At 68.8% G+C, this 55,146-nt stretch carries 55 protein-coding genes and 3 pseudogenes (1 of these 58 only partly in view); 23 read left to right on the top strand and 35 right to left on the bottom strand.

The genetic code is table 11. From position 1 onward, the window contains the following. Positions 1-188, top strand: partial view of an SDR family NAD(P)-dependent oxidoreductase gene (locus tag ACTWQN_RS23880; RefSeq protein ID WP_443205779.1) — the 3' end only. The gene continues 745 nt to the left of window position 1, outside the view; the window shows 188 of its 933 coding nt (coding positions 746-933); the start codon falls outside the window, past its left edge; it ends in the stop codon at positions 186-188. A 300-nt stretch (positions 189-488) separates the two neighbouring features. Here the strand turns inward: ACTWQN_RS23880 and ACTWQN_RS23875 are convergent, their stop codons facing one another. Beyond that, positions 489-1,724, bottom strand: coding sequence for an MFS transporter (locus ACTWQN_RS23875; RefSeq protein WP_443205778.1), 1,236 nt, complete (start codon positions 1,722-1,724; stop codon positions 489-491). Positions 1,725-2,364: 640 nt separating this feature from the next. Between ACTWQN_RS23875 and ACTWQN_RS23870 the strand changes: the two genes are divergently transcribed. Continuing rightward, complete coding sequence (locus ACTWQN_RS23870; RefSeq protein WP_443205777.1) at positions 2,365-3,738, top strand: PucR family transcriptional regulator; 1,374 nt, start codon at positions 2,365-2,367, stop codon at positions 3,736-3,738. Further along, positions 3,735-5,591, top strand: coding sequence for a bifunctional homocysteine S-methyltransferase/methylenetetrahydrofolate reductase (locus ACTWQN_RS23865; protein WP_443205776.1), 1,857 nt, complete (start codon positions 3,735-3,737; stop codon positions 5,589-5,591). Before ACTWQN_RS23870 ends, ACTWQN_RS23865 begins: the two co-directional genes overlap by 4 nt. A gap of 125 nt (positions 5,592-5,716) precedes the next feature. Here the strand turns inward: ACTWQN_RS23865 and ACTWQN_RS23860 are convergent. Beyond that, positions 5,717-6,505 (bottom strand): annotated as a pseudogene (locus ACTWQN_RS23860) (glycine/sarcosine N-methyltransferase); the annotation flags it as partial. A 308-nt stretch (positions 6,506-6,813) separates the two neighbouring features. Next, on the bottom strand, positions 6,814-7,968 hold the full coding sequence (locus tag ACTWQN_RS23855) for an acyl-CoA dehydrogenase (RefSeq protein ID WP_443205775.1): 1,155 nt from the start codon (positions 7,966-7,968) through the stop codon (positions 6,814-6,816). A gap of 108 nt (positions 7,969-8,076) precedes the next feature. On the opposite strand from ACTWQN_RS23855, the gene ACTWQN_RS23850 reads away from it, so the two are divergent. Further along, complete coding sequence (locus ACTWQN_RS23850) at positions 8,077-8,823, top strand: TetR family transcriptional regulator (protein ID WP_443205774.1); 747 nt, start codon at positions 8,077-8,079, stop codon at positions 8,821-8,823. Between the two features lie 216 nt (positions 8,824-9,039). On the opposite strand, the gene ACTWQN_RS23845 is transcribed toward ACTWQN_RS23850, so the two are convergent. The 4 genes from ACTWQN_RS23845 to ACTWQN_RS23830 all read right to left on the bottom strand — a co-directional run bounded on the left by ACTWQN_RS23845 (position 9,040) and on the right by ACTWQN_RS23830 (position 12,693). Next, on the bottom strand, positions 9,040-9,990 hold the full coding sequence (locus ACTWQN_RS23845; protein ID WP_443205773.1) for an LLM class F420-dependent oxidoreductase: 951 nt from the start codon (positions 9,988-9,990) through the stop codon (positions 9,040-9,042). Positions 9,991-10,279: 289 nt separating this feature from the next. Further along, on the bottom strand, positions 10,280-10,690 hold the full coding sequence (locus ACTWQN_RS23840; RefSeq protein WP_443205772.1) for a VOC family protein: 411 nt from the start codon (positions 10,688-10,690) through the stop codon (positions 10,280-10,282). A gap of 89 nt (positions 10,691-10,779) precedes the next feature. Further along, positions 10,780-10,941: a hypothetical protein gene (locus tag ACTWQN_RS23835; RefSeq protein ID WP_443205771.1), complete on the bottom strand. Its 162-nt coding sequence runs from the start codon at positions 10,939-10,941 to the stop codon at positions 10,780-10,782. A 198-nt stretch (positions 10,942-11,139) separates the two neighbouring features. Next, complete coding sequence (locus tag ACTWQN_RS23830; RefSeq protein WP_443205770.1) at positions 11,140-12,693, bottom strand: N-acyl-D-amino-acid deacylase family protein; 1,554 nt, start codon at positions 12,691-12,693, stop codon at positions 11,140-11,142. Between the two features lie 99 nt (positions 12,694-12,792). Here ACTWQN_RS23830 and lplAB point away from each other — a divergent pair, with 99 nt between their 5' ends. Continuing rightward, positions 12,793-13,842 carry a lipoate-protein ligase LplAB gene (gene lplAB, locus ACTWQN_RS23825; RefSeq protein ID WP_443205769.1) on the top strand — a complete coding sequence of 350 codons (1,050 nt, stop codon included), beginning with the start codon at positions 12,793-12,795 and terminating at the stop codon, positions 13,840-13,842. 89 nt (positions 13,843-13,931) lie between these two features. Here the strand turns inward: lplAB and ACTWQN_RS23820 are convergent, their stop codons facing one another. The 3 genes from ACTWQN_RS23820 to ACTWQN_RS23810 form a co-directional block, all read right to left on the bottom strand. Then, entirely contained in the window at positions 13,932-14,144 is a 213-nt protein-coding gene (locus ACTWQN_RS23820; protein ID WP_443205921.1) for a DUF5703 family protein, read from the bottom strand. An 8-nt stretch (positions 14,145-14,152) separates the two neighbouring features. After that, positions 14,153-15,133: a YncE family protein gene (locus ACTWQN_RS23815; protein ID WP_443205768.1), complete on the bottom strand. Its 981-nt coding sequence runs from the start codon at positions 15,131-15,133 to the stop codon at positions 14,153-14,155. 186 nt (positions 15,134-15,319) lie between these two features. After that, positions 15,320-16,303, bottom strand: a complete 984-nt coding sequence (locus ACTWQN_RS23810) for an aldo/keto reductase (RefSeq protein ID WP_443205767.1) — start codon at positions 16,301-16,303, stop codon at positions 15,320-15,322. Between the two features lie 277 nt (positions 16,304-16,580). Here ACTWQN_RS23810 and ACTWQN_RS23805 point away from each other — a divergent pair, with 277 nt between their 5' ends. Further along, positions 16,581-17,402 (top strand): undecaprenyl-diphosphate phosphatase, encoded by an 822-nt coding sequence (locus tag ACTWQN_RS23805; RefSeq protein WP_443205920.1) that lies wholly within the window; start codon positions 16,581-16,583, stop codon positions 17,400-17,402. Positions 17,403-17,531: 129 nt separating this feature from the next. Continuing rightward, on the top strand, positions 17,532-18,221 hold the full coding sequence (locus ACTWQN_RS23800) for a histidine phosphatase family protein (RefSeq protein ID WP_443205766.1): 690 nt from the start codon (positions 17,532-17,534) through the stop codon (positions 18,219-18,221). 36 nt (positions 18,222-18,257) lie between these two features. Here ACTWQN_RS23800 and ACTWQN_RS23795 read toward each other — a convergent pair whose 3' ends face one another. The 3 genes from ACTWQN_RS23795 to ACTWQN_RS23785 all read right to left on the bottom strand — a co-directional run bounded on the left by ACTWQN_RS23795 (position 18,258) and on the right by ACTWQN_RS23785 (position 20,354). Next, positions 18,258-19,088 carry a hypothetical protein gene (locus ACTWQN_RS23795; RefSeq protein ID WP_443205765.1) on the bottom strand — a complete coding sequence of 277 codons (831 nt, stop codon included), beginning with the start codon at positions 19,086-19,088 and terminating at the stop codon, positions 18,258-18,260. Beyond that, positions 19,082-19,618, bottom strand: coding sequence for a hypothetical protein (locus ACTWQN_RS23790; protein ID WP_443205764.1), 537 nt, complete (start codon positions 19,616-19,618; stop codon positions 19,082-19,084). Before ACTWQN_RS23790 ends, ACTWQN_RS23795 begins: the two co-directional genes overlap by 7 nt. Before the next feature lie 367 nt (positions 19,619-19,985). Further along, positions 19,986-20,354, bottom strand: a complete 369-nt coding sequence (locus ACTWQN_RS23785) for a MerR family transcriptional regulator (protein ID WP_443205763.1) — start codon at positions 20,352-20,354, stop codon at positions 19,986-19,988. Positions 20,355-20,445: 91 nt separating this feature from the next. On the opposite strand from ACTWQN_RS23785, the gene ACTWQN_RS23780 reads away from it, so the two are divergent. From ACTWQN_RS23780 to ACTWQN_RS23770, 3 genes are all read left to right on the top strand, one after another. Beyond that, positions 20,446-21,099: an SDR family NAD(P)-dependent oxidoreductase gene (locus ACTWQN_RS23780; RefSeq protein ID WP_443205762.1), complete on the top strand. Its 654-nt coding sequence runs from the start codon at positions 20,446-20,448 to the stop codon at positions 21,097-21,099. 255 nt (positions 21,100-21,354) lie between these two features. Continuing rightward, complete coding sequence (locus ACTWQN_RS23775; RefSeq protein WP_443205761.1) at positions 21,355-21,759, top strand: YciI family protein; 405 nt, start codon at positions 21,355-21,357, stop codon at positions 21,757-21,759. Continuing rightward, complete coding sequence (locus ACTWQN_RS23770) at positions 21,756-22,901, top strand: RNA polymerase sigma factor (RefSeq protein WP_443205760.1); 1,146 nt, start codon at positions 21,756-21,758, stop codon at positions 22,899-22,901. The genes ACTWQN_RS23775 and ACTWQN_RS23770 overlap by 4 nt, the downstream gene beginning before the upstream one ends. Before the next feature lie 33 nt (positions 22,902-22,934). Here the strand turns inward: ACTWQN_RS23770 and ACTWQN_RS23765 are convergent, their stop codons facing one another. After that, a complete protein-coding gene (locus tag ACTWQN_RS23765) occupies positions 22,935-23,207 on the bottom strand; it encodes a helix-turn-helix domain-containing protein (RefSeq protein WP_443205759.1) in 273 nt (90 codons plus the stop codon). Positions 23,208-23,279: 72 nt separating this feature from the next. Here ACTWQN_RS23765 and map point away from each other — a divergent pair, with 72 nt between their 5' ends. Both map and ACTWQN_RS23755 read left to right on the top strand, forming a co-directional pair. Further along, entirely contained in the window at positions 23,280-24,047 is a 768-nt protein-coding gene (map, locus tag ACTWQN_RS23760) for a type I methionyl aminopeptidase (RefSeq protein WP_443205758.1), read from the top strand. A gap of 125 nt (positions 24,048-24,172) precedes the next feature. Next, on the top strand, positions 24,173-25,012 hold the full coding sequence (locus tag ACTWQN_RS23755) for a helix-turn-helix domain-containing GNAT family N-acetyltransferase (RefSeq protein WP_443205757.1): 840 nt from the start codon (positions 24,173-24,175) through the stop codon (positions 25,010-25,012). 288 nt (positions 25,013-25,300) lie between these two features. On the opposite strand, the gene ACTWQN_RS23750 is transcribed toward ACTWQN_RS23755, so the two are convergent. Both ACTWQN_RS23750 and ACTWQN_RS23745 read right to left on the bottom strand, forming a co-directional pair. Beyond that, entirely contained in the window at positions 25,301-26,653 is a 1,353-nt protein-coding gene (locus ACTWQN_RS23750) for an MFS transporter (RefSeq protein WP_443205756.1), read from the bottom strand. A 91-nt stretch (positions 26,654-26,744) separates the two neighbouring features. Next, entirely contained in the window at positions 26,745-27,482 is a 738-nt protein-coding gene (locus tag ACTWQN_RS23745) for a DUF2306 domain-containing protein (RefSeq protein ID WP_443205755.1), read from the bottom strand. A gap of 196 nt (positions 27,483-27,678) precedes the next feature. Here ACTWQN_RS23745 and ACTWQN_RS23740 point away from each other — a divergent pair, with 196 nt between their 5' ends. Both ACTWQN_RS23740 and ACTWQN_RS23735 read left to right on the top strand, forming a co-directional pair. After that, entirely contained in the window at positions 27,679-28,629 is a 951-nt protein-coding gene (locus ACTWQN_RS23740; protein WP_443205754.1) for a TetR/AcrR family transcriptional regulator C-terminal domain-containing protein, read from the top strand. A 137-nt stretch (positions 28,630-28,766) separates the two neighbouring features. Then, positions 28,767-29,486 carry an SDR family NAD(P)-dependent oxidoreductase gene (locus ACTWQN_RS23735; protein WP_443205753.1) on the top strand — a complete coding sequence of 240 codons (720 nt, stop codon included), beginning with the start codon at positions 28,767-28,769 and terminating at the stop codon, positions 29,484-29,486. Positions 29,487-29,551: 65 nt separating this feature from the next. On the opposite strand, the gene ACTWQN_RS23730 is transcribed toward ACTWQN_RS23735, so the two are convergent. The 3 genes from ACTWQN_RS23730 to ACTWQN_RS23720 form a co-directional block, all read right to left on the bottom strand. Next, entirely contained in the window at positions 29,552-30,232 is a 681-nt protein-coding gene (locus tag ACTWQN_RS23730; protein WP_443205752.1) for a DUF899 family protein, read from the bottom strand. 210 nt (positions 30,233-30,442) lie between these two features. Then, the gene (locus tag ACTWQN_RS23725; RefSeq protein WP_443205751.1) at positions 30,443-31,309 is read right to left on the bottom strand and encodes an alpha/beta fold hydrolase; all 867 of its coding nucleotides are present in this window, start codon (positions 31,307-31,309) and stop codon (positions 30,443-30,445) included. Continuing rightward, positions 31,306-31,746, bottom strand: a complete 441-nt coding sequence (locus ACTWQN_RS23720) for a helix-turn-helix domain-containing protein (protein WP_443205750.1) — start codon at positions 31,744-31,746, stop codon at positions 31,306-31,308. The genes ACTWQN_RS23725 and ACTWQN_RS23720 overlap by 4 nt, the downstream gene beginning before the upstream one ends. Positions 31,747-31,906: 160 nt before the next feature. Between ACTWQN_RS23720 and ACTWQN_RS23715 the strand changes: the two genes are divergently transcribed. Beyond that, complete coding sequence (locus ACTWQN_RS23715; RefSeq protein WP_443205749.1) at positions 31,907-32,275, top strand: DUF4180 domain-containing protein; 369 nt, start codon at positions 31,907-31,909, stop codon at positions 32,273-32,275. Positions 32,276-32,356: 81 nt separating this feature from the next. Here ACTWQN_RS23715 and ACTWQN_RS23710 read toward each other — a convergent pair. Both ACTWQN_RS23710 and ACTWQN_RS23705 read right to left on the bottom strand, forming a co-directional pair. Then, a pseudogene (locus ACTWQN_RS23710) lies at positions 32,357-32,515 on the bottom strand (acireductone synthase); the annotation flags it as partial. Beyond that, positions 32,512-33,546, bottom strand: coding sequence for a s-methyl-5-thioribose-1-phosphate isomerase (locus ACTWQN_RS23705; protein ID WP_443205748.1), 1,035 nt, complete (start codon positions 33,544-33,546; stop codon positions 32,512-32,514). The pseudogene ACTWQN_RS23710 and the gene ACTWQN_RS23705, both read right to left, overlap by 4 nt. A gap of 305 nt (positions 33,547-33,851) precedes the next feature. Here ACTWQN_RS23705 and ACTWQN_RS23700 point away from each other — a divergent pair, with 305 nt between their 5' ends. After that, positions 33,852-34,658 (top strand): ABC transporter ATP-binding protein, encoded by an 807-nt coding sequence (locus tag ACTWQN_RS23700; RefSeq protein ID WP_443205747.1) that lies wholly within the window; start codon positions 33,852-33,854, stop codon positions 34,656-34,658. 20 nt (positions 34,659-34,678) lie between these two features. Here ACTWQN_RS23700 and ACTWQN_RS23695 read toward each other — a convergent pair whose 3' ends face one another. Further along, positions 34,679-34,822 carry a hypothetical protein gene (locus ACTWQN_RS23695; RefSeq protein WP_443205746.1) on the bottom strand — a complete coding sequence of 48 codons (144 nt, stop codon included), beginning with the start codon at positions 34,820-34,822 and terminating at the stop codon, positions 34,679-34,681. Between the two features lie 38 nt (positions 34,823-34,860). Here ACTWQN_RS23695 and ACTWQN_RS23690 point away from each other — a divergent pair. After that, positions 34,861-35,847: pseudogene (locus ACTWQN_RS23690) on the top strand (MFS transporter); the annotation flags it as partial. 20 nt (positions 35,848-35,867) lie between these two features. Here the strand turns inward: ACTWQN_RS23690 and ACTWQN_RS23685 are convergent. The 6 genes from ACTWQN_RS23685 to ACTWQN_RS23660 all read right to left on the bottom strand — a co-directional run bounded on the left by ACTWQN_RS23685 (position 35,868) and on the right by ACTWQN_RS23660 (position 40,747). Beyond that, entirely contained in the window at positions 35,868-36,725 is an 858-nt protein-coding gene (locus tag ACTWQN_RS23685; protein ID WP_443205745.1) for an LLM class F420-dependent oxidoreductase, read from the bottom strand. Positions 36,726-36,952: 227 nt separating this feature from the next. Further along, positions 36,953-37,297 carry a hypothetical protein gene (locus ACTWQN_RS23680; protein ID WP_443205744.1) on the bottom strand — a complete coding sequence of 115 codons (345 nt, stop codon included), beginning with the start codon at positions 37,295-37,297 and terminating at the stop codon, positions 36,953-36,955. Positions 37,298-37,612: 315 nt separating this feature from the next. Further along, a complete protein-coding gene (locus ACTWQN_RS23675) occupies positions 37,613-37,963 on the bottom strand; it encodes a DoxX family protein (RefSeq protein ID WP_443205743.1) in 351 nt (116 codons plus the stop codon). Between the two features lie 44 nt (positions 37,964-38,007). Continuing rightward, positions 38,008-38,904, bottom strand: coding sequence for a sigma-70 family RNA polymerase sigma factor (locus ACTWQN_RS23670; RefSeq protein ID WP_443205742.1), 897 nt, complete (start codon positions 38,902-38,904; stop codon positions 38,008-38,010). A 182-nt stretch (positions 38,905-39,086) separates the two neighbouring features. Beyond that, the gene (gene mug / locus ACTWQN_RS23665; RefSeq protein ID WP_443205741.1) at positions 39,087-39,707 is read right to left on the bottom strand and encodes a G/U mismatch-specific DNA glycosylase; all 621 of its coding nucleotides are present in this window, start codon (positions 39,705-39,707) and stop codon (positions 39,087-39,089) included. A gap of 302 nt (positions 39,708-40,009) precedes the next feature. After that, a complete protein-coding gene (locus ACTWQN_RS23660; protein WP_443205740.1) occupies positions 40,010-40,747 on the bottom strand; it encodes a maleylpyruvate isomerase family mycothiol-dependent enzyme in 738 nt (245 codons plus the stop codon). A 41-nt stretch (positions 40,748-40,788) separates the two neighbouring features. Between ACTWQN_RS23660 and ACTWQN_RS23655 the strand changes: the two genes are divergently transcribed. Continuing rightward, positions 40,789-41,697: a MerR family transcriptional regulator gene (locus ACTWQN_RS23655; protein WP_443205739.1), complete on the top strand. Its 909-nt coding sequence runs from the start codon at positions 40,789-40,791 to the stop codon at positions 41,695-41,697. A 203-nt stretch (positions 41,698-41,900) separates the two neighbouring features. Here ACTWQN_RS23655 and ACTWQN_RS23650 read toward each other — a convergent pair whose 3' ends face one another. Continuing rightward, positions 41,901-42,596, bottom strand: coding sequence for a MerR family transcriptional regulator (locus ACTWQN_RS23650; RefSeq protein ID WP_443205919.1), 696 nt, complete (start codon positions 42,594-42,596; stop codon positions 41,901-41,903). 113 nt (positions 42,597-42,709) lie between these two features. Between ACTWQN_RS23650 and ACTWQN_RS23645 the strand changes: the two genes are divergently transcribed. Beyond that, on the top strand, positions 42,710-43,927 hold the full coding sequence (locus ACTWQN_RS23645) for an erythromycin esterase family protein (protein ID WP_443205738.1): 1,218 nt from the start codon (positions 42,710-42,712) through the stop codon (positions 43,925-43,927). A 125-nt stretch (positions 43,928-44,052) separates the two neighbouring features. Here the strand turns inward: ACTWQN_RS23645 and ACTWQN_RS23640 are convergent, their stop codons facing one another. From ACTWQN_RS23640 to ACTWQN_RS23630, 3 genes are all read right to left on the bottom strand, one after another. Next, on the bottom strand, positions 44,053-44,511 hold the full coding sequence (locus ACTWQN_RS23640) for a cupin domain-containing protein (protein WP_443205737.1): 459 nt from the start codon (positions 44,509-44,511) through the stop codon (positions 44,053-44,055). Next, positions 44,508-45,446, bottom strand: a complete 939-nt coding sequence (locus tag ACTWQN_RS23635; RefSeq protein WP_443205736.1) for an NADP-dependent oxidoreductase — start codon at positions 45,444-45,446, stop codon at positions 44,508-44,510. The genes ACTWQN_RS23640 and ACTWQN_RS23635 overlap by 4 nt, the downstream gene beginning before the upstream one ends. A 163-nt stretch (positions 45,447-45,609) precedes the next feature. Then, positions 45,610-46,248: an HD domain-containing protein gene (locus tag ACTWQN_RS23630; RefSeq protein ID WP_443205735.1), complete on the bottom strand. Its 639-nt coding sequence runs from the start codon at positions 46,246-46,248 to the stop codon at positions 45,610-45,612. Between the two features lie 433 nt (positions 46,249-46,681). Between ACTWQN_RS23630 and ACTWQN_RS23625 the strand changes: the two genes are divergently transcribed. Beyond that, positions 46,682-47,656, top strand: a complete 975-nt coding sequence (locus ACTWQN_RS23625; protein WP_443205734.1) for a GlxA family transcriptional regulator — start codon at positions 46,682-46,684, stop codon at positions 47,654-47,656. Between the two features lie 258 nt (positions 47,657-47,914). Here ACTWQN_RS23625 and ACTWQN_RS23620 read toward each other — a convergent pair whose 3' ends face one another. After that, positions 47,915-49,477, bottom strand: a complete 1,563-nt coding sequence (locus ACTWQN_RS23620) for an FAD-dependent monooxygenase (RefSeq protein WP_443205733.1) — start codon at positions 49,475-49,477, stop codon at positions 47,915-47,917. A gap of 96 nt (positions 49,478-49,573) precedes the next feature. Here ACTWQN_RS23620 and ACTWQN_RS23615 point away from each other — a divergent pair, with 96 nt between their 5' ends. Continuing rightward, the gene (locus ACTWQN_RS23615) at positions 49,574-50,233 is read left to right on the top strand and encodes a TetR/AcrR family transcriptional regulator (protein ID WP_443205732.1); all 660 of its coding nucleotides are present in this window, start codon (positions 49,574-49,576) and stop codon (positions 50,231-50,233) included. A 165-nt stretch (positions 50,234-50,398) separates the two neighbouring features. On the opposite strand, the gene ACTWQN_RS23610 is transcribed toward ACTWQN_RS23615, so the two are convergent. Then, positions 50,399-50,530 (bottom strand): hypothetical protein, encoded by a 132-nt coding sequence (locus ACTWQN_RS23610; RefSeq protein ID WP_443205731.1) that lies wholly within the window; start codon positions 50,528-50,530, stop codon positions 50,399-50,401. 379 nt (positions 50,531-50,909) lie between these two features. Between ACTWQN_RS23610 and ACTWQN_RS23605 the strand changes: the two genes are divergently transcribed. Together ACTWQN_RS23605 and ACTWQN_RS23600 are read left to right on the top strand one after the other, a co-directional pair. Further along, the gene (locus ACTWQN_RS23605; RefSeq protein WP_443205730.1) at positions 50,910-51,881 is read left to right on the top strand and encodes a tyrosine-type recombinase/integrase; all 972 of its coding nucleotides are present in this window, start codon (positions 50,910-50,912) and stop codon (positions 51,879-51,881) included. A 475-nt stretch (positions 51,882-52,356) separates the two neighbouring features. Further along, a complete protein-coding gene (locus ACTWQN_RS23600; RefSeq protein WP_443205729.1) occupies positions 52,357-53,592 on the top strand; it encodes an epoxide hydrolase family protein in 1,236 nt (411 codons plus the stop codon). Between the two features lie 739 nt (positions 53,593-54,331). Here the strand turns inward: ACTWQN_RS23600 and ACTWQN_RS23595 are convergent. Beyond that, positions 54,332-55,015 carry a recombinase family protein gene (locus tag ACTWQN_RS23595; RefSeq protein ID WP_443205728.1) on the bottom strand — a complete coding sequence of 228 codons (684 nt, stop codon included), beginning with the start codon at positions 55,013-55,015 and terminating at the stop codon, positions 54,332-54,334. Between the last annotated feature and the right edge of the window lie 131 nt (positions 55,016-55,146).

Below are 55,146 nucleotides of genomic sequence, written 5' to 3'. Positions count from 1 at the left end.
TCGGGCACTGCGTGGCGTGGCTGTGCTCGGACTACGCGCGGCTGATCACCGGCATCGACCTGGTCGTCGACGGCGGCGCACGAGCGAAGAACTTCGCCTACTTCCCAGCAGCGGCAGCCGACACCGCCGGACCGCTACCCCTGATCCCACTCGACATCACCGGAGAACTCGACCAAGAAGTCTCGTAGATCCCACCGCCGCTAAACACCCACCCCCGAATCCTCAGCAACCCGGCACGCGCTCCCGTTCTCCGTTCGGGTTAAGAGTGAAGGGCACCTTTGACCGACATAGCCGGTCGAAGGTGCCCTTCACTCATTCCACACCCGGGTGAACTCGCGGGATCCCAGCTCCGCTCCGGTGCACCTCGCCACCAATCGAGTGGTGGGTGAAGGGCACCTTTCGCCAAGTTACTTGGTGAAAGGTGCCCTTCACCTCGTGCCGATCGTGGTGGGGCACCACTTCGTGGGTTGAGGAGTTCGGGGGTTCGGTTAGGTCGTTTGCTTCGGGGCTCGGATGGCAAGTAGGCCGAGGAGGCTGAGCAGGCACATCGCGAACAGGTAGGCCGCGATCGCGGCCGACGAGTTGTACGCGGCGTACAGCGCCGTGGCGACGATCGGCGTCAGTGCGCCGCCGACCATTCCGCCGAGCTGGTAGGAGATGGAAATCGCGCTGTAGCGCGTGTCCACGTCGAAGATCTCGGTGAACAGCCCGCCCTGGGCACCCGACATCAGCGCCTGCACCACGGCCGCGACCAGGAACGCGAGCAGCGCTGCCCCCGGATTGCCGGTGTTGACCAGCCAGAACAGCGGGAACGCCCACAGCACGGCCAGGATCGAACCCGCGGTGTAGACCCGCTTCGACCCCCACCGGTCCGCCCACAGCGCCGCGACGTAGATCATCACGATCCACAGCACCGCCGACAGCAGGATCAGCGTCAGCAGCGTCGGTCGGCTGAAACCGACGACCTGGGTGCCGTAGTTGAGCATGTAGACGATCACCGCGTAACCGACCGCCGGAGCCGCGATTGACGCGATGCTGGCCAGCAGCAGGGTCAGCGGGGCGCGGCGGAACAGCGTGGCGACGGGCAGTTTGCTCACCGCCTGCTGCGTCTTCAGCCGCTGGAATTCGGGGCTGTCGTTGAGCTTGCGTCGCACGACCAGGCCGACGACCAGCATCACGATGCTGAGCAGGAACGGAATTCGCCAGCCCCAGGACCGGAAGTCCTCCTCCGGCAGCCCGGCCACGGCCAGGAACGCGAGATTGGAGGTGATGACCCCGATCGGCACGCCGAACTGCGCGAAACTGCCGAACAGCGCGCGTTGGCGCGGACCCGCGTGCTCGGTGGCGACCAGGACCGCACCGCCCCACTCGCCACCGACCGCGAAGCCCTGCACCAGCCGCAGCAGCACCAGCAGCGCCGGTGCGGCCATGCCGATCAAGGCGTAGCTGGGTAACAGGCCGATGAAGAACGTCGACAGCCCGGTGAGCAGCAGGGTGAGCACGAGCATCGACTTGCGGCCGATGCGGTCACCGAAGTGCCCGATCACGGCACCACCCAACGGCCGCGCGATGAACCCGACGGCGAAGGTGGCGAAGGCGGCGAGAGTGCCCGCGACGGGCGAGAACTGCGGGAAGAACAGCATCCCGAACACCAACGCGGAGGCGGTGTTGAAGATGTAGTAGTCGTACCACTCGATCGACGTGCCGATGGTACTGGCGAGCAAAAGGGTGCGTCGGCTCGGCTGGCCGGTCCCCGTTGCTCCAGTTGCTGCGGAAGCGTCTGCGGTCAGGGTCCTCGCCCTCCTGCTGTCTTTGCGGCGTGCGCTCAGTTCTTCATGAACGGCGGGCGAGAACCGCGCAGCTGTGCGATGGTCGCCTGCAGCAGTCGGATCTCGCGCGTTAGTTCCTCGATGCGTTGGCGTTCTTCGCCAAGGCCGCATTCCCGGCGGATTGTAGCGCCGTTGCTCGCCGACGGAGACAATGGAAAGCCGCAGTGGGGACACTCCGCTTCCGCGTGCATGTCAACGCCCCCTCGTTCGCCCCGCTGTTTGCGGCAGACGGTACGCGGCACGCTTCTGACCTGGCAATGAGCGCAAACCCAAAGCAGCGGCCCGAAATCTGTGGCGGAACACATGCGCAACCGCGCGCCTCGTTGGCCGCACTGATCGACTTCGGGTGACAATTGCATAACGCACGGCGAACAACAGGATTGCGTTCGCCTGGCGGAATACCACTTGACATTCGTATGCCCCGAGAACTCGGCAATGGCCATTTCGCCGCGCGCAATTACGGTTTCCGGTTGTTTCAGGTGCGATTGTGATGCGGCACAACGTTTTGCAGTGGCGCCGCTGTTAGCCTGAGCGGGTGGCAGAGCTGCGCCCGAACTTCCACCGCGGCAGCGGCCCGCCGCTGCTGAATGCCGCGGATGGCGGCGGGATCGACCGGGAGAACATCGCGCTGCGCGGACTCGTCGCCCTCTACCGCCACTTGTCCAGCTTGGCCGTGCAGGACGCCGGGATCGAGGCGGTGACCGAGTTGATCGCCGAGCGGATGAACGCCACGGTCGCGGTGGTCGACGAGACGATGGACGTGATCGCGGCGGCGTCTTCGACGCATCGCCTCACCGACGCGGCCGAGTACGTGCAGGGGAGGGTGGCCCATCCGCGGTTGGCGCAGGTGCTGGGCATCACCGGTCGCACTCGGCGCGCGGTGCACCTGCCGGAGGTCGGGGAGACCGCGCCGGTGATCGTCGCGCCGATCCTGGTCGGTAACGAGGTCCCCGCCTACCTCATCACGCTGGACGACGGCGCACCGGAGACGGGCGAGGATCTCCGCCTGCTGCTGACCGAACACGCGGCCACGATCTGCGGAGTCATCCTGGGCCGCGAGCGGGTGGTCGCGGCGGCCGCCACCCGAGTCCGCTACGACCTGGTCGAAGGCCTGCTGTCGGGCAAGGGCAGCGACCGCGAAGAGCTGCTGCGCTGGGCACGCCACCTCGGTTACGACGACAAGCGCGATCACCGGGTGATGTCGCTGGTGCTCGACGGCCACGGCGGTTCGGCCGATCGCGTCGAACTCGACCGGCGCGTTTCGACCGCCGCCGAGCGGTTCTTCACCACCCACGCACCCGATGCCATCACCGCGGTGCGCGGGCGCGAGGTCACGGTGGTGATGGCGGAATCGTGCGGTTCTGGACCACCGCAGGGCTCCCGAGCCGCGCGGTCGGCAGAAGCATGTTTGCGGCGGCTGCGCGAACTGTTCCCGGAGTCCACCGTGACCGCGGGCATCGGCGGTCCCTGCCGGGCTCCGCTGGAGATCAGCAGGTCCTACGACGAGGCGCGCCGGACCATCGACGCCACGCGGCGGATGGGGCGCGGTGGCACCGCGGTGGTCTTCGACGACCTCGGCATCCACCGGCTGCTGCTCCAGGTCGCCGATCCCGCGCAACTGCGCCGGTTCGCCACCGAGGTTTTCGGCAACCTCACCCAGCAGTCACGCGGCAACCTCGCCGCGTATCTGTCCACACTGGGCTGCTACTTCCGGGAGAACAACAGCCCGCAGCGCGCTTCCAAGCGCCTGCACGTCCACCCGAACACGGTCACCTACCGGGTGCGTCGTGTCGAAGAGCTGACCGGTCTGGACTTCGGCAACTACCGCGATCGACTCATGGCGCAGGTCGCGCTTGAGATCATGGACGCCGTCGGCGGTGTCCCCAACGACACCGGGGAGGGCGTGTGACCGGGCATATCGTGGCCGCTCTCGGCGAGCGGCTGCTGGTCTGCGATGGCGCGATGGGCACGGTGCTGCACGCCGCCGGGAATTCGCTCGACCGCGCGTTGCCGGAGCTCAACCTGTCGAACGCGGAGCTGGTCAGCACGGTGCATGACAGTTACCTCGATGCGGGCGTGGACCTGGTGCTGACCAACACCTTCGGCGCGAACCGGCTGCGGCTGGGGGAGCACGGGATTTCCGGCAGCGTGCAGGACATCAACCTGGCGGGCGTTCGGCTGGCTCGGCAGGCGGTGCGGGCCGCCGGTCGGCCGATCTTCGTCGGCGGATCCGTATCACCTGCGGTCAGCGCCAGCCAGCGGCAACGGGTGCGGGCCGCCGAACGCGTCGACGCGGTGCGCGAGCAGGTGAGCGCGCTCATCGAGGGCGGCGTGGACCTGCTGGTCCTCGAAACGTTCGGGCACCTGGCGGAACTGGTCGAAGCCGTGACCGTCGCGGCCGAGCTCAGCGATCTGCCGCTGCTGGCGCAGGCGACGTTCACCGCGGAAGGCCGCACGCCAGGCGGCGAGACACCCGCCGAAGTCGCACGGGCGCTGAACCAACTTCCCGTGACGGCACTGGGGGTCAACTGCACGGTGGGCCCGCAGCGGATGCTCGCGGTGGTGGCGGAGTTGCGCAGGCACACCGCGCTGCCGATCAGCGCTCAACCGAACGCGGGATTGCCGCGGCGGATCGGGCGGCGGTTCGAATACCGCCTGGTGGACGACTACTTCGCCCGCTACGCCCGGCGCTGCGCGGAAGCCGGTGCGTCGATCATCGGGGGCTGCTGCGGGACCACGCCGACGCACATCCGCGCGGCGGTCGACGCGGTGGCCGACCTCGACGCGCGACGAACGCCGCGCCCCGCACCGCAGCCGACGGACCGTCCGGTGCGCCAGCCAGCGCCGCCGCCGGAGCAGGGCGGTTTGGCCGGGAGGCTGGGCGAGAACCGCTTCGTGGTCGCCGCGCACATCGCACCGCCCGGCGGCGGGAGCGCCGATGAGGCGACCGAGCTGGTCGCCGCGTTGCGGCGCAACGGGATCGACCTGGTCCTCGTCGCGCCCGTGCAGAGCGCACAGGCGCAGGTGAGTTCGGCCAGCTTGGCCCTGCACCTGCAGCAGCAGTTGGGCGCCGAGACCATCGCGACGGTGACCACCTGGGACAAGACGATCATGACCTTGCAGGCGGATCTGCTGGGGGTGCACGCCTTCGGGATGCGCACGGTGGTCTGCGAGACCGGCAACCCACCGCTTCGCGGCGACTACCCCAACGCGGACGGCATCTGGGAGGTCGAGTCCGTCGGATTGATCGAGCTGCTCGCCGGGCTCAACGAGGGGCGGGACTGCAACGGATTGCCGCTGGCCATCAAGACTTCCTTCGCCATCGGCGCGCGGTTCAACCCCGGCGCGGAGGACGTCGAGGCCGAGATAGCCCGCACCCGGGCGAAAATCCGGGCCGGTGCGCAGTTCCTGATCACCAGAGCGGTGTACGAACTCAGCACGCTGCGCCGGATGCTCGCGGAACTGGCCGACGAAGGGGTGCCGGTGCTCGTCTCCGTGGCGCCGCTGACCAGCTTCGCCGAAGCCGAATACCTCGCCCACGAAGTCCCCGACGTCACCATTCCGCAGTCCACCCTGTCGGCCCTCGAACGGGCCGGGGCCGACGGCCCCGCAACGGGATTGCGGCTGGCGACCGAACTGCTCGCGCAGGCCCGCTCGCTGGTCCAGGGCGCGGTCATCGTGGTCCGCGACACCGACCACGAATCGGTCCAACAGCTGCTCGCGGCGTCCGGCCTGGCGTCCCGGACCGAAGACGGTCCATGAGCTCGTTTTGCGCGGTCGACCCGAGCAGCCACTTCAAAGACAGGCTGTCGTACGCCGTCTGGGAACCCGCGTTGCGGGGATGGGCCAAGCGGTTGGCGCCGCTTCGAAAATGCTGATCACACTGCTTTCTCGGCCACGTGGATGAAGAAGTCCGCAGCGGAATCGGTGTAGTTCTCCTGGAAGTCGCCGTAGGTGTCGATGCGCTGGAAACCGGCTTCCCGCAGCAACCGCCGCAGGTAGTTCTTCCGCAGCGGGTACATGTTCAGGAAGTACTCGGACCCGTCCGGGAAGCTGTATCTGAACCTGGCCAGTCCGTCGTCGACGTGATCCGGTTCCGCGCGGACGTCCGCACCGGCGTAGTAGTAGGTGTGCTTGGTGGTGAAACCGTTGTCCAGGATCCCGTCGTAGTTGCGCTGATCGATGATCAGCACACCGTGGGGTTTGAGCACGGCGTAGAACTCCGCGAGCGCCTTGCGCCGGTCGCGCTCGGAGAACAAGTGTGTGAAGGAGTTGCCGAGGACGATGACCGCGTCGTACTTGCCGTGCACGTCGCGACTGAGCCAGCGCCAGTCGGCCTGCACCGCGCGCAGGATGTGGCCGCCGTGGGTGAGTCCGTTGCGGAAAGCTCGCGCCAGCATCTGCTGGCTGCCGTCCGAGCTGACCGTCTCGAAGCCGTGCTCCAGCAAGCGGACGGAGTGGAAACCGGTACCGGTGGCCGCATCCAGCACCGACCGGACACCGCGCATCCGGAGCTGGTCGATGAAGAAGTCACCTTCGCTGGCCCACCGCTTGTCCCAGTCGATCAGCTCGTCCCATTTCGCGACGAAACCGGATACGTACTCCTGCGTGTAGTGATCGGTGTCGCGCACCTCGATCGGATTGTCGCCGAACACCTGCCGCACGCTGTTTTTCATGTTCGCTCCTAGCGCTCGCGCTGCGCCTTCGACCCGTGTCTGCTTCGTCGAGCAGGTGGTGGCTCGGGTGGATGCGCAGTCAGTGGCGAGTCCGAGCGATGCAGGACTGCCGAACGTACGATGACCCGTCAACTCTCGCGTCCGGGTGTTCGGCGTTGCTAGAGCGCGCGGAACAGAGTCGGCGGCCATCACCTGGGGCTCGGCACAAGAACCCGGTGTCGGCACAACGTGCGGTCGCACTTTTTGTGGACGCGGCACAATCCGATTAAGCCGCGGCCGGAGCGGATTGTGCCGCGTCCCGCGATCGATTATTTGAGCAGCTGGCGAGCCATCACCATTCGCTGGATCTGGTTGGTGCCCTCGTAGATCTGGGTGATCTTGGCGTCGCGCATCATCCGCTCCACCGGGAAGTCGCGGGTGTAACCGGCGCCGCCGAACAGCTGCACCGCGTCGGTGGTTACCTCCATCGCGACGTCGGAGGCGAAGCACTTCGCCGCGGCGGAGATGAACCCGAGGTTCGACTCGCCGCGTTCGGCCCGGGCCGCGGCGATGTAGACCATGTGCCGGGCGGCCTCGATCTTCATCGCCATGTCGGCGAGCATGAACTGCACGCCCTGGAAGTCGGCGATGGCCTTGCCGAACTGCTTGCGCTCCTTGACGTAGGCGAGGGCGGCTTCCAGCGCGCCCTGCGCGATGCCGACCGCCTGGGCGCCGATGGTGGGCCGGGTGTGATCCAGGGTGCGCAGCGCCGTCTTGAACCCGGTGCCCGGCTCGCCGATGATCCGGTCGGCCGGGATGGTGCAGTCCTCGAAGTACAGCTCCACCGTCGGCGAGCCCTTGATGCCGAGCTTCTTCTCCTTCGGGCCCACCACGAATCCGGGGTCGTCGGCGTGCACGACGAACGCGCTGATGCCGTTGGCGCCCTTGTCCGGGTCGGTCACCGCCATCACGGTGTACCAGCGGGACTCGCCGCCGTTGGTGATCCAGCACTTGCTGCCGTTGAGGACCCAGTGGTCACCGTCCGGTCGAGCGCGGGTCTTCATCGACCCCGCGTCCGAACCGGCCTCCCGCTCGGACAGCGCGTAGGAGGCGGTCGCCTCGCCAGCGGCTATGGACGGCAGCACGAGCTTCTTGAGGTCTTCGGAACCGGCGAGCAGGATCGGCATGGTGCCGAGCTTGTTCACCGCCGGGATCAGCGAGGATGCGGCGCAGACCCGGGCGACTTCCTCGATCACGATGCAGGTGGCGACCGAGTCCGCGCCCTGCCCGTCGTAGGCCTCCGGCACGTGCACGGCGGCGAAACCCGACTTGACCAGGGCATCGCGCGCCTCGCGCGGGTAGCGCTCCTGCTCGTCGACCTCGGCGGCGTAGGGTGCGATCTCCTTGTCGGCCAGCGCGCGCACCGTCTCCCGCAGCGCTTCGTGCTCCTCGGCCAGCTGGTAGGTGCCGAAGCTCGGATCCACCGGGTGCCTCCTAGATCTCGCCGTCCGCCCCAGCGGACATCATTTCGCGCCGCCATCGTAACGGCACTGAGTGCCAGGAGCAATCGCCTGCGGTGCTATATTCCGGCCATGTCCGAGGCAGCGACTCCGGCGCCCAAAGCGCGTTCCGGCCGCACCCCGCACGGCCGCCGTCGGGTGCGCAGCGCCCTGGCACTCGCCGCCATGGAACTGTTCGCCGCGCAGGGGTTCGAGGCGACCACTGTGGACCAGATCGCCGACGCCGCCGGAGTCGGGCGCCGCACGTTCTTCCGGTACTTCCGGTCCAAGGAAGACGTCGTCTTCCCAGGGCACGACGAGCGGCTGGCCGAGGTGGTGGAGCGGCTCGCGGCGGCCGACCCGGCGGCGGATCCGCTGGCGGTGCTAGGGCAGACCGCCGAGGTGGTGCTGGAGATGTACCTGGCCGAACCCGAGGTCTCGCTCAAGCGGTTCGAGTTGACCCGCGAGGTTTCCGCCTTGCGGGACAAGGAGATCGCCAGCATCGACCGCTACCAGCGGGTGTTCGCGCGCTACCTGCGCGAGCGCTACGCCGGGGAACCGGGCGGCGACCTGCGCGCCGCGGTCGCGGCCGCGGCGGTGGTCGCCGCGCACAACCACGTGCTGCGGCAATGGCTGCGCAGCGGGGGAGTGCTCGACGCCAGGCCGATGCTGCGCGACGCGGTGCGGCAGGTGGCCGCCGCGCTGTCGGGGCAGCGCGCCACCGAGCCCCCGGCCGTCGAGGCGGGGGACAACGTCGTCGTGGGCGTGGTGCGCACCACGGCACCCGCCGGTGTGGTGCTCAAACAGCTCGAAGAAGCCCTCCGCGACCTCCGACCTTAGCCCGAACGGCACTCAGTGCCGAATTATGCCGTGTGCGACAATATCTTAACAGGCTCTATTTCTTCAGTGTTTACCGAAATTATTCTCCGACCGCGCCACCTACTCAGCTCCGACCGGCTCAGAATGCGCTGGGGATCCCGGCGGCGAGGTCGTCTTCGCTTGCTGCAACCGCTGGGGTTCGTGCGTGATCGTCCTGGTGGGAGCTGGGATTTTCGATCAGTTGGCCAGCTCGCGGACGCGGGCGATCACCGGGGCGAACGCGTCCAGGTACGGGCCGTGCACGGTGTAGTAGGTGAAGCCGTAGCGTTCGCGGTTGCGCAGCACCTGCTCGGCCATCTGCTCGACGCTGCCGATGAACACGAACGGCGTCTCCAGGAGTTCGTCGACGGTCATCATCGGTCCCCGCATCGCGAGGATCTTCTCGGCCCCGGCGCGGCGATCGGCGGTTTCCACGACCAGCTGGGTCAGGGCGTGCCACTCGACCTGATCCGCGCGTGCCCCGGCGTGTTCACGTGTGTAGCGGACCCGTTCGCTGGCTTCTGCGGCGGTGCCGATGCGCAACGTTCCGGGTGGCTGGCCCTTGACCTGGAACGCTCCGGCGATGCCGATGATGTCGGCGGTCTCGGCGGCGATCTTCAGGATCCGGTCACCGGTGCCGCCGACGAGCAGGGGAGGCCCGTAGCCGCCGAAGCCGACGCGCTGCACCGGGCGCAGGACGGGGATGCCGAAGTGCTCGCGCATCGCCTTCTGCTGGTCGTAGCCATCTGCGGCGAACAGGCGGCCGAGCTCGTCGATGGTCTCCTGGAGCCGCTCGGCGCGGGCTCCGAACGGCTGCCACGCGATGCCCGCTTCGTCGAACTCCCACTTCATGTGGCCTGCCCCGAGCCCGACTTCGAGGCGGCCGCCGGTGAGGACGTCGGTGGTGGCGATCTCGCGGGCCAGCAGCGCGGGGTTCCAGAACGGTGCGTTGAGCACCAGGGTGCCGACCTTGAGCCGCTCGGTGGCCTGCGCCGCGGCGACGAGCGCGGGGAAGGGCGACGCCGTCCCGAGATGATCAGCGGCGAACACGGTGTCGTAGCCGTACCGCTCGGCGCGGCGGCAGGTCTCGGCGAAGACGTCTTGCGATTCGAGTCCGAAGATGTTGTAGGAGAAGCGGAAGTCCGTCATGCCGATCACGCTGCCGCAGGTATCCGCTGACCACCACTAGACTGTCTCAAATCATTAATATCTATGGATTCAGTGTTGAATGAATTTAAACATCGAGCAGACCATCCAGAAAACACTTCAAAAGCGCCCAGACCAGGGATCCGCCTTGGACGGCAAGGGTTTCGGCCGCTCCGCGGAAGCACGCCTTTCCGGAACGGCGGGACTGATCCAGATCCACCGAGCCGACCTGGTGTGCCGGGGCTTGAAGCCACCGGACAGCAGATCGGCTCCGCGATCCTCACCGGGTCGGTTAGTCCACAGCGGACTGTTGGCCCAGTGGTGCGAACAGGTCGATTCCGTTGCCGTCGGGGTCCTGGACGACGGCGTAGCGCTGGCCCCAGAACGCGTCCCACGGTGCTCTCTCGCCGTGGTAGCCCGCCTCGGTCAGCTGCTGGTACATCGCGTCGACCTCGGCTGGGCTGTCGAGCAGGAAGGCCAGGGAGATCTGGGGGCCGCCGGTGGCCGGTTGCCAGTCCGGGGTGAACGAGCGGACGGTGTCGACGGTGTCCCAGGCGAGTCGCAGGCCACCGGGCAGGGTGGCCTCGACGTGTGGTTGGCGGTCCGCGTCGGCGGGCAGGTCGAGGCCGAGTTGGCGGTAGAACGCCAGGGAACGGGCCATGTCCGCGACGACGAGTCCGACGAGATCGAGCTGGGCTTTCACGGTGGTTCTCCGGTTGGTCGATTGCGTTCGGTGCTCGGAGGCTAGGGCTCGGGGCGGGTGCCGGGCTTGAACGAATCGGCCATCGGGGGTCAGTCGTAGCCGCGGATCAGGTGGCTCTCGTCGTGCTCGTCGAGGTCCAGTGCGGGGGAGGGGTCGGACCGGTCCTGGGTGGGCAGGTGGATTTCCGCCGGGTCGGTGTCGAGGGGGCTGGTGCGTTGGTGGGGGGCGGCGAAGTGATCGGAGAGCGTCATGGCGGGCTCCTCGGGAGGCGGAAGTTATTGCCTGATGGTGCTTCTCAGCTCTGGAGATCGCATGTGCGAGCTGATCAGAATCGCCCAGTTGGGCTGGTGCGTCGCGAAGTATTAATTTCTATAATTTCAGTGTCGATAAAAATTAACCTTGAGGAACAACCTCAACAAAGCCAATGATCACAAGACGCCACGAGGCCGTCAGGACTTCGGTGTCAGGCGGATTCCGGAGCGGGGGCCGACGTATTCGCCGCCTTCGACCACGGTTCGGCCGCGCTGGCAGACCCAGGGGATGCCCCTCGGATCCCGCAGCGGGTCTTGGTAGTCGCCGACGTCGATCACCGCGTCGGCGTCGAAGGCGACCAGGTCGGCGATCTGGCCGGGGGCGATGGTGCCGCGATCGGGGATGCGGAAGGACTTCGCGGGCAGCGAGGTCATCCGGCGGATCGCTTCGGGCAGGGTGAGCACGTCGCGTTCGCGGCTGTAGCGACCGAGCACGCGGGGGAAGGTGCCGGTCAGTCGCGGATGCGGCTTGCCGCCCATCCCGGGTGGTAGACCGTCCGAGCCGATCATGGTGTGCGGATCGGCCATGGCCAGTTCGAGGTCGTCCTCGTGCATCGTGAAGTTGATCATCGAGACGCGGAGGCGTTCGCTGACCAGCACGTTGATCAGGACGTCCACCGGTTCGGTGTCGTCGGCCTTGGCGAGGTCGGCGATGGTGCGGCCTTCGAAGCGGTGGCTGGCGGTGGTGGCGATGAGGACGCCGTCCCATCGGGTCCGCTCGCCGATCGTGGCGGCGAGTTCGTCGCGCCCGGCCGTGCTGCTGAGGCGGGTCAGGGTCTGCTCAGCGCTACCGGCGAGGTAGCTGGTGGGCAGGAGGGCGGTGAGCATCGTCGAGGATGCGGTGTAGGGGTAGACGTCCTGGACCACGTCGTGACCGTCGCCGCGAGCCTGGCGGATCTTGGCCAGGGCGGGGCGCATTTTGCCCCAGTTGTCCGGGTGGGTGGCTTTGAGGTGCGACAGGTGGGTGCGGCCCGCTGCGGCGCCGATGCGGAGTGCCTCGTCGATGGATTCCAGCAGGTTGTCGCCTTCGTTGCGCATGTGCGTGACGTAGAGGCCGGTGCCGGCGAGGGCTTCGGCGACGGTGCTGAGTTCGTCGGTGGTGGCGAAGACCGCCGGTGGGTAGATCAGGCCGCTGGAGAGTCCGAAGGCACCGGCGGTCATGCCTTCCTCCAGCGCGCTGCGCATGGTGTGCAGTGCGGTGTCGTCGGGGGCAGCGTCGGTCATGCCGAGTGCGGCGATGCGGAGGGTGCCGTGGCCGATCAGCGGGCAGTAGTTGGTGACGTAGCCGGCGTCGTCGGTGGCGGCGAACAGGTCGTGGAAGCCGGTCCAGCTGAATTCCAGCGGTGGGAACAGGCGTTGCAGGAAGGTCGAGAGGGTTTCGGCGTGGTCGCCGCTGCGGGGTGCGAGGCTGAAGCCGCAGTTGCCGACGACTTCGGTGGTGACGCCCTGCAGGATCTTGGTGGTGTCGTCGGTGCTGAGCAGTGGCGCGTTGTCGGCGTGGGAGTGGACGTCGATGAAGCCGGGGGCCAGGACGAGTCCGGTGAGGTCGCGGCGGGGCAGGTCGGCGGGCAGCGTGCCGGGGTTTTCGACGGCGGCGACGCGGCTGTCCTGGATGAGGATTTCGGCTGGCCGCAGGGGTGCTCCGGTGCCGTCGGCGAGGAGTGCGCCGGTGAGCAGTTCGGTGTCGGTCACGCCTGGCCTGCCTTTCGGGTGCCGCGGTCGGTGTGCGTTGGAATAAGGGGTGTTGTGTGCTGTTGTGGCAAGCGTAGGCGTCGATTGCAGGGGTGCGCGGTGCACGGTGAGTACAAGGTTCCGGGCGGAAAGCTGGTCGTTGTCGATCTGGACGTTGTGGACGGTCGGCTTTCGGATGTGCGGTTGAGCGGGGATTTCTTCCTGGAACCGGATGAGGCGTTGGAGGCGATCAACGCCGCGTTGACGGGTGCGCCGGTGGATGCTGGTGCGGCGGAGTTGGTCGGGCGGATCTTGGGTGGACTGCCGGTTGGCGCGCGGTTGGTTGGTTTCAGCGCGGAGGCGGTCGCGGTGGCGGTGCGGCGGGCGTTGGTGCGTGCCTCGGATTGGGGTGATCACGAGTGGCGGTTGGTCCGTGATGGGCCGCAGACGCCGTTGATGCACATGGCGTTGGATCAGGTGTTGGCCGAGGAGGTCGGTGCGGGGCGGCGGGCGCCGACGTTGCGGTTCTGGGAGTGGGCGGCGCCTGCGGTGGTGATCGGGAGTTTCCAGTCGGTGCGCAATGAGGTGGATGCGGTGGGTGCGCGGCGGCATGGGGTTGAGGTGGTGCGGCGGATCACCGGTGGTGGGGCGATGTTCGTGGAGCCGGGGAACACGGTGACGTATTCGCTGTATGCGCCGGGTTCGTTGGTGGCGGGGATGACGTTTCCGGAGTCGTATGCGTTCTTGGACGACTGGGTGCTCGGTGTGTTGCGGGAGTTGGGGTTGAACGTGTGGTACCAGCCGTTGAACGACATCGTTTCGGATGCCGGGAAGATCGGTGGTGCGGCGCAGAAGCGGATGGTTTCGGGTGCGGTGCTGCACCACGTGACGATGTCTTACAGCATCGATGCGGAGAAGATGGGTGAGGTGCTGCGGGTCGGTCGGGAGAAGTTGTCGGACAAGGGGATCACGAGCGCGAACAAGCGGGTGGATCCGTTGCGGCGGCAGACGGGGTTGGCGCGCGAGGTGATCATCGATCGGTTGGTCGAGGGTTTTCGGCGGCGGTTCGGGTTGTCCGATGGGCCGGTGACCGAGGCGGAGTTGGTGCGGGCGAGGGGTTTGGTCGAGTCGAAGTTCGCGACGCGGGAGTGGTTGTTGCGGGTGCCGTGACCAGCCGTGGCAGTGCTGTCTAAGACCGGCACCGGGGGTTGGTGCTGGCCTTGGACAACACTGTCTGTCGGTTGGGGTTTCGGTGTTCGCTAGGTCAGCAGGCCGGGGACGCCGGGGGTGGTTCGGCGGCGGCGTAGCCAGACCTTGCGGGTTCCGTCGGAATAGAGCAGTACTCGGGACAGTTCCCAGCCGGAGAATTCGGCGTGGATGCTGAGTTGGGTCGCTGCGCTCCAGCGGGTGGTGCCCGGTGGTAGGCGCAGCGGCCGGTACTCCCAGTCCTGATCGCTGTCGATTCCTTCCATGTTGGTGCTCACACTCTCACCACCTGGTATCCGGCGCCGTTGGCGGAGGCGATGTAGATCTCGCCGCTGTCCGGGTCGACTGCGACTGAGTTGGGTTGGTTGATGGTTGGTAGTCGGTAGCGTTCTTGTGGTTCGCCGCCTGCGATGTTGTAGCCGACGAGTTGGTTGGTCGCGGTCAGCGTGACCCAGGCTAGGTCGCGGGTGGGGTCGTAGGCGAGGCCGTAGGGGGCGCCTGGGACGGGGTAGCGCTGTTTCATGACCAGTGGGTCGGTGCTGAAGGCGACGAGTTCTTGGCCGCGGGTGTCGATGGCGATGATGCGGCGGTAGCGGTCGGTGATGGCGTTGGTGGCGCCTTGTCCGGCGCGTAGTCCGGCGCCTTTGGCGCCGGTTGTGGGGTTTATGGGGGTTAGTGCGGTGGTGAGGCGGTCGAGGACGTAGATGCCGTCGGTGGCGGGCAGCAGTTGTGCTGGGCCTTGGATCTTGTCGGCGGTGGCGGTGGGTTTGCCGTTTTGCAGGACGGTGACGGTGGCGGTGTCGCGGAGGGCGACGGCCATCCGGTTGGCGTCGAGGTCGACGGCGTCGACGGGGCCGCCTGGTACGGGGGTGGATTGTGCGGTTGCGGTGCGCAGGTCGACGCGGGTGACGAGGTTGGTGTCGGGCAGGGCCGCGATGAGTTGGCCTCGTTCGGTGTGCAGGTCGGCGGGGGCGCTGGGGAGGGTGACGGTGCGCTGGGTGTTGGTGCGCGGGTCGGTGAGGATGAGGTTGGGGCCGCTGGCGAGCACGAGGGTGTGGGTGTCGCTGTCGAAGGCGGCGAGTTGCACCGGGGGTGCGGGTCGCACGGTTCCCGCTGGTGGGGTGGTGGTGGGGGGTGCGGTGGCGGGTGTTGCGGCGGTGAGGTTGTCGGTGACCTGGAGGGGGTCGCTGGCGGTGTCCATTCCGCAGCCGGTGAGCAGGGTTGCGGTGAGACAGGTGATGACCAGACGACGCAACGAGGTCCTCCTTGGTGTTGCTGGTCCGCGTGGTGCGGGTTGCTTCCTCCAGGATCCCTGATCGGCCGGTTGGCCTGGGTGGGCGGGTCTCATCGCTGGTGCGTGGGAAGAGTTCTCAGGGTGGCATGTTGTGGTTGGGGCGGGAATGGGTGTGCGGGGAGTTCCACCGATGGGCGGCGGTGCTGGTCAGGGCTGGGCGGGGTTGCGTTCGGGGTAGCTCTTGTCGGGGGCGCTGATGTCGTCGAGGGCGGCGCGGATGGCTGGGGGGAGGGTGAGTTCGTCGGCGGCCAGGGCGGTTTTGAGTTGGGTGGTGGTGCGGGCGCCGACGATGGGGGCGGTGACGCCGGGGCGGTCGCGGACCCAGGCGAGGGCGACGTGCGCGGGGGCGGTGCCGAGGCCTTCGGCGGCGGTGAGGACGGCTTGCACGATGCGGGCGGCGCGTTCGTTGCGGTGGTGTTCGACGTAGCTGGCGAGGTGGCTGGTGGCGCCGCGGGAGTCTGCTGGGGTGGTGTTGCGGTATTTGCCGGTGAGCACGCCGCGGCCGAGGGGGGCCCAGGCGAGTAGGCCGATGCCGTGGTGTTGGGCGGCGGCGGTGACTTCTCGTTCGATGCCGCGTTCGAGCAGGGAGTATTCGACTTGCGTGGCGATCAGCGGGGTTCGGGTGGGTTGGGAGTTTTGGTGGGTGGCGGCGGTGGCCAGTTGCCAGCCCGCGTAGTTGGAGACGCCTGCGTAGCGGACGCGGCCGCTGGTGACGGCGGTGTCGACGGCGGCGAGGGTTTCGTCGAGGGGTACCGCGGCGTCCCAGGCGTGTAGTTGCCATAGGTCGAGGTGGTCGACTTGGAGGCGGCGCAGGGAGCCGTCGAGGGCGGTGAGCAGGGCGCCGCGGGAGGCGCCGCCGCCGAAGGGGCCGGGTTTGCGGCGGGCGACGGCTTTGGTGGCGAGGACGATTTCGTCGCGGGGTAGTTGGGTGTTCAGCAGTTCGCCGAGGATTTGTTCGCTGTGTCCGTCTTGGTAGACGTCGGCGGTGTCGATGAGGGTGCCGCCTGCTTCGTGGAAGAGGGACAGTTGCTCGGCGGCTTCGTCGGCGTCGGTGTCCAGTCCCCAGGTCATGGTGCCGAGGGCGAGTCGGGAGACGCGGAGGCCGCTGCGGCCGAGTTGTCGGTGTTCCACGGTGGGTGAGGGTATTCGCTGTGGCTGCCGTGGTCGGTGAGGCTGGGACGGCGGGTCTGAACCTGAGTGTTTCGGATCACAGTGCCGGGTTGGTGTGGTGGTGGACGTTGCGCGGTGTGATCGGTTGCTCGCTGACCTGGGTGGATGTGCTTTTCCCAGGGTGGGGGTTGGGGGTTGGTGGCGATGCTGCAAGATTTGGGTTCGGGCTTCTCCGCCGGGTGGCCGGTGGGTGTACAGGTTTGTCGCGATCGTGCTGGAGAGTGTTTCGTTGTCGTGGTTGCAGACCATGGTGTTGGCCGTGGTCCAGGGGCTTACCGAGTTCCTTCCGATTTCTTCGTCCGGGCATCTTTCGATCGTCTCGGGGCTGTTCTTCGGTGATGATGCGGGTGCGTCGTTCACCGCGGTGACGCAGATCGGGACCGAGTTGGCGGTGGTGATCTACTTCGCCAAGGACATCGCGCGGTTGGTGGTGGTGTGGTTCCGGGGTTTGGGCAGCGCCGAGGTGCGGCGGACGCAGGATTACCGGTTGGCGTGGTATGTGATCGTCGGCAGTTTGCCGATCGGGATCTTGGGTTTTCTGTTCCAGGACTACATTCGGTCGACGTTTCGGAGTTTGTGGATCACCGGGGCGACGTTGATCGTCTTCGGTGTGCTGATGGGGTTGGCGGAGCGCTTCGGTCGGCAGCGTCGGGGTCAGGACCAGTTGCAGTTGCGCGACGGTGTGCTGATGGGGTTGGCGCAGTCGTTGGCGTTGATTCCGGGTGTGTCGCGTTCGGGTGGGACGATCACCGCTGGTCTGGCGTTGGGGTTGGATCGGCCGACGGCGGTGCGGTTCTCGTTCTTGTTGGCGATTCCGGCGGTGTTCGCGGCGGGTCTGTCGGAGATTCCGCACGTGTTCGAGCCGAGTTCGTACGGTTTGCAGCCGTCGGTGGCGCAGATGGTCGTGGCGACGGTGGTGGCCGGGGTGATCGGGTATGCGGTGATTGCCTGGTTGTTGCGGTTCGTGGAGCGACACAGCGTGTACGTGTTCGTGTGGTATCGGATCGTGTTGGGGTTGTTGGTGTTCGGGTTGTTGGGTTTCGGCGTCATGCAGCCGTGATCCTGGTCTTGTTTGGCGCGGTCCGCACCGTTGGTGCGGGCCGCGTTTTGTTGTTCGCGGGTTTCGGGTGGCGCGTTTGGTGGGGGTTGTGGTGGGTGGCGGTGGGGTGGGCGCCTACCCTCGGCGGACGTGGCGACTCTCATCCTGTTGCGGCATGCGCGGTCGGCGGCCAATGGTGCCGGGACGTTGGCTGGGCGCACGCCCGGTGTGGGCTTGGACGAGACCGGGGTGACGCAAGCGGCGGGCCTGGTCGACCGGTTGGCGGGGGTTCCGCTGCGGGAGGTCGTGGTGTCGCCGATGCAGCGCTGCCAGGACACCGTGGCGGGTTTGGCGGCGCAGCGGGGGCTTTCGCCGGTGGTGGAGCCGGATCTGGCCGAGGTGGATTACGGGGAGTGGACCGGCCGCAAGATCAGCGAGTTGACCGGGGAGGCGCTGTGGAAGGTGGTGCAGCAGCATCCGTCGGCGGCGGTGTTCCCGGGTGGTGAGGGGCTTGCGCGGGTGCAGGCGCGCGCGGTGGCGGCGGTGCGCGCGCATGATCGCCGGATGGCGGCGGATGCGGTGTGGTTGGCCTGCACGCATGGGGATGTGATCAAGGCGGTGTTGGCCGATGCGCTGGGCATGCACCTGGACGGGTTCCAGCGGATCATGGTGGATCCGTGTTCGGTGAGCGTGGTGCGCTACACCGAGACGAGGCCGTTCGTGTTGAAGGTCAACGACACCGGCGCGGATGTGTCGGGTTTGCTGCCGCCGAAGGATGCGGTGAAGTCGGATGCGGTGGTGGGCGGCTCGACCGGTTCCACGGAGCCGGAGCGCGCCTAGGGCCAGCGCGGCTGGGGCTCGTGACCGGTCGGGTTGTCAGCTTCGGAGTTCGACGACGTGGCAGCGGGTGTCGGCGGGTAGGAAGCGTTGGGTGCCGCCGGTGAACCGGACGAGGACCTGCTGGTAGCTGGCCGGGGTGACCTGGTCGACGATGCCGACCGGTCCGATGGGGCCGTAGATGCGCACCGGGGTGTCGGGGTGGAGGTCTTCGGCGCGCACGCGGCCGACGTTGGCGGCCGAGGACGCTGGCCGCAGCCAGCGCGTGGTGGTGAACCAGGTGGCGTAGGCGGTGGCGGCCAGGATCACGGGTAGCCAGGTTTGCAGGTCGATGAGGGCCAGGCCGAGTGCGGCTCCGGTGAGTGCGGCCCACAGTCCGGAGCTGATGGGCCAGGGGCCCAGTTGCAGCCAGCCGGTGGTGCGGATGGTGCCGTCGGGTTGGCGACCGCGGGGTGGCGGTGGGAGTTGGCCGGGGAAGTCGAAGTAGTGCTCGTCGGGTTCGTCGAGGTCGTCGCGGGTGGTTTCCGGGGTGATCTTGGCCAGTGGTTCGCGGGCGATGTCGGTGGGGCCCAGCTCGGTGGTGCGCAGCGGCGCCATCTCGATGGTGGCGGCCAGCGAGGGGTTGTCGGTGGGGACTGCCAGCGGCTGGTCGAAGTTGGTGTTCTCGGGATTGAGCAGGGTGCGCAGCATCGCGACTTCCATGCCGCGGCGTCTCCCGCAGGTCGGGCACACCATGGCGACGCCGGTCGGGGCGTTGTGGTCGGTGGTCGTGGTCAGCGGGCCGTGCCCGTTGGGGCATTGCGGGGCGTGCGGGCCGTTTTCCAGCACGCGAAGTGCGCTGGTGTGGTGGCGGTCGGTGTTGTTCACCATTGCGTGGTCCACCTCAGCTTGCCGTCGTCGGCCCGCCTGCAGCTGGCGGCCGCGCCGTCGGGGGTTCGGGCGAAGTCGCCTTCCCGGGAGCAGCGGTCGCCTTCGGTGACCACCGGGACCCAGTCGTCGTGCGGGTTGGTGGTGGGGCGCGGGCGCTCGTCGGTGTCGGTGCTGGTGGGGCGCGGCGGGCGGGTTTGCCGCGAGGTCGTCGTGGTGCTGGTGCTGGTGGTGGTGGTGGTCGGGGGTCGGCTGGTCGTGGGGGTGCTGGTCGGGATCGTGGTCGGTTCGGGTTCGGTGGTGGCGGTGGTGGTGGTCGTGGTTGTCGGTGTGGTGTTGGTCGGGGTGAGGTAGCCGACGGGGGCCTGCGGCGGGTGCGGTGGGTTGGCGATGCCGTGGCCACCGGCGTCGGGCATGGCGCCGACGACACCGGCGCCGGTCGCGGCCAGCAGCGCGACGGCGGGTAGCAGCCGTGCCGCCAGCGGGCTTTTCCACCACCAGCGGCGTAACTGGTCGGGATGCTCGGCAGGCAACTGGTGACTCCTTCGGTGTGGTGCCGTTGTTTTCCCCGACCCGGCTGGCGAATCGTAGCGAATTCGTCACGAATCCGTGCCCGATGCCGGAGTGGCGTATTCGGTTTCCGGCGGATCGTCGGAGCGTATGGAATCGCCCCGCGACGATTGTGATTTCGATCGCTGGCGGGTGCCGGTCACCGGAACACGCATGCCCGGACACGAAGAGTGTCGGATCCACCATCACTTGTGGACAGTCCTCAAAGGACCAGATGGGATCATGTGGAATTCGCCGGAGCGCGCCGGAAATGCCGTCGCACCGAGCAATTTCAACCGCGCTTAAGAAAGTCTTATGCTTCGCCGACACGCGGATCGACGATCACCACGGCTAGTGATCGGTGCGCTGCTGCGCGTCGGTGAGCATGGCGCCGAGGGCGTGTTGAGCGGTCCGCAGCCGCGTGATCGTCCGGGTGAGCCGGGTGTGCTCGCGGCGCAGGTGGGCGAGCATGCCCGGGCATGCCGATGGCACGAGCCGGTCGCCGTCGTGGTGCACGCACCCCAGCACCTGCGCGATGACCGCGGTCGGCAGGCCCGCGGCCAGCAGCGAGCGGATGTGCGACACCGCGGCGATATCCGACTCGGCGTACTCGCGGTAGCCGTTGGGCAGTCGAGCGGGCCGCAGCAGGCCCTGTTCTTCGTAGTACCGCAGCAGTCGCTGGCTCACGCCGGTCCTGCGGGCCAGCTCACCGATTCGCATGTGACCTCACCCATCCGCAGTTGACCTTCACATCGATGTGAGACCTTAGCTTTCCTGCCATCCGCAGTCGAGGCAGGTGGAGGAACAGCTGATGCCCGTGGTTGTGATCATCGGTGCGGGACCGGGGATCGGTCAGTCGGTGGCCCGCCGGTTCGCGCGCGAGGGCTGGTCGGTCGCGCTCGTCGCCCGCGGCGGGAAAACCTTGGAAACCGTCGCCGACACCCTCGGTGCAACACCGGTCGTGCGACTGCGCGCCGACGCCACGGACGCGTCAGCGCTGCGCGCCGCGCTCGACGCGGCGGCCGCCGAACTCGGCCCGCCGGAGGTCGTGGTGTACAACGCGGCGATCATCCAGGCCGACTCGCCCGGCGAGCTGTCCGTCGACGCGCACCTTCGGGCGTGGTCGGTCAACGTGATCGCAGCGCTGACCGCCGCCGCGCACGTCGCGCCCGCCATGGCCGAGCGCGGTCGAGGTTCGATCATCATCACCGGCGGCATGCCGGTACCCGATCCCCGCTACGTCAGCCTCTCCCTGGGCAAGGCCGGGGTTCGCGCGCTGGTCGCACTGCTGGCCACCGAATACGGGCCATCGGGGGTGCACGTGGCGACCGTGACCGTGGACGGCCCGGTCGCCCCCGGCACGGCATTCGATCCCGACGACATCGCCGAGCACTACTGGCGGCTGCACACCCAAACACCCCAGCGGTGGCAGCACGAGATCGTCCACACAGGACTGGCGGAATAGCGGCGAGCTCCGGTTCCATCGACGTGGACATCGAGGGCGAGCTCGCGCAGCCCGGCGCCACCGGGTGCGCGACACGGTGTTCTGATACCGGGTAGCGCGTGTCCGCTAGGCGATCGGCTCGCGTGCGGGTTCTCGTTCGGCGGTGACGGCCACCTCGTGGAACTCGGCACGCTCCGGGTGTCGAGAATGTGGTGCTGGCTCCGTCCCAGGGACACCAGCGGCCATGACGGGCCGCGATGAAGAAGGAGAACCGCCATGAAGTACCTGCTGCTGAAGCACTACCGCGGCGCCCCGGCTTCGGTCAACGACGCGCCGATGGACCAATGGACGCCGGATGAGGTCGACGCGCACGTGCAGTACATGCGCGACTTCGCAGCCCGTTTGGAGGAGACGGGTGAGTTCGTCGACGCCCAGGCACTGGCTCCCGAAGGCGTGTTCGTGCGGTATGACGGCGAGGGGCGCCCACCGGTGACCGATGGTCCGTTCGCCGAGACCAAGGACCTCATCGCGGGCTGGATGGTCATCGACGTGGAGTCCTGGGATCGCGCGGTCGCGCTGGCTGGGGAACTATCCGCCGCTCCCGGGGCAGGCGGCGAGCCGATCCACGAGTGGCTTGAGGTTCGACCGTTTCTCACCGAGCCGCCCACGGTGACCGAGTGAACGAGTCGCTGCTGCGGGAGCTGGTGCCCGCGGTCATCGGTGTCCTCGTCCGGCGCGGAGCCGACTTCGCGTCGGCCGAGGATGCCGTGCAGGAGGCCGTGATCCGGGCGCTGGAGACCTGGTCGGACGATCCACCGTGCGATCCGAAGGCATGGCTGGTCACGGTCGCGTGGCGCAAGTTCCTCGACGCCGCCCGCGCCGAGGCGTCGCGGCGGGGCCGGGAGCTCGCCGTCGAAGTCGAGCCCCCGGCCGGCCCGGTGCCCGCCACGGACGACACGCTGCGGCTCTACTTCCTGTGTGCGCACCCCATCCTGCCCCCGGGATCGGCCGTCGCCCTGACGCTGCGCGCGGTCGGTGGCCTGACCACGCGGCAGATCGCGACGGCATACCTCGTCCCCGAGTCGACCATGGCGCAGCGGATCAGCCGGGCCAAGCGGCGGATCGCGGGGCTGCGGCTCGACCAGCCCGGCGACCTCGGGACGGTGCTGCGGGTGCTCTACCTGGTGTTCAACGAGGGGTATGGCGGGGACGTCGACCTGGCGGCCGAGGCGATCCGCCTCACCCGCCACCTCGTCGCCCTGACCGACGAGCCCGAGGTCGCGGGGCTGCTCGCGCTCATGCTGCTGCATCATGCGCGTCGCGCGTCTCGCACTGGCCCGGGAGGTCGCTTGGTACCGCTTGCCGAGCAGGACCGATCGCGCTGGGACACCGGCCTGATCGCCGAGGGGGTGACGATCCTGCAGGCCGCGCTGGCCCGCGACCGGCTGGGCGAATACCAGGCGCAGGCCGCGATCGCCGCCCTGCACGCGGACGCCCGGAGCACCTCCGAGACGGACTGGGTGCAGATCGTGGAGTGGTATGACGAACTGCTGCTCCTGACCGACAGCCCGGTGGTGCGGCTCAACCGCGCAGTGGCGGTCGGCGAGGCCGACGGACCGCAGGCCGGGCTGGCAGCACTGGCTGACGTGAACCCCGACCTGCCCCGTTACGCCGCGGTGACGGCATACCTGCGCGAACGCGCCGGTGACCTCGAACACGCCGCCGAGCTGTATGCCGAGGCATCCCGTGCCGCGACCAGCGTGCTGGAGCGTGACCACCTCACCCGCGAAGCCGCACGGGTGCGGCAACTGTTGCGGCCGTGAGTCCTGAAGCCGCCGCGCCTCCGAGCCAGGGGGTCAGGCGGGGATGCGCTGGTGTGCGGCCTGCGCGGCCGCGACTTCCCGGCACAGTGCGTCCAGCGACAAACCGACCGCGTCGGCCACCGCGGCGACGGTGAAGAACGCCGGGGTGGGGATGCGGCCCTTCTCGATCTTGCGGAGGGTTTCGGTGGAAATGCCGGACGCGGCGGCGATCTCGACCATGCTGCGCTCGCCGCGAGCGGCCCGCAGTGCTTGGCCGAGCAGTTCGCCTCGTTGCCGTTGCTGTTCGTTCAGCGGCACACGCACCATGACCGTGATACTAATATCGGTATAGTTATTGGGTCCAGTAGTGGTGTGCCAGTAGTGGTGTGGGAGACACGCGTGATCGAACTGAAAACACCCACCGAGATCGACGTGCTGCGGGAAGCGGGTCGCGTCGTCGCCCAAACCCTGCACGCCGTGCGCGCGCACGCGGGCGTCGGCACCCCGCTGCGCGAACTCGACGAACTCGCCCACGCCGTCATCACCGACGCCGGTGCCCAACCGGTGTTCCTCGGCTACCGGCCCAACTGGGCGCCCACCCCGTTCCCCGGCGTGATCTGCGCCTCGGTCAACGACGCCATCGTGCACGGCATCCCGGACGACCAGCGGCTGGCCGACGGCGACCTGGTCAGCATCGACTGCGGCGCCCGCGTGCAGGGCTGGGTAGGCGACGCGGCGATCACCTTCAGCGTCGGCACCGCCCACCCCACCGACGTGGAACTGACCGAGACCACCGCGCAGGCCCTGGCCGAAGGCATCGCCGCCGCCCAGCCCGGCGGCCGCATCGGCGACATCGCCCGCGCCATCGGCGTGCTCGGCCGCACCGCCGGGTACGGCATTCCCGGCCCCCTCGGCGGCCACGGCGTCGGCCGCGACATGCACGAAGCGCCCTTCGTGCCCAACGACGGACGCCCGGGCCGCGGCGCCCCGCTGCGCCCCGGGCTGGTCCTGGCGATCGAGCCGATGTTCCTCGCGGGCGGACACGACGACATCCGCACCGACGAGGACGGCTGGACGGTGCGCACCGGCGACGGCAGCCGCGCCGCCCACGTCGAGCACACCATCGCCATCACCGACGACGGACCCCGGGTGCTCACCACGCCGTAGGGGCAGCCGAACATTTCGCGAACAACACCGGGGCGGAAATCGCCCCGTCCGTCCACTGCGCGACGATCGGTGACCGCATGACTCGGTGGATGCGACTATCGATTGGGATCGATAAAATGGCGGTCATGTCGATCGCGCTGCCCCAGGCCCAGGTCCTGCCACCCGGCGAAGCCGCCACCTACGCCGACTGGTTCGCCTGCCTCGCCGAGCCGGTGCGGGTGCGCCTGCTGCACGCGGTGGCCACCAGCCCGAAAGGCATCACCGTGGGCGCGCTCACCGAGATCCTCGGCACCAGCCAGTCCACCACCTCGCACCACGTCCGCAAACTCGCCGACGTCGGCTTCGTCCGCCTCCGCAAAGCAGGCACCGCCACGATCGTCACCGTCAACGAAGCCTGCTGCGCCGGACTGCCGCACGCCGCCGACGCCGTCATGGGCCTGCTCGCCCCGCGCCCCTGCTGCCCCGACAACCTGCCCGCCGACGTCACCGTCCGCGCGCTCGCGGCAAACGACTGGGCAGCCGTGCGGCGCATCTACGCCACCGGCATCGCCACCGGCATCGCCACTTTTGAAACCACGGTGCCAAGCCGCGCCAGCCTCGACGCCAAATGGCTGCCCGAGCACCGCTGGGTCGCCGAAATCGACGGCGAGGTCGTCGGGTGGACCGCCGCGGCCCCGGTGTCCACTCGCGACTGCTACGCCGGAGTCGCCGAGACGTCCGTCTACGTCGCCGACGGCCACCGCGGACGAGGAGTCGGCAAAGCCCTGCTGCACAAGCAAGTCACGGCCGCCGACGCCGCCGGACTCTGGACCCTGCAGACCGCGATCTTCACCGAGAACCGCGCCAGCATCGCCCTGCACCACGCCGCCGGTTACCGCACCGTCGGCATCCGCGAACGCATCGCCCAACGCGACGGCGTCTGGCACGACACGGCCTTCATCGAACGGCGCTCGCCCGTCCAATAACCCACCCGCACACCAACAATCGGACCAGCCAGAAACAGGGACCAAGGTCGTCCCGGTCAGCTGTCACCTCGTGCCCTGGGAGGCTGTGGCCGTGCAGATGCGGCCCCCTCAGCAGCACCAGTCGTTCTTCTCCGGGTGTGCACCCGCGTCGGCGCCATCGACGTGGACATCAAGGGCACGCTGGCTCGACTCGGCCTCACCGGCTACCTGCTAGCGACACCTCCTTCCGAACCGCCAGCCGCTGAACGAAGCTGACCGCTGCGGTGCGGGCTTGCAGCAGATTGGGTGTCACCGGGCGCGGAAGGCCACCGCGACCGCCAGCAGCGCCAGCGCCGCGGTGGCGCCGAAGCCCGCGAGGTAGGCCGTGGCGGGCGACCACAGCAGCCACGCGGCGAACAACGTGCCGGTCACCGCCAGCACCGTCGTGGTGAAAAGCGACTCGCTGAGCTGCAACGCCGAACTGTTCACACCCTGCTCGTCCGGCGGCGACAACCGCAGCGTCAACGTCGACAGCACCGGATACACCAAACCCATCCCCACAGCCATCAACGCCAGTCCCGCGATGCACACCACCAACGGCACCGCCGGAATCACCGTCACCAGCACCCCGACCGACCCGACGGCCAGCGATGCCGCAGCCACCACCGGAATCCGCTCCCGCGTGGAAAGCCGCCCCTGCACCCACGATCCCGCCATCCACCCGACCGCGCTCGTGGTCAGCACCAAGCCCGCCTCGGTGGGGGACAGACCCCGCTCCCGCGACAGCAGCAGCGGAATGAACACCTCGCTCGTCGAGAACGCCGCGCCCGCGATACCCCGCAACGCCACCACGCTGGGCAGCCCGGCCCGGCCGCGAAACGTCCCCGGCGGCAACAACTTCGGCGCGAACACCACCAGCGCGACCAGTCCCGCGCAGACCAGCACCACCGCCACCGCGCCGCTGTGCTGCCCGCCCCCGTTCTGCCCGCCGCTGTGCAACCCCAACGCCCCGGCGGCGGCCCCAACCGCCCACAGTGGACGGACAGTGCGCGCCCGGTGGCGGCCGGACCACGTCAGACCGCGCAGCGTCGGGTGCACCAACGCCAACGCGGGCAACGCCAGCGCGGCGGTGCCCAGGAACACCCACCGCCAACTCAGCCGCTCCACCAGCGCCCCGGCCAGCAGCGGTCCCGCGATCGACGGCAGCAACCACGCCCCGGCCAGCAACCCGAAAAACCGCGCCCGCAGCTGCTCCGGCAACACGTGCCCGACCACCACGTACAGGGCGACCGAGATCATCCCGCCGCCGAGGCCCTGCACGATCCGGCCCACCACCAGCACCCACATCACCGGCGCCACCCCGGCGATGAGCAGTCCCGCCGCGAACACCGCGACCCCGACCCGCAACGGCACCGCCGGACCCCGCGCGTCGCTCCACCCGCCGGAGACGACCATGCTCACCACGCCCGCGGCCATCGTCCCGCCGAAGGCCAGCGCATATAGCGCCAGCCCGTCCAGCATTCGCACCACCGTCGGCATCGCGGTGGCCACCGCCACGTATTCGAAGGCCACCAGCGAAATCAACGTGAGCGCGCCAATGGTCAACGACCGGTAGGGGCGTGCCAGCAGTCCCACCGCGGCAGCGGAATCCATCGTGGTCATGACCATCCCGGGTGGCTTCAGGACTCGGCCGAGGCCGAGGCGGACCGCACGATCCGCCACCGCCACCCTTCAACTTCCACCGCACTGGAGGTCAAGCAGCCACCCGATCACGGGCCCCGGTCCGGGGGAGGGCGCGCTTGGGGCGGCGCTCCAGCCACCACTGGGCGATCAGCAGCGGGATCACCCAGCCCAGCCAGGTCGTCAACCCGGCGGTCGTCGCGAGCAGGTACCCCTCGTTGCCGTCGAAAGTCGTCGCCAGCTGCGGCCCCAGCACGACACCCCACACCACGCCCCACACCCGGTTGGTCACCGTCGAGATCGTCAGCACGAACGACCGGATCATCCACTTGCGGTGGTCACCGAAACGACGCTGCCGACCCGCCCGCCAACCCGCGACGGTGCAGCCGAACCACACCACCGCCAGCAGCACGTTGCTCATCTGCGCCACCGGCCCGAACGGCGACACCGCCCCGATCACCGCGGCCATCACCGCCGCGGGCAGCACCCCGCCGACCACGTAGACCCGGCCGAGGCGGCGATGCGCGACCGGATACCGGCGGCGAAACGCCGGCCACACCTGGAAACAACAGGTCAGGATCGCCACCGACGCGAACAGCACGTGCGCCACCAGCAGCGGGTAGTGCGCCGGGAAACCCTCCGGCTGCGGCACCCGCGACAGCGCCGGATCCAGCGTGATGTAGGGCGGGATCGACAAAACGACGAAGGTCACCGCGACCAGCGCCAGCGGACCCACCCACGGCCGCCGCCACCACCGCGGCGCCGGCCTGGCGGTTCCCGCGGCCTCCACGGGCTGTGTTGCCGTGCTCATTCCCGTCCTCCTTCAGCAGACGCGTACGACGTACTCACGCGTACACCGTATCCACGGTCGCGGGAATATCCTGATGATTTCCATCAATTTCCAAGAAATGACAGCTAGCGCGCACTAGTGCGAATGAGATGTAACCGCTGGTGCACTACACTTTCCACGAGGTAATGCACTAGTGCGATGACAGGGAGGGGCAGCGATGACGACGAGCTCCCGAGAACAACCGCCGTACCTGCGCATCGTCGACGACATCCGCGCCCGCATCGACTCCGGCCAACTCCGCCCCGGCGACCGAGTTCCCTCCACCCGCCAGATCATCGACGAATGGGGCGTCGCGATGGCCACCGCGACCAAAGCACTGGCCACCCTGCGCCAAAACGGCCTGGTGCACGCCGTCCCCGGCACCGGCACCATCGTCAGCGACCCCACCACCAGCGGGCGCCGACCCGCCCGCCACCGCCAGGCCCGCCCCACCACCGAACCGGCCACCACCCAACAGCGGATCGTGCACGCCGCCATCCGCATCGCCGACCGGGAAGGACGCTCCGCGGTGTCGATGCGCCGAGTCGCAGCCGAGCTCGGCGTCGGCGCCATGTCGCTGTACCGACACGTGCCCGACAAGGACGAACTCATCCGACTGATGGCCGACACCGCCTTCGGCGAATCCCCACTGCCCCAACCAAGGCGCCGCGGCTGGCGCCCGCGACTGGAAGAACTCGCCCGGCTGCAGTGGTACACCTACCGTCGCCACCCCTGGCTGGCTCCGGTCGCCCTGACCTCGCTGGCCCGCCCGCCGGTCCTGCCCAGCGGCATGGCGCACGTCGACTGGCAGATCGCCGCCCTAGCCGGACTCGGCCTCCACCAGCGCGACGTCCTGCAGATCGTGGTCAGCCTCAACGGCTACGTCGGCGGCATCGCGATGAGCCATTCCATGGAGAACGAATACCTGCACGAAGTCGGAATCACCTCGCAGCAACGCCACGACAGCAACGAACCCATGCTGCTGGAGCTGATGCGCTCCGGCCGATTCCCGCACCTGGCCTCCATCGCCTACAGCGACGTCGAAATCGACCTGGACAAACTGTTCGAGTTCGGCCTGCAACGCCAACTCGACGGCATCCAGAACTTCCTGACCGCACACGCGAAATAGCGGCGGGCCTGGACGGCGAAATCGCGTGGTGCCGCCACCAGCACGCCCGATAACCTCCGCACCGCGGCCACGCCAACGCCGTCCGCAGTGGCCTTCCGCTCGCCCAGCGCCGTGCCCTCGATCCCCGGAGGATTTCCTTGACCACAAGCACCACGACCGCGGTCATCACCGGCGCGGCCAGCGGGATCGGGCGGGCGCTCGCCGAGGCACTGCACGCCAAGGGCACGCAACTGGTCCTGGTCGACATCGATGCCGAGGCGCTCGCCGCGGCCGCGACACCGCTCGGCGCCACGGCCGTGACCGCGGACGTCTCCGACCCGGCCGCGATGACCTCCCTCGCCGCGCAGACCCCGCACGCGCGGCTGATCTGCCTCAACGCCGGAGTCGTCGGATCATCGCTGGGCGCGCCCTGGGAGGTCCCGCCCGAGGAGTGGGACCGCGTGTTCGGCATCAACGTCGGCGGCATCGTCAACGGGCTGCGCGCCTTCGTGCCGCAACTGCTGGCCTCCGGCGACCCAGCGCACGTGCTGATCACCGCCTCGCTGGCCGGGCTCGCGGTCTTCCCCGGCGGAGGCGCCTACGGCCCGTCCAAACACGCCGTCACCGCCATCGCCCAGCACGCCGCGATGGCACTGGCCGACACACCGGTCCGAGTCAGCATGATCTGCCCCGCCCTGGTCGCCACCGGTATGTCCACCGACGGAATCGCCCCGGCCATCGTGGCCGACACCGCGCTGCGCGCCATCGACGACGATGTCTTCGCCGTCGTCCCCGACGAATGGCGAGCAGCCGTGCTCGCACAGACCGAACAGGTCACATCCGGACACCGCCCCACCCCGCCCACCGGACCGAGCTAGCAGCTCAACCCGGTGCGCGATCGGCAGACGGGCGAGTGGTCGCGCTCGCCCCAATCCGAGCGGCGCTAGTAGCCCAGTTCCGCGAACCAGTCGCCTCGACCTCGGGGAGTGAGGTCGAGGAGGTGCCACACCGGGCTGAGCAGGTCGATACCGCGCTGATCGATGTCCTCGGACATCCGGGGGTGCACCGAGTAGAAGTGGCGAACCGACCCGTCGCTGTCGCGGGTGAACACCGACACCGTCGAGTCCTGGTTCCCCTCGGCGTCCTCGCTGCCGAGGTCGTACTTGAAGGTGCCGGCCGCGGCGCTGAGCAGGCGCAGGTTCGTCCACTGCCGATCGCGGGCGTGCGCCCGCAACGTGGGCAGATCGGCCGCCGCGACGATCGCGAGGTCCACGTTCTGCGCGACGTGGTGGGCGATTCCGTTGAACCCGTCGATCCACATCGTGCACATGGGACAGGGCTGGGTCTGCTGCTTGCCGTACATCAAGTGGTAGACGACCAGGTCGCGCTCGGGCCGGGTGAACAACTCGCTCAGCCGCACCGTCCGCACCGGTGCGTCACCCGCGTGCAGGTCCACCGGGCCTTCCTCGAACACGTAGTCGGCTACGACAGGACCCGACGGCAGCCGACGACGCAGGTCGGCGACCCGTTCGCGGTGACGCATCAACTCGATCTCGGCTGCGCGCAGCTCCTCGCGGGCACTGGCGTAGTCGGCTGATTCTCCAGCGAGATTGGTCTGGCGCATCGCTACCTCCTGAACAACCGGCACGTAGCTGCTGCCTTACCCATCGTCTGCTCGCACGCCAAGCCCCGCCAGATGAGCTCGAAGACGATGTTCGACAAGGTGCGCGCGCTCCTCGTCGAGGTGAGGGGAGTTTCGCCGATCTTCGTTGGTCGTCGCTCCGGCGGAGAAGTGGGGGAGCGGCCTCCTGGCCAGCCCGGACGGGGGTGACGGTCAGGCGCGACCGGGTTCGGTCAGGAAGCTAAGTTCCGCGGCGGCCTGCGCTGGGATGAAATGACCGATGCCGGGCAGCAGACGCACCGTCGCGTGCGGTGCGGCGGATTCGAGCCGATGCTTGGTCTCCGCGGAATCCACCATGACGTCCAGTTCCCCGACGACCACGTGCAGCGGCATGGTCAGCCGCCGCAACGCGTTGTCGTCGAACACCGGAAGCACTTCCGTGCGATACCGGTAGTTCTTCGAAACGACCAGCACCTGCTCGATGACCACCGCCGCATCCGCCGGGTCCATCGTGGACAACCCCGCACCGAGCATTCCGGTCACGACCTTGCGCTGACCCCAGCGACCGAGCGGGTTCAGCAGCATCGCGCCCAGCAGAAAACCCTTGCGCTGCCTGCCGATCCCCGTCGGGCACGACAACGCCATGCGCTGCACCCTGCCCGGTCGCCGCGTGGCGTAGTCCAACGCCAGCCAGCCGCCGAGGGAGATCCCCATGATCCGGACCCGCTCCAGCCCGAGGAAGTCCAGGACAGCGTCCAGCCACCGCGCGTACCGGTCCGAGTTCAGCGGCGGCCGGGACGGCGCGCTGCGGCCGGGCTCGCCGATCATGTCGATGGCATACACCCGGAAATGCGTCGCGAGCTCGGAGATCCTGCTCATCCACTGCGTCGAGTTGCTGCCCGAACCGTGCAGCAGCACCAGCGCAGCGGCGGTGGCCGGACCGGACGCGATGACGAACGTCTCGCCCTCGCACGTCGGCACGCGCAACTGCTCGTTGTCCACCGGCCAGGACTCCAGCGCCCTCCGGTAGTGCTCGCGCAGCAGGCGGCCGCCGGCGTCGGACCGGTAGATCGTGCTCATGCCTGCGGCTCCTCGATCACGGCGCTGATCAGGCCGAAGATGTCGGCGCTGGTGGTCAGGCCGCCCAGTACGACGATCTTGAGGCGGGCGCGCTGCTCGTCGTAGATCATCTCCAGGTGCAACTGCTCGTCGCCTTCGCGGCGATGGGCTGTCGCGGTGGTCAACAAGGTGCTCACCCGGCTGGCCGTCTCAGGGCTGATCGCGTCGATGTCGACGATGCTCGACACCCCGACATGGCGGTGGCGGGTGACGGCCTCCCGGACGGTCGGCTCGGCGGGCTGGCCGGTGAACGACTCCAGTTCGGCACGTGCGATGCGGTACTGCTTGCCGATCCGGACGGCGTTCAGCCGCCCGTCTCGGACGTAGTTGCGCACCGTTCGCACGTGCAGGCCCAGCCGCTCGGCCACTTCATCCGCCGTGAACAACTCCTGTCGCATGAAAAATACCGTATCATTCCCTGTCGTGTTCCTCGATAGAGTATTTTGAGGAATGATGAGGTCTAATTCGGTCAGATGATCGTTGACGATGAGGAGTGCGACCACATGAAGATCGCGGTGCTCGACAGCGCAGGCGGCTTGCTCGCTGGGGAGGTCGACAATGCCTGACGTGGTGCGGCAGCGAGCCGGGGTACCGGTGCTGATGTGCGACCCGGCCGGGCCCCGGGTGGCCACCGTGCAGGACGCGCTGGACCTCATCGGCGCGGCCTTCGTCGGCGCCGAGGTGGTCGCCGTGCCCGCGAGCCGACTGGACGAGCGGTTCTTCTCCCTGGAAACCCGTTTCGCCGGGGAAATCATGCAGAAGTTCGTCAACTACCGGCTGCGCCTGGTCATCGTCGGCGACATCGCCCAGCACCTGGCGGCGAGTTCGGCCCTGCGCGCCCTCGTCCACGAGTCGAACCGGGCCGACCACGTGTGGTTCCTGCCCGACTTCGACACCCTCGACGCCCGGCTGCACGCCATCGCCTGAACAGCCAGCATCGTCGCTGCCGCCCTGCGCGCACCCACACCCGGTCCAGGGGCAGGGCCGATTTTCGATTGACAGGCATGCCACAGTCTCGGCGACCACCGGATCGTCGGGGTGCGCGTCGATCCACGGCCCCAACCGCGGCCGCGCGTAGTCGTAGAGCACCACGTGCACCTGGCTGGTCGCGGTCAACGTGCCCTCGATGTCCAGCACGACCCACCGGGCCGCCACCCGCACGCTCACGGCGCCGTCCCCTCGCTCCAGTACTCGTGCACCCGGTCCGGCCGGAACGCGCCACGATCGGTCACCACGGTGGTCACGAACCGCGGCTCGGTGACGTCGAAGGCCGGATACCACCCGCGCACCCGCTCGCTGGCACTGCGCCGCCCCAACGCGTGCAGCACCTCCTCGCCGTCGCGGAACTCGATCGGCACATCCGCACCCGTGGCCGAATGCGGATCCGGGGCGTGGCACAGCGCGTGGAACGGCACCCCGAAGGTGTGCGCGGCCACCGCCAGCTGCAACGTGCCCACCTTGTTGATCACGTGCCCGTCCATGGTGATCCGGTCGCTGGCGGTCACCAGCGCGTCGATCTCGCCCGCCCGCAGCAGCGACGCGGGCATGCCGTCGGTGACCACCGTGGTTTCCACGCCCATTTCCGCCAGCGTCTCCGCGGTCAACCGCGCGCCCTGCAGGTACGGGCGGGTTTCGGTGCACACGAACGACACCCGCTTGCCGACCTCCAGCGCGGCCTCGACCACCCCGATCAGATACAGATCCCCCCAGCAGTGCGTCAGGATCCGCCCCCGATCCGGCAGCAGCGCCGCACCGGCCCGCCCCATCTCGCGACTGCGCCGCCGGTAGTCGGCGTCACCGGCGCGCGCACCGGCCAGCGCCGCCGCGGCCACATCCGCCCCACCGGCATCCACCGAAGCCAACACCCACGCCACCGCCTTGCGCGGCTGGTCATTGGTCGGCCGGGTGGCGATCAACCGCTCACCAGCGGCCCGCAGCCGCTTGCGCGCGGTGCCCGGATCGTCCTGCGCTGCCTCGCGCGCGGCCAGCACCATGCCCCACAGCACCGCGAAGTACGGCCCGGACGACTGGGTCACCATGTCCTCGATCGCCACCGCGACCTCTTCGACCGTGCGGGCGTGCACCCATCGGTGCTCGAACGGAAAAACGCGCCGGTCCAGCAGGTGCACTCCGTCCTCGGCCAGTCGCACGCTGTCGGCCAGCGTCGGCAACCCCGGATGCGCGGAAGGTGGCGGCATGAAGTCCTCTACGGCGAACGCGGGAACCCGGTCGGCGCCAGGGTAGCGATTCCCGCCCCTGCACCGGCAACATCATCCACATCGCGGGAGCAGCACCGGTCCGCCACGCGGGCTTTGTTAAGCTGCGGATACCGACCATGATCGGACGGTGCGCGGTCCCAGCGACATCATGACCGGGACCGCCGCGAATCTTCCCGTTGTGGGAGTTCCCCCGAGGACCGTGCCCACTGCCGGTCCCCGCCGCCGCGTCCGACCCCGTGCCGCTGTGCGCCCGGCCGCCTGCCGGGCGCGAGACCTTGGAGGTCATGATCGACTCCCGGCCCGCCGAGACCGGACCCGTCCTGCGGGTCAACGACATCGACGTCGTCCGCGACGGCACCTACCTGCTGCAGTCGATCTCCCTGCAGGTCCACCGCGGCCAGCACTGGGCGCTGCTGGGCGCCAACGGCGCGGGCAAGAGCACCCTGCTGAACCTGCTCGGCGCCGTCAACCACCCCACCCGTGGTGCGGTCGAAGTCCTCGGGCACCGGCTGGGCCGGGTCGACATGCGGCAACTGCGCTCCTTCGTCGGCCACATCAACCCGCGCCACCCGCTGCGAACCCCGCTGCGGGTGCGGGAAGTCGTGCTCACCGGAGCCACCAACACCACCGAGCTGGTGCCGCGCTGGCAGCCCACCGAGGAGCAGTCCCGGCAGGCCGACCGGCTGATCAGCATGCTCGGCATGAGCGGCAAGGCCCAAGCCCGCTGGGACACCCTGTCGCAGGGCGAGCGCGGCCGCGCCCTCATCGCCCGCGCACTCATGCCCGTGCCTCGGCTGCTGCTGCTCGACGAACCGGCCACCGGCCTGGACCTCGCCGCCCGCGAACAACTGCTCACCAGCCTCGACGCGCTGCGCGCCGAACACCCCGACCTGGCCACCGTGCTGGTCACCCACCACCTGGAAGAACTGCCCGCCAGCACCACCCACGCCATGCTGCTGCGCGAAGGCCGCTGCCTGGCCGCCGGGGGAGTCGACGAGGTGCTGACCACCGACGAGGTCAGCAAGTGCTTCAACCACCCGGTCCGCATCACCCGCACCGACGGCCGCTGGCACGCCCGCGCAGACCGCTGACCCGACCGAAGGCCGCTGCCTCAGCCGAGCCGCTGCGCGATGCCGTCGAGCAGGTAGTCCAGGCCGCGGCGGAAGCCGTCGTCCCAACTGCCGTCGAGCATGTTCAGGTGCGCGGCCAGCGTGGGGTAGCGCTCGGCCCGCGCCCGCAGGTGCTCATCCGCCACCCGGCGCACCGCCGTCTCGTCCTGCTTACGGCGCGCTCAGCAGTTCCGGAGCGGCAGTGGGCCTGCTGGCCGGAGGCGCGCTGACCGAATACGCCGACTGGCGCTGGTGCCTGTACATCAACGTCCCCATCGCCGCGCTCGCCCTGTTCGGCTCGACCACCCTGTCGACCGGCGGGCGCAGCAGCGCAGGCTTCGACCCGGCGGGCACGGTGCTGGGCTGCGGAGGACTGCTGCTGGTAGTCCACGGATTCGGCCAGGACGCCACCCACGGCTGGACCGACCTCCGCGTGCTGGGCCTGCTGCTGGCCGGAGTGGTCTCGATGGCGGCGTTCGCGATGGTCGAACGCAAGATCACCGCACCGATGCTGCCGTTGCCGGTGCTCACCGACCGCATCCGAGCCGCAGCACTGCTGACGGTGCTGCTGGCCCAGGTGGCGATGTTCGCGTTGTTCCTGTTCATCAGCTACTACCTCCAGCAGGCACTCGGCTACTCACCGCTGCGAGCGGGAGCGAGTTTCCTGCCGGTCGTGCTGGCCACCATCGTCGGCGCCAGCGTCCTGGGCACCCTGCTGCAGCCCCGCCTGCCACTGCGCGTGCTGTTGACCTCGGCGCTGCTGGTCACCGCGGGCGGTATGGCGGTCCTCACCGGCCTGGACACCACCGGGCCCGGCGTCGTCCTCGCCGTGCTGCTGCCAGCCCAAGCGCTCATCGGACTCGGGATGGGGTGCGCCCTGATGCTGGCGATGAGCACCGCCACCGAAGGCGTCGCCGACCACCATGCGGGCGCGGCCTCCGCAGCGGTCAACGCCGCCCAGCAGATCGGCGGTTCGCTGGGACTCGCGCTGTTCAACACCATCGCCGCGAGCACCGCGACCGCATACCTGGCCAGCCGCCCCGAACAGCCGGTGGACGCCGCCGTGCACGGCTGCACCACTGCCATCGGCGTCGCCACCGCCATCCTGCTGGCCACCGCGCTGCTCGCCGCGACCCTCTTCAGCCCGGGGCGCCGCCCCACCCGGATGTGACGCCGCCGGTGGCCTGCGGGTCAGCGCAGCGGGGTGAGGGCTTCGGCCAGCGGCGTCAACACCGCCGGGGTCAGCGGCGGGAGGAGGTAGATGATGGCCATGTCCAGGCCGACTTCGGCGAGCGCCGCCACCTCGTCCACGGTGCGCCCGATTTCCTGCGCCGAGTGCAGCCACACGTGCGCCGACAGCGTGATCTCCGCGGGATCGCGGCCGACGTCCCGGCAGTGACCGTGCAGAACGTCCCGTTTGCGGGCGAATTCCTCCGGTGTGCCACCGACGAAGTTCCAGTGCTGGGCGTAGCGGGCGACGGTGCGCAGCGTCCGCTTCTCGCCGCTGCCGCCGATGGTCAGCGGCGGGTGCGGGCGCTGGATCGGCTTCGGCTCGCAGCGGGCGGCGGTGAGCTGGTAGTAGGTGCCCTGGAAGTTCGTCGTCGGCTGGGACAGCAGGCCGATGAGAACCTGGCAGGCCTCCTCGAACCGGTCGCTGCGTTCCCGCGGCCCGCCCAACCGGATGCCGTAGGCACCCGATTCCTGCTCGTTCCAACCTGCGCCGATACCGATCTCCAGACGGCCACCGGAGATGATGTCGATCGTGGCGGCCATGTTCGCCAACACCGCCGGGTGCCGGTAGTGGATACCGGTCACCAGCGTGCCCAACCGCAGTCTGCTGGTGGCCTGGGCGAGCGCGGCCAGCATCGACCAGCCCTCCAGACATGGCTGCGACGGATCGGGTTCACTGCTGCGCGCCGATGCGATCGGGTAGAAGTGGTCGAAAAGCCACCCGGACTCGAACACCTCGATCCGGTCCGCTTCCTTCCACACGTCCAGGACTTCGCCCCACGAGGTGTAGTGATTGGCGGTCTTGAAAGCGAAACGCATGAACCTCTCCAGGTTGTCAGCGCTTGCCGGGACGCGCTGCCACCAATGATGAGAACCGGCAACAGATCGGGCCGAAAGGCAGCACCGGCAAGCAGACCGAAGACTAACCGACCAGTCACACCAGCGCGCCCGAACTTCCCCGCGCCACCAGGAACAACAGCGGCCTTGGCACTGGCGCAGGATGCAGGTCTGCGCCAGTGCCGAGGCCACCGCCCAACCGGGCCGTCCTACCGCCGCTTCTTCGGCGGGTCCTTGCGCAGCAGATCAGGACCGATGATCCGGCGCACCACCCGGCGCACCAGGCTGCGCTTCTTCACCGGTGCCGCCGGTGCGACCGGCGTGCGCTGCTCAACCGGTGGCGCCACGGCCGCCGTCGGCGGTTGCGGACCGGTGATCCCGGCGGCCGGAGTCGGCGGGTCGGGATTGAGCCGCTTGGCGAACTCGGGCTGCTCATCGCGGATCGCGGGAATGTAGGGCTGGGTGACCTCAACCCGCGCGGGGGCGGGTGCCATCGGCGGCGGGGGAGCCGGACGGGCGGGGAAGGCCACCTCGTCCAAGGGGAGTTCACCCATGATGCGGGTAGTCGGCCGTCCCTGGTTCGGTCGCTGCTGCTGCGCTTCCGAAGGGACCACAGGCTGGAACCACGGTCGGGCAAGGTCGTCTTGAATAGTCATCCGTATCGACTCTGCGGGGGATAACGGCCAGTGTCACCAGATCGGGGGCTTCCCGTACCGGCGGGTCAGACCCTACCGGTAACGGACAGATAAAGCACACCCCCGTGTCGCCTGGATCTCGCTGCGTGACCACGCCCAGTGCCAACACCGCCATCCGCTGTAATCGACACCCCCCAAGCAGCCGATCCAGCCATCGCGGGCGGCCCCATCGTGTCAATGAGTGATCGCGAGCACGAGCGAAGTGACGGCCAGCGCGAGGTAGCCGCCCGGAAAAACGACGTTGTGGAAGACCCGAGCCCGCAGGTGCGCGATGACCGCGCCCGCGAAGAAGGCCACCAACCCGATCGCCGCGGCGGCTCCGATGCCGCGCACCCCGAGCAATCCGAGGAGAAGTCCCGCCGCGCCAAGGGCTTTGAGCACCGCCAACAGCGGCAGCCATGATCGAGGCAGGCCCAATTCGGCCAAGTTGGCCAGGACGAAGTTCGCTCGTGCCAGGTCCGCGACGACAACGGCGGCATTCGCGACGATGGTGACGATGGTGACGGCAAGGTATGCGATGCACATGGCTTCCTCCGAAAAGCGCCGCCCGCCAGGCGGATGCACCGAGGTCAGTCGGCGAAGTGCAGCAGGGCGAGGCGCCGCGGATCTGCGATGACGTCGTAGTGGGCGATGCGCTCGCCGATGACGCGGAAGACCAGCGCAACACTCGGGCCCCGATCGGATGCGACCACGATTCCCGGCTGCCCGTCGACCGTCGCCACCCGCGCTCGCCGGGCGTTGGCCTGCAACGCCCGCGTTTCGGCCACAACGGTCTGCACGCCCGCCACGCGCAGCGCCGCCCCGGGCGGAAGGGCCTGCGGATCCGCGGTTCTCGTCACACCGGGGTGCAGGACTTGGACGAGACCGTCGATATCGCCCTGTTGGGCTGCCTTCAGGAAAGCGCTCACCACCCGCCGCGCGCTGTCGGGATCGGTATCGACCGCGCTCGCCGACCGGCGCACCCGAGCCCGCGCCCGGCTGGCCAACTTCTTGGCCGACCCGGACGTCGTGCCCAACAGGTGCGCGACCTCGTCGAACGGCACGCCGAACACGTCGTGCAGGACGAGCGCGACCCGCTGCGGCGGCGTCAACTCGTCCAGCACGATCGCCATCGCCTCAGCCAAATCCCCGGCCAGCAGCGCGACCTCCTCCGGACCTTCGACGTCGTCCGCCGACTCGGGCATGCCCGCCGGTTCGCGTGGCGATTCACGCGACCGGCGCAGCAGATCCAGGCACAGCCGCGTCACGACGGTCGTCAGCCACGCCGCCACGTTGCCGACATGCTCAAGGTCAGCGCGCCGGTACCGGATCCACGCTTCCTGCACGACGTCCTGGGCGTCGGCATCCGACCCGAGAACGCGGAACGCCACCGCGAGCAGGTGCGGCCGCTCGCGGTCGAAGACCGCGTCGGTGTTGCCATCCATCGCCGGTGCCGCCGCCGGGACATCGTCACGCGGCGCGGTCACAGCTGGAATCCCAAACCGCCACCGCGCTCGCAGGCGGGCCCTTCGCCCGGAAACTCCATGCCTCGCATGCCTTCGCCTCCTGCCGTGCTTGCCTACCCAGTTGACGAGAAGACAGCGCAGAAGGTGACTCACCCCAGCTCAAGGGCCGGGCAGCCCTCGATGTGCTCCGCGGCGTCGAGGTTTCAGCCGCACCGGTCCTCAGGCTCGGATTCCGGTGCCCGGTCGGCCATCGCCGCTTGTCGCAGCTGGTGGAACTCGGCAGCCAGCGTGCTGGCCGTCCAGTGCGCGTTGAGACCACTGGGATTGGGCAGCACCCACACCCGCGCACCCTCGATGCGGCGATCCTGCGGGCCCACCGTCGCTCGACGCTCACCGAAGGCCACCCGGTAAGCCGTGATCCCCACCACCGCCACCCATCGCGGCCGATAGCGCCGCACCTTCTCGACCAGGACCTGCCCACCGGCCCGCAACTCGTCGTCGGTGAGCTCGGCCGCCCGCGCGCTGGCCCGCGCCACCAGGTTGGTGATGCCCAACCCGAAATCGAGCAACTCGGCCTGCTCGTGCGGATGCACCAGGCGCGGCGTGAACCCGGCGGCGTGCAAGGCGGCCCAGAACCGGTTGCCCGGCCGCGCGAAGTGAAACCCCGTCGCCGCCGACCACAGTCCAGGATTGATCCCGCAGAACAACACCCGCAAACCCGGGGAGAGGACATCCGGGATAGTCGTCCCCTCCGCCGCCGCCAACTCCTGAGCACTCGGCCGGTTCCCCGACAACTCCCACCTCCGGTACCCGCACCGATCCATCACCGGACCTTAACCGCACACCACCGGATCCCGAACGGGCACCGAGACCCGGGCATCACGACGGCGCGAGCCGAGGCCGCGACAAACCGAACGTTCGCATGGTCCGCCACCAACAGCAGCCCCGACGGGTGTCTGTGCTGTGAAGGTGCGCGGATCGGGGTTGGCGCTACGTGTTCGTTGGTGGGAATCGTGGTTCTCACCAACACAATCACTCACGAGCCCCAGCGCCACACCTGCGCGACCGCCAAGCCCGGATCTGCCGATGTTGGGATTCAGGTGGTCTTGTCGGAAATCTACCGTTGTCAGGCCGCCGTGTGCGCCAGCCAGTGGTCGGCCAGGTCGCGGTCGCCGGTGATCGTGACCTGGCCGACCGGCAGCCGTCGGGTGAGCACCAGCAGCAGGTCCCCGACGGGACCGGCCAGCGTCACGTCCGCGACGTCCGTGGCACGTGCCCACCGCACGCCGTCCGGGGTGCGGGTGATCAGCCAGCCCGAACCGGTGTCGGGGCGGAGTTGGAGGGTTTGGCCGGTACCGCGCAGTTCGGCGAAAGCCGGTTTGATCGTCGACGCGACCGGGTCGGACAGCAGCTCCAGCCATTCGCTGATCGCGTCGGCCGCGAGGTCCGGCGCCACCTCGAACGCGGTACCCGTGGCAAGCGCCGCGTCCACGTGGTGCACGGTGGTGTCGTGGAGCATCCGGCGCAACCAGAACGTCGCTGGCTGCGGGCCGAAGAACGTCCACACTGGATTCTCGGCGGCGGCCAGCACCGTGTCGGCGAGGTCCGCGGCGCCCTTGCGCAGCCAGTCGGACCACTCCGCCGGGTCGCCCGGGTCCGCGTCGAACGGGTCCGGTACCGGGGTCGGCCCGGACCGGACGATGCCCGCCGCCCAGCGGTGTGCCTGGCCGATGTGTCCGACCAGCACCCGCAGCGGCCACTCCGGACACGTGGGCACCCGGGTGTTCGGGTCGGCACCGGCCACCGCCTCGGCGAACCCGGCGGTGTGCTCGTGCAGTCCCTCGACGAATCGCGCGACATCCATGGCCGTACCGTAGGAACTCCACTCGGCTGGAGGTTCAACCGATGGTGACCGGAGACACGCTCGGGATCGGCGATCTGGCGCGGCGAACCGGCGTGCCAGTCCGGACGATCCGCTTCTACTGCGACGAAGGCCTCCTGGAGCCCGCACGCAGCACCGGTGGGCACCGCCGGTTCGACGCGGCCGCGGTCGACCGGCTGAACCTGGTCCGGCGGCTGCGCGGGCTAGGGTTGGGCCTGCGGTCGATCACCGACGTCCTCACTGGCCAACGTTGCCTCGCCGACGCCGTGGCCGCCGAGCGGGCTGCGCTCGACCACGAGGTGGCGACGCTGGCTTGGCGACGTTCGGTGCTCCGCGCGGTCGAGGAGGCGTCACCCACCGACCGCGCAGCCCGGCTTGAGCTGCTGTCCGAGGTGCAGGACGGGTTCTCCGCGCACGACACCCTCGTCCGCCTCTGGCGCCCGATGACCACCGGACCGATCCCGCCGGACACGGTCCGCATGTTCCTCGACATCAGCGCGCCGCGACCGCCGGAGCTGCCGACCCCGGCGCAGGTCGTCGCGTACGCCGAGCTGGTGCTGCTCGCCGCCGACCGGGCACTCGCGACCCAACTGCGGGCCAGCACGCTCGTCAACCACGAACGCATCGCCGACCTCGGCGCGCTCCACGCCGCCGTCGGTGCGGCCTGCGAGCTGGCGTTCCCCCAGGTGGCGGCCGGGGCTCGACCAAAGCCGGGGCCCGCACTAGACGGGTTCGTCGCGGCCCACGCCACCGCACTCGGTGCCAGCGACACCCCGGAGTTCCGGCGCGCGCTGAACCGGCGCACCGCCGCCGACCGGCACCCGCGGTTGCGCCGCTACTGGCACCTCGCTGGCGAGATCACCGGCGAACCCGCGCCGGTCGGCGTCACGCACACCTGGTTGCTCGACGCCCTGGACCGCTCGGTCAGCTGAGGCTCTCCGGTTGCGGCGAATGCGACGTTCGCCGCAACGCTGAGTCGGCCCGAACAACCCTGTTCGCCCGCGGTGGGCAGCGTGTCGGCCAGCGCGCTACCGGCCGACCAGCACGCCCGGAATGCCGATGAGCGCTGGCCGAAGCAGCGGAACGCGCCAGTTGCCATAGCGCATCGCCCCGGCTACCGTCGGCTGCCCCCCTGCTACGTCTGATCGAGCAGGGTGAGGTAGGCGTCGAGTTGGGCAGCGCCAGCGAGAAGGTTGCGGCTGCGCGTGGTCAGCCGGTCCTGCCAGGAGTCGAGGAAGGCGCTCAACGCGTCCGCCCCGCCCGCCTCGCGCAGCGACTCGACGAACTGCGCGACCTGGCGCAGCAGGTACCCGCCTCGGCGCAGTTGCCGTGCGATCTCGGCGTCGCGCACGCAGTCCGGTCCGTATTCGCGGTAACCCGTTGCCTGGTCGCGTTCGGGGCGCAGGATGCCCTCGGTCTCCCAGGTGCGCAGCGTCGCCGGGTGCACGCCGAGCCGACGTGCGAGTTCGCCCACGGTCAGCGGTCGACCGTTGACCCGCCTGGGTGTCGTGGTGGACAAGGTGCCAAGGGCTCTCGCGGACTCGGTGCGGGTGTCGCGTTCGGCGAGCAGCGCGACGTGCGCGGCGTCGATGAGCCGGTAGGCGGACTCGGTGTCGCCCCGGTTGGTCGCGCGCATGATCTCCATTGCCTGCTGGTGACCGTGGCCGCGGCGCAGCGCCAGGAAGGTGCGCAGGGCCTGTGCGTGCCGGGGCGTGTAGCGCCGGTAGCCGGTTTCGCTGCGCTCGGTCGGCGGGAGGATGCCCGCGCCCTCGTAGTTGCGGATCGCCTGTGCGGACAACTCGTGTTCTCGGGCAAGGTCGATGGGTCGCAGCTTGCACCTCCGATTGAGGCTTCAATCTAGTGAATGCAGGGAGAATTCGCAGAAGTTTCAATCGATTCTTCAACGATACTGTCGAAGGCAGTTTCTTCCGAAAAGGGGTGTTCATGTCCACTGCCACATCACTGCGTGGGATCGGCCGCCAACTCGACGACCCGGCAAGCCTGGGCCGTGCCCTCGACGAGCTGCTCGCCGCGCGGACCGAGCCGCCGACCCTGCTCGCCCTCGGCGAACCGACACACGGGATCGAGGCCTTCCCGTTGCTGCGCAACGAAATCCTCGGTCACCTCGTCGAACGCGGGTACCGGTCGATCGTGCTGGAGACCGATTTCTTTGCCGCGTCCGTTGTCGACGACTACGTGGCCGGGAGCACAGCGGAGATCGACACGGTGCTCGCGACCGGGTTCAGCCACGGGTTCGGCGCCGTGCCGGGCAACCGCGAACTCGTCGAATGGCTCCGCGCGCACAACGCCGACCGCGCGCCGCACGACCGAGTTCGCTTCCACGGCTTCGACGCACCGACGGAGACCTCCACCGCGCCAAGCCCGCGACATGCACTGTCCTCGGTCAACGACTACCTGCCCGCGGCGCTGCGGCCCGAATCAGTCCGCGACCTCGACGCGCTGCTCGGCGAGGACGCGGACTGGACGAACCAAGCGGCCATGTTCGACCCGGCAGCGTCCATCGGCGACTCCGACCGCGCTCGCGCCCTGCGCATCGTCGCCGACGACCTCGCCAGCACATTGGGCCGCGCGGCACCCGGCCTGCGTCCCGCCGACCCGACCGGCTACGCCCACGCCGTCGCGCACGCGCGCACCGCCCAGGGCCTGCTGCGCTATCACGCGGCCATGGCCAGCCCCGCACCCGATCGCATCGCGACCCTGCTCAGCCTGCGCGCCGAGATGATGGCCGAGAACCTGCTCGCGATCGTTGCCCAGGAGCAGCGACGCGGACCGAGCCTGGTGTTCGCGCACAACGTGCACCTCCAGCGTGTGCAGTCCCACATGCCGGTCGGCGAGGACGAGGTGAGCTGGGGAAGCGCTGGCGCGCTCGTCTGGCTCACCCTCGGCGAGCGTTATGTGTTCCTGGCAACCGACGCCAACCCCGACAGCGATCCGGGCACCCTCCAAGGCGTGTTGGCCGAGGCGACCGCCCGCCGCGCCCTGTTCCCGACACATGCCCTGCGCGCCGCGCTTCCCCCGTCGATCGGCACGGGCGAACCGATCGTGCCCGGCCACCTCCCGCTGAACCCGGCGGAGTTGGACGGCGCCGACGCGGTCATCTTCATCGCCGACACCGACGGAAAGCGGCATCAGTACTGGTAGCGGCACATTCTGACCACCGGGTGTGGTCGTCGCTGGGTGCGGCCCACCCGGTCCCCCTGGCCTGCTTGGGGAACCGTCAGCTGCGCGTTGTCCTGCGGGCTGATCACGCTGTCGCGACGGGGCTACTAGTGCGGGTCGTCGGTCTTGAGCTGTTCTCCGGTGGTGGAGACGAAGACGACGAGGAGCTCGGCTGGTTCTGTGTTGCTGGCGTTTTCGGTGGCCACGTGGTGGGCCCCTGGCTGCTCGATCCAGTTCTCGCCTGGGTGGTACGTACGCATCGGTTCGCCTTCGAGCTGGCTGCGTACAGTGCCTTCGAGCACGTAGGCGTAGACGAACGCGTTGCCGTGTCGGTGGGGCACCGCTCGGGCGTCCGGCGGGAAGGTCACGGTCGCCGAGGTGAAGGTTTTGCCTTGGATGTTCGGGAGCGCCTGTTGGATCAGGGGTGTCAGGGTCTCGGAAGGGTGTTCCGAAGCCACATCCGGGGTGGTCGGGGTGGTCGGACGCTCCGTCGCAGGGGCACATCCGACGACTGCGGCAGCCGTGCCGGCGATCAGCACGCCGCTGGCGATTCGCACACTGATCATGAGTGCTGCGCTCCTTGTTCGTCCGCGACCTGAATGATCGTCTTGCCGGGCGTGCGGCGGCGGCGGGCGAACGCGGAGGCCGTTTCGGAAAGCGGTCGCACGGCGCCGACGATGGGGTTGAGCCGTCCGGCCCGGAGGCGCTGGGCGAGGTCGGTCAGCCGGGCGCGGTCGGGTTCGACGACGAAGAAGATGGCTCGCCCGTCCTTGGGCTGCACGGCAGGTGGCATGGCGATGGTGACGAGGGTGCCGCCCGGGCGGACCAGTTCGGTCGATCGTTCGAGGATGTCGCCGCCGATGACGTCGAACACCACGTCCACCTCGCCGACGTGCTGCAGATCGTCGGCGTCCAGGTCGAGGAAGGTCTGCGCGCCGAGGCCGAGCGCGACATCACGGTCGTCGGCTCGGCCGGTGCCGATCACGCGGGCGCCCACCTCTCGCGCGAGTTGGACGGCGATCGAGCCGACGCCGCCCGCGGCGCCGTGAACGAGGACGGTCTGGCCGGTCGTGAGGTGGGCGTGGTCGAACAGTCCCTGCCATGCGGTCAGTCCGGAAATGGGCAGCGCGGCGGCCACGGTGTGGTCGATGTCGGCCGCGAGGGAGGCGAGGTTGCGAGCCTCCACCGCGGTGTATTCGGCCAGGGATCCGTTGCGGGTCCAGTCGGTCAGTCCGAACACCCGCTGGCCCACGGTGAGGCCGGTGGTTCCGTAACCGAGCTCGACCACGGCTCCGGACAGCTCGTGCCCGGGGATGCTGGGGGTCCGGTCGCGGCCGGCGCGATCGGACCACGTTCCCGGCCAGTCGAGCTCTCCGGGGGTGAAGCCCGCGGCGTGCACGCGCACGATGACGTCGTTTTCCGCAGCGTGGGGGTAAGGCATGTCGGTCAGGGTGAGGCCACCGACACCCACGTCACGGTCTCGCACGGTGATCGCTCGCACGCTCGAATCCTTTCAACAACGTTCGTCAGTATGGGGTGGTTGTGGTGGCTCAGCACGGCGTCCGGTGTGAACCGCGGCGATCACGGACAGCACTGCGACGAACCGGCGACGTACCCGGCGAAGATCACCGTCAGCTCATCGCGTGGCCTCGTGTGCTGTCCGGTCAGCTCGGCCAGGGCGAGCCGACGATGCGCTCGACCGTCGTCGTGCGCTGCAAGCTGGGGATGAAATGTTCGAGCACGTCGGAGTTCACGGTGCCGTTCGTGGTTTCGGGGCGGTTCTTGAGCCCGTCGACGTAGGCTCGCAGGAACTCGTTCTTGAAGTCCCCTCGTGGGTGGACGGCGAGGATTTCGCCCAGCTGATCGTGTTCCAGTCCGTCCAGGCCGAAGCCGAGCACGTCGGTCAAGACGCCGAGGTGCGTGGTCGCGATTTCCGGGGCCATCCGGCCGGGGATGCCCGGCGTGGTGTGCAGCGCGATCGCCGTCCAGACGGTCTCGGCGGCGGCCGTCGAGAAACCCCGGTCCAGGAGGAACTTGCGCGCGTGGTCGGCGCCATCGACTTCGAAGCGCTGCTCTACGTCGGAAAAGGGAGTCAGGAGGCCGGTGTCGTGGAACATGGCCGCCAAGTAGAGCAGCTCCGGGTCCGGTTTCACGCCGAGCTTGTGAGCGTGAATCAGGCTGAAGAAGAAGACCCGCCGGGAGTGGTGGTAGATGAGGGGGCTGGTCGTCTCCTGGATGAGCCTGGTCGCTTCGGCGACCGTCGCTGTCTCAGGAATCTCCAACCCCGCGATGATCTCTGGCATGACCTTTGACTTTCCGGGAAGTGTGTCGGCTGTGGACCGTGTGTCCGACTTCCATGCTGCCCACCGATCGGCGTGCGGCGCTGCCTTCGTCCAGCCAGGAATCACTGATATCCGGACAGGGCGAAATCGCAGCCGTGTGCTCCACCACGCACGGCACCACGTCGTGCGGCCGGGACCAGCGCGCGGCCTGGTGTCGGATGCATCGCGTGAGTCAACCTGGCATCGGTTGCGGCACGAGGATTTCGCAGACCGCCTTTGCAACGGCTCCGGCGTTTCTTGAACAAACCCGCTCTGCCGCACCGGGTAAGACGGAGAGTTGAGGATCCCGTCATCTCCGGTAACGGTGTGCTACCAATGAACGGTGTCCATGCCTCCTGCGTCGCCGACCCGACGGCGGTCACCGCGCGGATCCGGCTCCGGAGGGACCGGAGTGGTGAATGCCGCCCCCCATCGCGTCGCGATCCTCGTCTACGACGGAGTGACGTTGCTGGACGTCGCCGGTCCCGCGGAGGTGTTCAAGGAGGCGAACCAGTTCGGTGCCGACTACCGGATCGTGCTGCTGTCGCCGACCGGTGCGGACGTCACGTCGAACCTCGGGATCCGGATCGCGGTCGACGGCGCCGTCGCCTCGGAGCCAGCTTTCGACACGTTACTGGTGGCCGGGTCCGACCTCTATCCGCGCGCCCGGGTCCCCAGCGACCTGGCGGACGCCGCGCGAATACCGGCGGCCGTGGCCAGCCGGGTCGCGTCGATCTGCAGCGGGGCGTTCGTCCTCGCCGCCGCCGGTTTCCTCGACGGCAAGCGCGCGACCACGCACTGGCAGGTCGCGCACGAGCTCGCCGCCCGGTGTCCGACGTGCCGCGTCGAGCCCGACGCGATCTACGTTCGCGATGGCACCACGTACACGTCGGCAGGGGTGACGGCCGGCATCGATCTGGCGCTCGCTCTCGTCGAAGAGGACCACGGGCCCGACCTGGCGCGCGACGTCGCCCGCGCCTTGGTGGTGTACATGCAGCGTGCGGGCGGTCAGTCCCAGTTCTCGGCACCGCTGCAGGGACCGCCGCCCCGCTCGCCGGCTCTTCGCAAAATCACCGATTTGGTGACGGCGAACCCCCGCGGGGACCACTCGCTCGGTGAACTCGCGAAACATCTCAACGTGAGCACCCGGCACCTCACCCGGCTTTTCCACGACGAGCTGTCCACGACACCGGCCCGCTACGTGGAAAACATCCGATTCGACATGGCCAGGGCACTGCTCGACCAAGGACACACCGCGACGCAGGCCGCGACCCTCGCCGGGTTCCCCAGTTACGAAAGCATGCGACGGGTGTTCGCCAGGAAGCTGTCGATCAGCCCCGCCGCCTACCAACGCCGGTTCAGCACGGCCCGCCGCGCCAACGCGAGTTGAGCGCCAACGTCCACTCATGCCGCCGACAGCGCGTGCTACGAGCTTGGACGGCCAGTAGTCGACGTCGGTCTGCTGGACGGTGTGCTTCCGCTTGCCGTGCTTGGGACGCATGGTGTCCGTAGCCGAGTCGAGCGAACGAACAGAGCCCGGTCTGGGGCGATCACGAGGTAATGATCGAGACACGGCGATTGTTCGGGTCGTGCTCGCCGCCCGCCAGAAGGAGCATGACCCGGATCTGCTGCGGCGGTGCGGATCGGGCTAGCGATGTGCGGCGGCAGTACTTGCGCCTGCCTCGGCGGGCACCCCGAACCAGGAAGTGAGCGCATCCGGCAGGCCCTCGGGGTCGGCTGTTGCGCATGCCCAGGCGACGTAGCCGTCTGGGCGGATGAGCAGACCGGCCAACTCGCCGCAGGATGCGCTGGATGCGGTGATGATCTGCACACGGTCGGAGTGCCCGGCCGCCGCTGAACGGATCTCCGCCGAGTCGGCCAGATCCAGCAGGACCGCGCGGCTCTGCCGCAGTGGTACAGCGACGAGGTTCCAGATGTCGGGATCCAGGTCTGGCACGAACCGGCCGACCAGTGGGTGTGTCGAGCCGGGCGCGTAGTCGATGTCGGTGCTGTTGACCATCGCGATGAAGTGGCGTTTGGCAGCGGGGATCGCCAGCACCTCGGCGAGCACCTCCCGCAGGGCCTCGACCTGCGGACCAGGTCGCATCAACGCCACCTGTGCGCGGCTGTTGCGCAGCACCCGCTCGCCGATCGGGTGCCGTTCGGCGGTGTAGGTGTCCAAAAGGGACTCCGGTGCCAGGCCGCGGACCACCAGGCCGAGCTTCCAGCCCAGGTTTATCGCGTCCTGCACGCCGAGGTTGAGCCCTTGGCCGCCGATCGGGGAGTGGACGTGTGCGGCGTCACCGGCCAGCAGCACCCGGCCCTGCCGGTAGGTGGCCGCCTGCCGGGTGTTGTCGGTGTACCGGCTGGCCGCGGTCAGGTTGGTGACCGTCGCGTTGACGCCGCTGGCGCGACGGATGCTGGCCTGCATCTCCTCCAGGGTGACCGGCGCGGTGCGGTCGCCGGGCCCACCGTCGAACTCCATGGTGGAGATCTCTCCTGGGAGCAATGGGGACACGGTGACCATGCCACCCGGTCCACGCGGGTTCGAAGCGAGGGCGTCGGGATCGGCCACTTCGGCCACGGCAACGCGGCCGGTCATGGTCGGCTCGGTGCCAGGGAAAAGGATCCCGGTGCGCTTGCGCACGGTGCTGCGACCGCCGTCGCAGCCGACCAGGTAGGGCGCGCGGACAGTGCGCCCGTCGGCGAGGACTGCGAGCACGGCCTCACCCTCGTCGATGACGTCGACGACCTCGCTGTCGTGCCAGATCCGCACCCTCAACTCGCTGGCCCGTTCAAGGAGAACCTGTTCGAACAGATGCGGCTTGAGCAGGTGCGGACGCCGCGGCGAGACGTCCTCGCCGGTGTCCTCCTCGAACAGCATCAGCCCGCCGAAGTGGCCTCGCACCTTGCTGGACCGGAGCTGGCGCCCGAGGCGGTGCCCCGGTGCGGGGTCAGCGCTGTCGTGGCCGCGTTCGGCGTCCAACCGCTCGAACATCTCCCGCTGCACTCGGGCCAGTGGTTCGGTCAGACCGCGCAGCCGCAGGCTCTGAGTGCTGCGGACGTTGATGCCGCGCAGGCCAAGGCGGCGGGTGTGACGTTCGGTGCCGTCGGCGGCTTCGAGGACCAGCGGGTCCAGGCCGGCCAGGCGCAGTTCGCCGGCCAGCAGCAGACCGACCGGTCCGCCACCTACGACGAGGACATCAGTCATGAGAACACTCCATTTACACTGTAAATATACGATGTAAATATAGGAGCATGTACAGTGTAAATCTGTCAACCTCGGAAGCGATGGAGGGACGGGCGGATGGCACCGAGGCAACCGCTGACCCGGGAACGCATCCTGGACGCCGCCCTGGCCCTGGCCAGCACGGACGGGTTGGACGGGCTGTCCATGCGCAAACTCGCCAAGTCCCTCGGCGTGGAGGCGATGGCCCTGTACAACCACGTGGCCAACAAGACCGAGATCCTCGACGGCATCGCCGACCGGGTGCTCGGCGGCATCGACCGCGCCGACCCTGAACTCCCCTGGGCCCAACGGGTACGCGCCACCGCGGTGAGCATGTACCGGGCACTGTGCCGCCACCCGGTCGTGCCGATGGCGCTGGCCACCGACCAGGCCAACCCGACATCACTGCGGGCGCTGCAACCGATAGACGACCTCCTCGGGGCGTTCTACGAGGCAGGGCTCGACGATGACGGCGTCCGCCAAGCGCTCGGGGCGGTACAGAGCCTGGTCTACGGATCGATCCTGCTGTCGACCACCGGGTTCGTCCGCGACACCAGCCGGACCACCCCAGGGGAACAACTCGACCCCTACGTCCACCGCCTCGACCCGGACAAGCTGCCGCACTTCAGCCGGATAGTGCCCGCGCTGTCGGCCGGGGACACCGAGAACGACTTCGTGCGCGGGTTGGACGTACTGATCGCCGGACTCCCAGTGCTGAAGCGAGCTGCGACGGGATAGGCCGGAACTGCGACCTCGCGGGTCACCCAGAACTGCCGACCAGTTCAACTCGATCGGTTCTCGATGCTCGGCAAGCGACCGCAGGATTTCCGAACATCCACTTCCACCGCGTAGAGCGCGGCCGGTGGACGTCCGCTATTGCCCGATAGCGGTGTTCAGGTCGGGTCACGCGGCCCTGGCGTCCAGGTCCAGACGTTTGTCCATGTCGAGCAGGAACCTCCCGTACAGGTTCACGTGGGTCCAGAACAGGGCGCTGAGCGCGCTCTGCGGTCCTCGGCACCCATCCGCTTCTTCCACGCCGGGTCGTCCAGAACCCGTTGCACCAGAAGGGTGTCAGGAATTCCGGGTGGCGCGCAGGGCCTCCAGTCGCGTCTGCCACTCGCGACCGCCAGCGCCGACATCCGCTCGGCGAGGAACCGCGCGAATTCTGCTACTCGTGCTGACGCCCGCCGGGAGCAGGGGACCGGAAGGGCGATTGCCGCACGACTTCGAGCTCCGTCTCCGCTGCCAAGCAAAACTCCAATTTCGTGACCGTCATATTGAAACGTTAATCATCAAACGAAACGAAATGTGGACCAGCTAAAACGGGCGAAGAGGTGGCGCACATAATCGCGCTTATGTGCGGTAAGGTCACGTCATGGAGATCGAGTTGGGTCCTGGCGCCGGGATTGGGCGAGTGGGTCCGCAAACGGAATTGCTGGCCACGACCACCCGCACAGGGCACACCCGCGCCGCGTTGATCTCGGCGTGGCTGGGTTCGTTCGCCGACTCCGCCGACACCCGCGCCGCCTACGCGCGCGATCTGCGGGAGTACCTCGCGTGGTGCGCGCAGCGCGACCTCGACCCGCTGGCGATGCGGCTGCCCGAGGTGCAGATGTACGCCGCGCAACTGGCGGCGGCGACCAATCCGCGCACCGGGCGCCCGTTCGCATCGTCGACCAGGGCGCGCAAACTCGCCGCCGTCTCCAGCTGGTACACCTTCCTGGTCCGCGCCGGGGCGATCGACGCGAATCCCGCACGGGACGCGGCGCGGCCGCGCTACGACCGTCGGCACTCGACGACCACCAGCGTGTCCGAGCGGCAGGCCGCGGGCATGCTGGGTGCCAGCCGTGACTACCAGCACCGGACGATGGGGCCTGAAGCCGCCGCTTTGGCGACCGCGCTGCTGATCGACTTGGGCATCCGCGTGTCCGAACTGTGCAACGCCAACCTGGCCGACCTCGGACAGCGCGAAGGCATCCGCGTGCTGACCGTCCGGATGAAGGGCGGCAAGATCCGCACCCGGCCGATTCCGGCCCAGGTGGCCGCGCTGCTCGACGCCTACCTCGACGTGCGCCCCGCCGGAGACAGTGATGCCCTGCTGGTCACCAGAGGCGGCGATCGCATCAACCGACACCAGGTGTACCGGCTGGTGCAGCGCGTCGCCGCGGACGCGGGGGTTCCGATGCCACAACGCATCACACCGCACTCGATGCGGCACGCCTTCAACACCATCGCCCGCGAAAGGGGAGCGGCGCTGGAGGATCGCCGCGACGCGCTCGGCCATTCGTCAGCGGCGATCACCCAGCTCTACGACCACGTCGCCCTGTCCCTGACCCGAGACCCGGCCCACCTCGTCGCCGAAGCAACCGCAAAAACCCCGGATTAGCCAAGGGTTTTCCCCACTGATCACTTACGTCACGGTGACGAAATTAGGGGCGGTGCAGGTGGACATCGGGCAGTCGTGCGATTCCACGCGCTTGAAGTCGTCGCTCACGACCTCGGACTGTTTTATGTGGGTGTTTCATTCGTCCAACCGTTTGCAACGACTCATGAGACATGTTCGCCGCAGGTGGGTTGCCGCGCGGCCGGGTGTTTCACGAGCGACCACCTCTGCAACGCCGCCCCGGGGCGGATGTGGAAACGTCCTATCGTCAGAGCCGTTGAGTGTCCGCGCCGGTGCCAAGGTGGTCGAGGCGCGGCGAAAGGAGCGCATCGGTCGAGCTGGGCCAGCCAGCTCGACCCGCACCACCGGCAGGAACTCGCCGCGTCGCTGCCCGCACGCCTTGAAATGGCGCGGCTCGCCGCCCAACCACCCAACAGGCCGACGACACCGCTTCCCCGACCCAGTAAGGAACCACGCCGTGACCACCCCGCACGCCTTCCCCCTGGAGCCCACCCCGATCCATGTGTCTGACGAGGTCCTCGATGACCTGCGCGCCCGTCTCACATTGACCCGGCCGCCGCTGGACGAGGGGAATGGGGATTGGTCCTACGGCGTCCCGGACAGCTATCTCCGTGAGCTGGTCGCCTACTGGCGGGACGCCTACGACTGGCGCAAGGCCGAGGCGGCCATCAACGCCTACGAGCACTACCAGGTGAGCGTCGCCGGTGTCCCAGTGCACTTCATGCGCAAGCCCGGCCGCGGCCCTCGCCCGATCCCGTTGATCCTCACCCACGGCTGGCCGTGGACGTTCTGGCACTGGTCGAAGGTGATCGACCCGCTCGCCGACCCGGCCGCGTTCGGCGGTGACCCCGCCGATGCGTTCGACGTCATCGTGCCGTCCCTGCCCGGCTTCGGTTTCCCCGGGCCGCTCACCGGCTTTTCGGACGTCAACTTCTGGAAGGTCTCCGACCTCTGGCACACCCTGATGACCGAGACCCTGGGATACGAGAAGTACGCCGCCGGGGGCTGCGACATCGGCGGGATCGTCTCCAGCCAACTCGGCCACAAGTACGCCGACGAGCTGTACGGCATCCACATCGGCTCCGGGCTGCCGCTCGACTTCTTCACCGGCCACCGCGCCTGGGACTTCGCCCGGAATCGGCCCCTCGCCGACGACCAGCCCGCCGACGTCCGCGCCCGCATCATCGAGCTGGACCACCGCTCGGCGTCCCACCTCGCCGTGCACATGCTCGACGGCGCCACCCTGGCCCACGGGCTGAGCGACTCACCCGCCGGACTGCTCGCCTGGCTGCTGGAGCGCTGGAACGCCTGGAGCGACAACGGCGGCGACGTCGAGTCCGTCTTCACCAAGGACGACCTGCTCACCCACGCCACGATCTACTGGGTGAACAACTCCATCGCCACGTCGATGCGTTACTACGCCAACGCCAACCGCTACCCCTGGACCCCCGCCCACGACCGCACCCCGGTCGTGCAGGCCCCGGTCGGCCTCACCTTCGTCACGTACGAGAACCCGCCCGGCATCCACACCGCCAACGAGCGCGTCCGGGCATTCAAGACCGGCCCGCAAGCCGATTGGTTCAACCACGTCAACGTCAACGCCCACGACCACGGCGGCCACTTCATCCCCTGGGAGAACCCCGACGCCTGGGTGAGCGACCTGCGCCGCACCTTTCACGGCCGCAGGCCCTGAACGACCCTGCGAGCTGTCTGGTGACGGGCCAGGCGAACATTGCCTGGCGGGGGGCGCGCGTCGGCCGACTGGCCCCCACCGCCCGCCACGCCGTCTGCCTGAGTCGGCCTCCCTGCGGGACCCCGCTCGCCGCCACCCTCCGGGGAGCGCTGTCATACCCACCGTCACGCCCGTTCCGTCAGTGCGCTGCTCCTGTTCACCGCTCTGGCGGCCAAGGCCCTCCCGTCCGCCGTGCCCGCCACCGGGCCTCGTTGGGGGACCGCCGGAATACGGCGGAAAGGGGCAATGAGCGCCGAACGCGCTGTTCATCACGGGGTTGAGAAGCGAGTCATCTCAGTGTGGTCCCGAGTCGGTGCGATGTTGACGGATCACCTGATCCGGGCCTGATCCGCGATCCGGGCTTGTGGCGTCAGTCCTGGTCGACATGCTGGCGGCATGTCGACCGAGGCGAACGGAAAACACAGACCTGGCCAGCTGGCTTCGCGGATGGGTCCCGACCGAGGACGAACTGACCGCGGCCGGGATGCCGCGCGAGACCTTCCCCCGGCGAAGGTGACCGACACCCCGATCTCATCGACCTGGACACCGGCGACGAGTACGAGTGGGTTGTCGAGCCCGCCGGCTACGCGCACGTCAACGACCACGATTTCGCCTGGACACGGGCAGCGGTAGAAGAGCAGGCACGCGTGGTCGAGGTCAACAGCCTTCCGCCTGAGCAGCTGGCCGAACTGCGCCGCCGCTACCGCGAAGGCGATGCCGAGGACGACTGAAGATCGACGCGGCTCGCGCCCTCGATGCTGGCGCGACTGCCGAGTTCGGGGACGTACTTGTAGATCGTCGAACGGGATACGCCGAGCAGCCGCGCGATCGAGGTGACGGTGTTGTCGGGCTCGGTGAGCAGCGCGCGGGCGTGGCGGATCTTCTCGGAGGTCATGACTGGTGGACGGCCGAGCCGGACGCCGTTGGCGCGGGCGGCGGCCAGGCCCTCGCGGGTGCCGTCGACGATGAGTTCGCGGATGAATTCGGCCAGCGCGGCGGAGACGTGGAAGACCAGGCGGCCGCCGGGGGTAGTGGTGTCGAGGTTCTCGTGCAGCGAGGTGAACCCGACCCTGCGGCGGCGTAGCCCGCTGACCAGCGACAGCAGGTCGGCAAGGCTGCGGCCGAGGCGGGAGAGCTCCAGGACGACGAGGGTGTCGCCTTCGCGGAGGTAGTCCAGGCAAGCCCACAGCTCGGGCCGTTCGGCGTTCTTGCCGGACAGCTTCTCCTCGAACACCCGGATGCACCCAGCCGCAGTGAGGGCGTCGACCTGGCGGCGCAGGTTCTGATCCCGGGTGGAGACCCGGGCATGGCCGACGCGGGCGCCGCCGCCGATGGCGTCGAGCGGGTCGCCGTCGAGGACGAGTTCGGCCGGTGCGTCGGTCATCGGCGGCACCTAATGAGTCGTGAGTCGGCCATCCGGCAGACTCGGGTCGGGTAGCCGCTGGCAGGTGAGCACTCTGGGCTCCTGGACGTTTGAGTCCTGATGAAAGAGCGTGCCCCTGCCGGTGGGCTGGG

Origin of the sequence: Saccharopolyspora antiqui, from assembly GCF_052246905.1 — a bacterium.
Classification (GTDB): domain Bacteria; phylum Actinomycetota; class Actinomycetes; order Mycobacteriales; family Pseudonocardiaceae; genus Saccharopolyspora.
The sequence above is the reverse complement of the archived record's forward strand: the minus strand, read 5'-3'. Positions and strand labels throughout refer to the sequence as shown.

Excerpts from the sequence above, each read along its gene's own strand:
- ACTWQN_RS23680 (WP_443205744.1), bottom strand. The coding sequence starts at position 37,297 with ATGGGTGAACTCCCCTTGGACGAGGTGGCCTTCCCCGCCCGTCCGGCT.
- ACTWQN_RS23685 (WP_443205745.1), bottom strand. The coding sequence starts at position 36,725 with ATGCGTTTCGCTTTCAAGACCGCCAATCACTACACCTCGTGGGGCGAA.
- ACTWQN_RS23820 (WP_443205921.1), bottom strand. The coding sequence starts at position 14,144 with ATGGAAGGAATCGACAGCGATCAGGACTGGGAGTACCGGCCGCTGCGC.
- ACTWQN_RS23700 (WP_443205747.1), top strand. The coding sequence starts at position 33,852 with ATGATCGACTCCCGGCCCGCCGAGACCGGACCCGTCCTGCGGGTCAAC.
- ACTWQN_RS23720 (WP_443205750.1), bottom strand. The coding sequence starts at position 31,746 with ATGCGACAGGAGTTGTTCACGGCGGATGAAGTGGCCGAGCGGCTGGGC.
- ACTWQN_RS23765 (WP_443205759.1), bottom strand. The coding sequence starts at position 23,207 with ATGGTGCGTGTGCCGCTGAACGAACAGCAACGGCAACGAGGCGAACTG.
- ACTWQN_RS23675 (WP_443205743.1), bottom strand. The coding sequence starts at position 37,963 with ATGTGCATCGCATACCTTGCCGTCACCATCGTCACCATCGTCGCGAAT.
- ACTWQN_RS23730 (WP_443205752.1), bottom strand. The coding sequence starts at position 30,232 with ATGCGCCAGACCAATCTCGCTGGAGAATCAGCCGACTACGCCAGTGCC.
- ACTWQN_RS23640 (WP_443205737.1), bottom strand. The coding sequence starts at position 44,511 with ATGATCAGTGTGCGAATCGCCAGCGGCGTGCTGATCGCCGGCACGGCT.
- ACTWQN_RS23715 (WP_443205749.1), top strand. The coding sequence starts at position 31,907 with ATGCCTGACGTGGTGCGGCAGCGAGCCGGGGTACCGGTGCTGATGTGC.
- ACTWQN_RS23615 (WP_443205732.1), top strand. The coding sequence starts at position 49,574 with ATGGCACCGAGGCAACCGCTGACCCGGGAACGCATCCTGGACGCCGCC.
- ACTWQN_RS23630 (WP_443205735.1), bottom strand. The coding sequence starts at position 46,248 with ATGCCAGAGATCATCGCGGGGTTGGAGATTCCTGAGACAGCGACGGTC.
- ACTWQN_RS23620 (WP_443205733.1), bottom strand. The coding sequence starts at position 49,477 with ATGACTGATGTCCTCGTCGTAGGTGGCGGACCGGTCGGTCTGCTGCTG.
- ACTWQN_RS23645 (WP_443205738.1), top strand. The coding sequence starts at position 42,710 with ATGTCCACTGCCACATCACTGCGTGGGATCGGCCGCCAACTCGACGAC.
- ACTWQN_RS23835 (WP_443205771.1), bottom strand. The coding sequence starts at position 10,941 with ATGACGCTCTCCGATCACTTCGCCGCCCCCCACCAACGCACCAGCCCC.
- ACTWQN_RS23780 (WP_443205762.1), top strand. The coding sequence starts at position 20,446 with ATGCCCGTGGTTGTGATCATCGGTGCGGGACCGGGGATCGGTCAGTCG.
- mug (WP_443205741.1), bottom strand. The coding sequence starts at position 39,707 with ATGGATCGGTGCGGGTACCGGAGGTGGGAGTTGTCGGGGAACCGGCCG.
- ACTWQN_RS23785 (WP_443205763.1), bottom strand. The coding sequence starts at position 20,354 with ATGCGAATCGGTGAGCTGGCCCGCAGGACCGGCGTGAGCCAGCGACTG.
- ACTWQN_RS23740 (WP_443205754.1), top strand. The coding sequence starts at position 27,679 with ATGACGACGAGCTCCCGAGAACAACCGCCGTACCTGCGCATCGTCGAC.
- ACTWQN_RS23850 (WP_443205774.1), top strand. The coding sequence starts at position 8,077 with ATGTCCGAGGCAGCGACTCCGGCGCCCAAAGCGCGTTCCGGCCGCACC.
- ACTWQN_RS23755 (WP_443205757.1), top strand. The coding sequence starts at position 24,173 with ATGTCGATCGCGCTGCCCCAGGCCCAGGTCCTGCCACCCGGCGAAGCC.
- ACTWQN_RS23655 (WP_443205739.1), top strand. The coding sequence starts at position 40,789 with ATGGTGACCGGAGACACGCTCGGGATCGGCGATCTGGCGCGGCGAACC.
- ACTWQN_RS23750 (WP_443205756.1), bottom strand. The coding sequence starts at position 26,653 with ATGACCACGATGGATTCCGCTGCCGCGGTGGGACTGCTGGCACGCCCC.
- ACTWQN_RS23795 (WP_443205765.1), bottom strand. The coding sequence starts at position 19,088 with ATGGTGAACAACACCGACCGCCACCACACCAGCGCACTTCGCGTGCTG.
- ACTWQN_RS23845 (WP_443205773.1), bottom strand. The coding sequence starts at position 9,990 with ATGACGGACTTCCGCTTCTCCTACAACATCTTCGGACTCGAATCGCAA.
- ACTWQN_RS23775 (WP_443205761.1), top strand. The coding sequence starts at position 21,355 with ATGAAGTACCTGCTGCTGAAGCACTACCGCGGCGCCCCGGCTTCGGTC.
- ACTWQN_RS23595 (WP_443205728.1), bottom strand. The coding sequence starts at position 55,015 with ATGACCGACGCACCGGCCGAACTCGTCCTCGACGGCGACCCGCTCGAC.
- ACTWQN_RS23725 (WP_443205751.1), bottom strand. The coding sequence starts at position 31,309 with ATGAGCACGATCTACCGGTCCGACGCCGGCGGCCGCCTGCTGCGCGAG.
- ACTWQN_RS23745 (WP_443205755.1), bottom strand. The coding sequence starts at position 27,482 with ATGAGCACGGCAACACAGCCCGTGGAGGCCGCGGGAACCGCCAGGCCG.
- ACTWQN_RS23660 (WP_443205740.1), bottom strand. The coding sequence starts at position 40,747 with ATGGATGTCGCGCGATTCGTCGAGGGACTGCACGAGCACACCGCCGGG.
- ACTWQN_RS23705 (WP_443205748.1), bottom strand. The coding sequence starts at position 33,546 with ATGCCGCCACCTTCCGCGCATCCGGGGTTGCCGACGCTGGCCGACAGC.